Genomic DNA, 57,671 nt, shown 5'->3' with positions numbered 1-57,671 from the left:
GCCGCCATTGCCTGTACGAGAACGGCGAGGTGGTGTTCGAGGGCGACCGCATCGTCTACGTCGGCCACCGCTACCCGGGGCAGGTCGCGCAGCGTCGCGACTATGGCCGGGCGCTGATCGGCCCGGGTTTCGTGGACCTGGATGCGCTGTCCGACCTGGACACGACCATCCTGGGCTTCGACAACTCGCCCGCCTGGAAGAAGGGCCGCATCTGGCCCGAGTCCTACATGAAGCGGGGGCCGTACGAGATGTATACGGCGGCCGAACTCGCATTCCAGAAGCGCTACGCGTTTGCCCAGCTGATACGCAACGGCATCACGACGGCGCTGCCGATCGCGTCGCTGTTCTACCGAGTGTGGGGCGAGACCCGCGATGAATTCCTGTCTGCGGCCAATGCCGCCGGCGAGCTGGGCCTGCGCGTCTACCTGGGACCGGCCTATCGCAGCGGCCATACATATGTGGACGCCGGCGGCACGATCCGCTGTCATTACGACGAGGCGCGCGGCTTGGCGGGACTGGAGGCGGCCCTGGCCTTCTGCGACGAAATCGAAGGCCGTCACAACGGCCGCGTGCGCGCCATGCTGTCGCCCGACCGCATCGAAACCTGCACGCCTGCGCTGTTGCGCGCATCGGCTGCGGCGGCGCGCGAGCGGAATATCCCGATCCGGCTGCATTGCTGCCAGTCACGCCTGGAGTACGACCTGGTGCTGGAGCAGCATGGCATGAGCCCGCCGGAATGGCTGCAAAGCCTGGACTTCCTGTCCGAGCGCGCTTTGCTGCCGCATGGCACTTATGTGTCGGGTTCGCGCCATATCGAGCGGCCCGGGCGCGACCTGGAGATCATCCGCGACGCCGGCGCCAGCATCGTGCATTGCCCGCTGGTGTCGGGGCGACATGGCGCCACGCTGGAATCGTTCGCGCGCTACCGCAAGCTGGGCGTGAACATCGGCATGGGCACGGACACCTGGCCGCCCGACATGGTCCTGAACATGCAGGTGGGCATGATGCTGTGCCGGGTGGCCGACGGCTCGACCGAGGCGGTCCGCTCCGAGGACTACTACGACGCCGCCACCGTGGGCGGGGCTGACGCCCTGGGCCGTCCGGACCTGGGCCGGCTGGCCGTGGGCGCCAAGGCCGACATCGTGGTGTTCGATTTTTCGCACGACCGCAACGGCCAGCTGATCGATCCCATCCAGACGCTGATGGTGAGCGGCAGCGGGCGCGACGTATCGCAGGTCGTGATCGACGGCCGCTTCGTCATGGTGGACGGGCGGATCCCCGGATTCGATGCGCGCCTGGCGCAAGAGCAGGCGCAGACGCAGTTCGACGGGCTGGTGGCCCGCTACCCTGACCGCACCTGGGGGCATCCGCCGGCCGAGCAGATTTTTTCCTCCAGCTATCCGCGTCCCGCAAGGAGTCCGTCATGATGGCCCTCGTTCCCAACTCCACGCAGCCGCCGGCCGCGGCCAACACCGCGCCGACCCTGTCGGTGCGCGGCCTGTCGGTCGAGTTCCCGACGCGCCACGGCGTCCTGGTTGCCACACGCGACATCAGTTTCGACATCCAGCCGGGCGAGATCCTGGGCATGGTCGGCGAATCCGGCGCCGGCAAGTCGCTGACCGGCATGGCGGTGATCGGCCTGCTGGAGCCGCCCGGGCGGCTGGGTGGCGGCGAGATCCACCTGGCGGGCAGGCGCATCGACAACCTGCCGCCCAAGGCGCGCCAGCGTTTGCGCGGCAAGGAAATCGGCGCGATCTTCCAGGATCCGCTGACCAGCCTGCATCCTCTGTTCACGGTTGGCGACCAGTTGGTCGAGACGATCCGCCACCATGACAAGGTGAGCGCCCAGGCCGCGCGCCAGCGGGCGCTGGAGCTGCTGCTGGCCGTGGGCATCCCGGCGGCGGACAAGCGCATCGATCACTATCCGCATCAGTTCTCCGGCGGCATGCGCCAGCGCGTGGTGATTGCGCTGGCCCTGGCGGCGCGGCCGGCGCTCATCATCGCCGACGAGCCCACCACGGCGCTGGACGTGTCGGTGCAGGCGCAGATCACGGCGCTGTTGCGGCGCTTGTGTCGCGAGCAGGGCACTTCGGTGCTATTGGTGACGCACGACATGGGCGTGATCGCCGAGACCGCGGACCGCGTGGCGGTGATGTATGCGGGGCGCATCGTCGAGATCGGACCGGTGCTGGACGTGCTGCGCCGCCCGGGCCATCCGTACACGCAGGGCCTGATGAATGCGATTCCCGGCCTGCGCCAGCGCGCTGCCCGGCTGAACCAGATCGACGGCGCCATGCCGCGCCTGCACGCCATGCCCGACGGCTGTGCTTTCCACCCGCGTTGCTCGATGGCGGGGCCGCGTTGCGGCCAGCAGCGCCCGCCGCTGGCCGCATCTCCGGCCGGCGCCACCGTCAGCGCCTGCTGGCTGCATCAAGGAGGAGTCGCCCATGCCGCTTAACGATGATGTGTTGTTGCGGGCCGATGACCTGGCCTGTTGGTTCGACGTGTCGCCGCCCTGGCTGGAACGCACGTTGTCGCGTCAGCCCGAGCAGACCTTGAAGGCGGTGGACGGGGTGTCGCTATCCGTGCCGCGCGGTACAACTTTGAGCATTGTGGGCGAATCGGGCTGCGGCAAGTCCACGCTGGCGAAGCTGCTGGTTGGGCTGGTGGCGCCGACGCGCGGAACGCTGCGCTACGGGCGCAACCGCAAGGGCGGCGTGCTGCATCCGCAGATGATCTTCCAGGACCCCTACGCCAGCCTGAATCCGCGCTGGCGGGTGGGCAATATCGTGGCCGAACCGATCACGACGCTGGGCTTGCGAGCCACGCCGGCGGAAACGCGACGGAGGGTGGACGAGCTGCTGGAACTGGTTGGCCTGTCCGCCAGCGACGCCGGCCGCTTTCCGCACGAGTTTTCGGGCGGCCAGCGCCAGCGGATTTCGATCGCGCGGGCGCTGGCGACGGAGGCGGAATTCCTGGTGTGCGATGAACCGACCTCGGCGTTGGATGTGTCGGTGCAGGCGCAGATCCTGAACCTGATGGGGGATCTGCAGAAGGAGTTCGGGCTGACTTATGTGTTCATCAGCCACAACCTGTCGGTGGTGCGGCACGTGTCGGACAGCGTGGCGGTGATGTATCTGGGGCGCATCGTGGAGCAGGCGCCTGCGGATCAGCTGTTCGACTCGCCACAGCATCCGTATACGCGGATGCTGCTGGATACGATTCCGGACCTGGATGATCCGCGGCGGGATCGGGAGCCGATGGGGGGTGAGGTGCCTAATCCTATTTCGCCGCCGTCGGGGTGTACGTTTCATCCTCGGTGCGGGATGGCGCGGGAGCAGTGCAAGGTGGAGGCGCCTGTGGTTGTCGGGGTGGGCGGGCGGCAGTTACGGTGTCATGCGGTGGCTTGGGATGTGGTGCGGGCCGCTTGATCGTTGTTTGCTTGTTGCGTCCTGGTTCTTAAGGCGCCAGCCGCGCCGTGGGCCTGGGGCGAGCGGGGCAACGATTGCGGTCCGGAGCGTTCGCTCCGGACTGCCCCGTCGTCATCTTCGTCACCGCCTTCGGCGGTTCCTTCAGATTCCCTCGGGCTTATCGACGCCCCGCTCGCCCCAGGCCCACGGCGCGGCTGGCTCCGGCGTTTGAAACTTGACGTCAGTCGGGGGGGCGGTGTTCTTGGCGTTCTGGTCACGGGCGGTGAGAGATGGCGGGTCTTGCGGGGCCCGCCCCATGCCGGCCGCCCGGGCGGCCTCGTGGGGCTTACGCGGTGTCTTGCGATTTGCAATGACGCTGCGCACTGTTGGTGGTTGATTTCGGATGCCAATACACAGTGGGCCAACAATTGGCATTTCAACTCCGCCGCCAATGAGTACAGGTCGGCCAAATCGCCATGTCAACTCCGACGCCGGATGGGTGGCGCGCGCGAACGGATCTCGATGCGTGAACGGCTGCTCGCCGCGCGCCACCCATCACCGCCCACACCCCAGATGCAGGTGCCATTAGCAAACAGTTCCCCGTATTCGCGCAAGCGCAGACAGCCACGACGCCCATCAACACGTATGCTGCTTGCGGCCGCCCGCGCGGCCGCAAGCAGCGGGCAACGCAAGACTCGCCACCAACCACAGGTCTAGCAGCGCAACAGGCCAAGAATTCGGTAGCTCGCCGGCGCGGGCGCCTTGGCGGCGAGCAACCTCGATGCGCCCGAGGGAATCTGAAGGGAGGGCCGCAGGCCCGGACGAAGATGACGAAGGGGCAGTCCGGAGCGAAGGCTCCGGACCGCAATCGTGGGCGCTCGCCGCCAAGGCGCCCGCGCCGGCGAGCGGCCTACGAAGAAGCCCTGACGCCCGCCACTACAACAGAACCTGCAAACAGACCTACTTAGCGTAGACCAGATCCCGCAACCCCAGCGACAACCCCGGCCAATAAGTAATGACCATCAGGCAAACAATCACCACCCCCACAAACGGAATCAACGGCTTGATCAACCTCTCCAACGGCAACTTGGCCACTGCGCAAGCCGCGAAAAGATTCACGCCGAACGGCGGCGTAATCATCCCCAGCGCCAGGTTCACCACCATGATGATCCCGAAGTGCACCGGCTCCACGCCGAATTTCAGCGCCACCGGCAGCAGCAAGGGCGCCAGCACCACGATGGATGCCGAGGTTTCGATGAACATGCCGATCACGAACAGCGCCGCGTTCACGCCCATCAGGAAGGTGAACTTGGTGTCGAAGATCTGCGCCAGCCACACGCCCAGCGCGTCCGGGATGCCCGCGCGGTTGAGCAGGAAGCTGAAGATGCCGGCATTGGCGATCACGAACATGATCACCGCCGTCGACACCACCGACTTGTGCAGCGTGGCGGACAGCTGCTTGAAGCTCAGGCGGCGGTAGATGAACTTGCCCACCACCACGGCGTACATCACTGCCACGACCGAGGCTTCGGTTGGCGTGAAGATGCCGCCGTAGATGCCGCCCAGGATGATGACCGGCATCATCAGCGCCAGCCAGGCGTTCTTGAACGCAGGCCACAGCGGCAGGCGGCCTTCGCCGTCGCGCTTGCCCAGGTTGTTGCGCTTGGCGTAGAGCCAGACGTAGAGCATCAGCGCCACGCCGATCAGGATGCCGGGCATGACGCCGGCGATGAACAGTTCGCCGGTCGAGGTGTCGGTGGACACCGCGAACAGGATCATCGGGATGGACGGCGGGATGATCACGCCCAGTTCCGCCGCGCTGGCCTGCAATGACGCCGCGAAGGGCGCGGGGTAGCCGTGCCGGATCATGGCGGGAATCAGGATCGCGCCCACCGCGAAGGTGGTGGCCACGCTGGAGCCAGCCACGGCGGCGAAGATCATGCAGGTCAGCACGCAGGTGCAGGCCAGGCCGCCCTGGATGCCGCCCACCACGCTCTTGGCGAACTCCACCATGCGTTCGGAGATGCCGCCGGCTTCCATCAGGTTGCCGGCCAGGATGAAGAAGGGGATGGCGACCAGCGGGTACTTGTCCAGCGCGGCGAAGAGTTGCTGGGCCACCACCACCCAGGGCAGGCCGGCGGCGCCGACTCCCGCCAGGCTGGCCAGGCCGATCGACACGGCGACCGGCACGGACAGCCCGAAGAAAATCAGCATCGAGACAATCATTAATTGGGACATGGCGATATCTGCTGCTTATGTTCTGTGGGGGGCGGCTCAGCCTTGCGCGTCGTTGCGCACAGGCACGTCGTCTTCTTCGCCGGCGCACCAGCGGGCCAGCACGGCGATGGCGGCCAGGGTGGCGCCCACGGGGATGGCCAGATAGATCCAGGAAATCGAAATGTCCAGGCTCGGCACGGTCTGGAAGCGCACGCGGTAGGTCATGTTGCCGCCAATCCAGGCCAGAAAGCCGAGGAATCCGGCGCAGATCAGGCCGATCACGGCTTCGAGCACGCGGCGGCGCGTGCCGCCCAGCAGGTTGCGCAGCAGTTCCACGCTGATCATGGCGCCGTGGCGAAAGGCCAGGGCCACGCCCAGCAGCACGGTCCAGATCAGGAGGGCGCGGGTCAGCACCTCGCTCCAGTCGGCCGGGGAGTGCAGCACGAAGCGCGCGATGACTTGGTAGAAGGCGGCGGCCGCGGCGGCCACCAGCAGCAGTTGGGCAAGGACCGAGACCAGTTTGAACAGGCCGCGGTCGAAGGCGCAGAGCAAACGCATGATGAATCCCGTTGGCGTTGTACGCAAAGGATGGGAACAAAAGCGGCGGGACCGGGATCCCGCCGCCAAGGGGATGCGCCCCGGATCGGGGCGGCCCCTGCTTACTTGGTGTCGCGGATCGCGTCGATCAGCTTCTTGTCGAACTTCTTGTAGTACTCGGGGTAGGCGGGCTCGACGGCGGCGGCGAAGGCGGCGCGGTCCACTTCGGTCACCTGCATGCCTTCCTTCTTCAGTTGTTCGACGCCCGTCTTCTCGATGTTGTCCACGTAGGCGCGCATGGCCTGGGCGGATTCCTTGCCAGCCTTGTCGAAGTTGGCCTTGTCCGCGGCCGACAGGCCCTCGTACACGTTGGCCGACATCAGCACCAGGGCCGGGCCGTAGACGTGGCCGGTCAAGGACAGGTATTTCTGCATCTGCGACAGCTTGGCCGAGGTGATCACCGACAGCGGGTTCTCCTGGCCATCGATGGTGCCTTGCTGCAGGGCGGTGGCGACTTCAGGCCAGGCCATGGGGGTCGGCAGGATGCCGATCTGGCGGAAGGCCGTGATGTGGATCGGGTTTTCCGTGGTCCGGATCTTCAGGCCCTTGGCGTCGGCCGGCGTCTTGACCGGGCGGACGTTGTTGGTCAGGTGGCGGAAGCCCTGTTCGCCCCAGGCCAGGGCGATGATGCCGCGGCTGGGGAACTTTGCCAGCATATCTTGTCCGATCTTGCTGTCGAGCACGTTGCGGGCGTGCGGCAGGTCGCGCAGCAGGAAGGGGATGTCGAACACGCCGGTTTCGGGAACGAAGTTCAGCGTGGCGCCGGTGGACACGATGGCCAGGTCGATGGTGCCGATCTGCAGGCCTTCGATCACTTCGCGTTCGCCGCCCAGCGCGCTGTTGGCGAATTGCTGTACCTTGTACTTCCCGCCCGTGGAGGCTTCGATGGACTTGGCCAGCGCGTCGGCGCCGGCGCCATAGTGCGAGGACGTGGACAGCGCGTAGGCCATCTTCAGGGTGTTCTGCGCCACGGCGGGCAGGGCGGTTGCGGCCGTGCAGGCGGCCAGTATCGTGGCGGCAAGCCAGGATTTACGCATCGTCTTCTCCAGGTTTTGAGTATCTTTATGGGTGGCTTAGCCTCCCGCCCCGGGATGATATCGGGATTCGGCCCCGATCTAGGCCGTTGGTTAACATTGTGGAATGATGGATTTCCCTGATACGTCACGGGCCAGGCGCCCAGGTTTTTGGTCCACCTTGCGCCAGGGCGCCAGGATGATGATGCGCGACGCCCGCGCCGGGGAACTGCGGCTGCTGGTGCTGGCGCTGGTCGTGGCGGTTGCCGCGGTGACCAGCGTCGGCTTCCTGGCGGACCGGGTCGGCCGGGCGCTGGAGCGCGACGCCGGGCAGATGCTGGGCGCCGACTTGGTGCTGGACGCCGACGAGCCGGTGCCAGCGGCCTTCATGGACCAGGCCCGCGAACGCGGTTTGGCCGTCTCCAGCACCTGGCAGTTTCCCTCCATGGTCGGAGCCGGAGACGGCGCCCAACTGGCTGCGCTGAAGGCGGTGGAGCCGGGCTATCCGCTGCGCGGCGCCCTGCGCGTGGCGGGCGCACCGTTCGAACCCGATGCCCCGACTCGCGATATTCCGCCTGAAGGGGCGGTCTGGGTGGACGCCCAATTGCTGTCCCTGCTGAACCTGAAGGTGGGCGACACGCTGAACGTGGGTGACGCCCACCTGCGGGTGGACCGCGTCATTACCTATGAGCCGGACCGCGGCATGCAATTCGTCAACGTGGCGCCGCGGGTGCTGCTGCGCGCCAGCGATCTGCCCGCCACCGGCCTGATCGCGCCGGGCAGCCGCATCGGCTACGCCATGCTGGTTGCGGGCCAGCCCGACGCCGTGGCGGGCTACTCGACGTGGCTCAAGCAGAATCTGAAGCGCGGCCAGAAGGTTGCCACCCTGGAGTCCGGCCGGCCCGAAGTGCGCCGCACGCTGGACCGGGCGCAGCGCTTCCTGTCGCTGGTCGCGCTGCTGGCGGTGCTGATATCGGCCGTGGCCGTGGCCCTGGCCGCCGGCCGCTACATGACGCGCCACCGCGACGGCATCGCGGTCATGCGCTGCCTGGGGGCGGTGCAGTCGCAAGTGTCGCGCATGCTGACGCTGGAGTTCACCCTGGTCGGCCTGTTCTCGTCGGCCGCGGGCTGCCTGCTGGGTTATGCGGTGCATCAGGTGCTGGTCATGCTGCTGGGTTCGCTGATCGATACCAGCTTGCCTGCGCCCTCGGCCATCCCGGCCTTGCAGGGGCTGTTGACCGGCCTTTTGCTGTTGCTGGGTTTTGCCTTGCCGGCGCTGGCCCAACTGCGCCACGTGCCGCCGGCCCGGGTGCTGCGCCGCGACGCCGACGCGCTCAGCGCGCGCAGCGCCCTGGGCTATGTCCTGGGGGCCGCGGGCTTCGCGCTACTGATTTGGTGGTTTGCCGGCGACGCCAAGCTGGGCGGCGTGGTGGCGGGCGGCTTCTTGGGAGCCTTCGCCGTGTTCGCGCTGGTGGCCTGGCTCTGCATCCTGGGCCTGGCGCGCGTGCGCCGGTTGGCCGCCGGCCTGCCGGCGCTGCGTTTCGCGCTGGCTGGCGTAGTGCGCCGGCGCGCCGCTACCATCACCCAGGTGTGCGCTTTGGCGGTGGGCCTGATGGCGCTGTTGTTGCTGACCATGACGCGCACCGACCTGATCCAGGGCTGGCAGCGGACCTTGCCGCCGGACGCACCCAACCGTTTCCTCATCAATGTGCAGCCGGACCAGCGCCAGGCCGTGACCGACGCGCTCACCCGCGAAGGCCTGGGCCGCATCACGCTGGCGCCGATGGTGCGCGGGCGGCTGATCGCCATCAACGGCAAGCCCGTGGGGCCGGACGACTACGAGGAGCCCCGCGCCAAGCGGCTGGTGGACCGCGAGTTCAACCTGTCCTATGGCGACGAATTGCCGTCTTCCAACCGTATCGAGCAGGGCCGCTGGCTGGAGCCGGGCGCGTCCGAGGTGTCGCTGGAGTCAGGCCTGGCCAAGAGCCTGGGCCTGGCGCTGGGCGACAAGATGACCTTCGATGTGGCGGGGCAGCAGGTCGAGGCGGCAGTCACCAGCACCCGACGGGTCGATTGGGATACGATGCGCGTCAATTTTTTCGCCATCCTGACGCCCGCCGCGTTGGCCGACATGCCCCAGAGCTGGATCACGTCCTTCTACCTGCCGCCCGAAAAGGCCTCGGTCCTGCCCGCGCTGGTGCGCGAGTTCCCGAACCTGACGGTGTTCGACGTAGGCGCCATCCTGCAACAGCTGCAATCAGTACTGAACGAAGTGGGGAAAGCCGTTCAACTGTTGTTCCTGTTCACGCTGGCCGCCGGCGTGCTGGTGCTGTCCGCGGCGCTGACGGCCACGCGCGACGAGCGCATGCGCGAAGCCGCCGTGCTGCGCGCTCTGGGCGCCACCCGTAGCCAGCTGGCGCGCTCCCAGCGCATCGAGCTGTGGGCCGTGGGTGGCCTGGCTGGTCTGCTGGCAGCGGCCGGCGCCACCGCAATCGCTTGGGCTTTGTCAACGCAGGTCTTTGATTTCACTATTACTCTTAGCCTTTGGCCGTGGCTGGCGGGCATCGCCGCGGGCATGTTGGGCGCCTGGGCCGGCGGCGCCCTGGCCCTGCGCGGCGTGTTGCGCACGCCGCCCCTGGTCACCCTACGAGAAACCTGATGCCGACGCGCGTCCATACGATTACCGAACCCGTGGAAAACTCCAGCAGCATTTTTGACCTACTTGGCGGCGAGCCGGGCGTGCGCGCCCTGGTGGACCGCTTCTATGACCTAATGGACATGGAGCCCGACCTGAAGGAGCTGCGGGCGGCCCATGGTCCCAGCCTGGACCAGGCGCGCGACAAGCTGTTCTGGTTTCTTTGCGGTTACTTTGGCGGCCCGGACCACTATATAGAACGCTTCGGCCATCCCCGGCTGCGCGCCCGCCACCTGCCGTTCTCGATCGGTGAGGTCGAGCGCGACCAGTGGGTGACCTGCATTGGCCGGGCCATGGAAGACCAGGGGATCGAACCGGCCCTGGTCGAACGCCTGCTGCAGTCCTTCTACGGCGTAGCCGACTGGATGCGCAATCGTGAAGGCTGAAGGCGATTCCCGATCCGGCGAACGGCGCCAGGCCTGGTCCGGCCCCCTGGGCGGAGCCATGCTGAGCGATCCCTCGCGCCTGACAGAAGCCGGCCCGGACCTGTTCAACCCGGCGCACTATGGCGATCGGGCGCGGCCGGTGGATGCCGGCGGACGCCAGGCCGCCTGGTTCGTGCAGGGGGCGGGCTGGCAGGGCGTGCTGCGCCGCTACCGCCGCGGCGGGATGATCGCGCGCATCAGCCGCGACGCCTATCTCTGGAACGGCGAGGCCCGCACCCGCAGCTTTCGCGAATACCGCCTGCTGGCCGCCATGCGCGCCCAGGGCCTGGCGGTGCCTGCGCCGCTGGCCGCCGCCTATTGGCGGCAAGGCCCGATCTACCGCGCCGCCATCGTGGTCGAGCGCATTCCCGGCGTGCGGCCGCTGGCCCACATGCTGGCCGAGCCGGTCTGGCAGGCGGCGGCCGAGGCCATCGTGCGCATGCACCGGGCGGGCGTCTGGCATGCAGACCTCAATGCCTTCAACATCCTGGTGGGCAGCGACGGTCGCATCTGGCTGATCGATTTCGACCGCGGCACGCAAGGTTCCCTGTCCGACCGCCAGCGCGAGGCCAACCTGGAACGCCTGCGCCGTTCGCTGCGCAAGGTCGCCGGGGAAGAGGGCGAGCGCTTCTGGCTGCGCCTGCGCGACAGCTACTGGACGGCCTGGGGCGTGGGGATCCAGCACTGATCCCGGCGGGGGCGGCCAAATGCCGCCATCTGGCCCAAATCGCGCCAATCACCCGGCAAAGTTGGGCAGGTCCTCGCTAAAAAGCTTTATCATTTCGCCTTTTGGTACTCCTGTCACATACGGCATAACGCAAGGGGGCTGGTGATGAAACTACGGGCGGGTATGCGCTTGGCGCTTGGGGCGATGCTGGTCATGGCGGCCTCGTCGGCGGCGGTGGCGCAGAACAAGGTCGTCAACGTCTACAACTGGGCCGAATACACGGCTCCGGACACAATTCCCGGTTTTGAAAAGGAAACCGGCATCAAGGTCCGCTATGACGTCTACGACAGCAACGACACCCTGCAGGCCAAGTTGTTGGCCGGCAAGTCGGGTTATGACGTCGTTGTCCCGTCCACGCATTACGCCTCGCGCCAGATCGAAGCCGGCCTGTTCCAGAAGCTGGACAAGTCCAAGATCCCGAACTGGAAGTACCTGGATCCCGAAATCATGGCGCTGGTCGCCACCGTCGATCCTGGCAACGAATACGCCATTCCCTGGGGCTACGGCACCAATGGCCTGGGCTACAACGTCACCAAGGTCAAGCAGATCATGGGCGACGGCGTGGACCTGGCCAACTGGGACATGATCTTCAAGCCCGAGAACGCCGCCAAGCTGAAAGAGTGCGGCATCTCCATGCTGGACGAAGCCGCCCAGGTGTTCCCGGCCGTGCTGAAGTACCTGGGCAAGGATCCCAACAGCACCAACGCCGACGACTACAAGGCCGCGCTGGACGTGTTGATGAAGATCCGCCCGTACATCCGCCAGTTCAGCTCGTCGGGCTATATCGACGAGCTCGCCGTGGGAGACCTGTGCATGGTCTACGGCTTTTCCGGCGACGTGATGATCGCTCGCAAGCGCGCCCAGGACGCCAAGAAGTCCTATGAAGTGAACTACTTCATCCCCAAGGGCGGCGCGCCCGCGTGGTTCGACCTGATGGTCATCCCCAAGGATGCTCCGCATCCCGAAGAGGCGCTGGCCTTCATCAACTACATCGAAACGCCCAAGGTGCACGCGGCCATCACCAACACCATGTTCTATCCCAACGCCAACAAAGAGGCGCGGCAGTTCGTGGTCAAGGACGTGGCCGACAACCCCATGATCTACCCGCCGGCGGACGTCTCCAAGACCCTGTATGTGATCAAGGCGCTGCCCTTGAACATCCAACGCCTGCAAAACCGGATGTGGTCCGAGCTGAAGTCTGGAAGATAAGTCATCATGAGCGATAGCCGTTACTCGGCGCAGCATTCGGCCGATCCGGACGAGTTCGTCCGGATTTCCGATGTCGTAAAGATCTTCGGCGATGTGGTCGCCGTCCGTTCCGTCAATCTCTCGGTCAAGCGCAACGAGATCTTCGCCCTGCTCGGCAGTTCGGGCAGCGGCAAGTCCACCTTGCTGCGCATGCTGGCGGGCTTCGAGGAAGCCACCTCGGGCCAGATATTCCTGGACGGCGAAGACATCACGCACGTGCCGCCGTACCGCCGGCCCGTGAACATGATGTTCCAGTCCTACGCGCTGTTCCCGCACATGACGGTCGAGGCCAACGTGGCCTTCGGCCTGAAGCAGGAAGGCGTGGACCGGGCCGAGATCCATGACCGCGTGTTCGAAGCCCTGGACCTGGTCCAGATGGCCGGTTATTCGCGCCGCAAGCCCAACCAGCTGTCGGGCGGCCAGCAGCAGCGCGTGGCCCTGGCGCGCAGCCTGGTCAAGCGGCCCAAGCTGCTGCTGCTGGACGAGCCCATGTCCGCCTTGGACAAGCAGATCCGCCAGAAGACCCAGATCGAACTCGTGAAGATCCTGGAGCAGGTCGGCGTGACCTGCATCATGGTCACGCACGACCAGGAAGAAGCCATGACCATGGCCCACCGCCTGGCCGTCATGACCGAAGGCCAGATCGTCCAATGCGGCACGCCGCAGGACGTCTACGCCTTTCCGAATTCCCGCTTCGTTGCCAGCTTCATCGGGTCGACCAACATGTTCACCGGCACCATCGTGGTCGATGAACCGGACCACGTCGCCATCGAGTGCGGCGAGCTGACCCGTCCGCTCTTCGTCAACCACGGCGTGAGCGAGCCGCTGGGCATGGAAGTGCACGTCTCCATCCGCCCTGAACGCCTGGTGGTGTCGCGCGAGCAGCCCGAAGCCGAATACAACTGGGCCCATGGCATGGTCAGCCACATGGCCTGGATGGGCAGCTACGCGCTCTATCAGATCCGCCTGGATTCCGGCAAGACGGTCGAGGCCAGCGTGCCCAGCCAGTTGCTGGCCCAGATGGACGCGCCCGGCATCGATGAAGAGATCTTCGTCAGCTGGGACGCCGACAGCGCCACGGTGCTGGCGTCATGATCCGCTTTTCGCCCCGCGACTGGTTGCCGTCGGGCCGGGCGCTGGCGGTGGTGCCGCCGTTCGCCTGGCTGGTGCTGTTCCTGCTGGTGCCGTTCCTGCTGGTCCTGAAGATCAGTTTCGCCGAACTGAAGTTCGGCATTCCGCCCTATACGTCCCTGGCGGAATTCAAGGACGAGGCGGTGCAGTTCAGCCTGCACCTGCGCGGCTACATCCTGCTGTTCACGGACAGCCTGTACTTCGCCACGTATCTGAATTCGGTGAAGATCGCCGCCATCACCACGCTCTTCTGCGTGCTGATCGGCTATCCCATCGCCTATTACATCGCGCGTTCGTCGCCGGCGGTGCGCAACCTGCTGCTTTTGGGTGTGATCCTGCCGTTCTGGACTTCGCTGCTCCTGCGCGTATACGCCTGGGTCGGCATCCTGCGCAACGACGGGCTGCTCAACAACCTGCTGCAGGGCCTGGGCATCATTTCCAGTCCGCTGGAAATCTACCGCACCGACGTCGCCGTCTACATCGGCATGGTTTACGCCTACCTGCCATTCTTCATCCTGCCGCTGTACGCCACGCTGGTGAAGATGGACCTGCGCCTGCTGGAAGCCGCCTACGATCTGGGCGCCAAGCCCTGGCAGGCGTTCTGGCAGATCACGGTGCCGCTGTCGCGCCAGGGCGTGATTGCCGGCGCCATGCTGGTGTTCATCCCGGCGGTGGGCGAGTACGTGATCCCCGAAATGCTGGGCGGCGCCAACACGCTCATGATGGGCCGCGTGATGTGGAATGAGTTCTTCAACAACGCCGACTGGCCCATGGCTTCGGCCGTGACCTGCGTGATGGTGCTGTTGCTGCTGGTGCCGCTGGTGTACTTCCAATACAACCAGGTCAAGCAGCAGGAACAGGCGAACGGAGGCCGCAAATGAACGGGCCCAACAAGACTTTGCGCGCCGTCGTGCTGGGACTGGGGTACTTTTTCCTGTACGTGCCCATCATCAGCCTGATGGTGTTCTCGTTCAACGAGTCGCCCACCGTCACGTCCTGGACCGGTTTCTCGTTCCGCTGGTATCACTCGCTGTTCAACGACGACGCGCTGCTGCGCGCGGCCTGGCTGTCGTTCCGCATTGCCGCCATGACTGCTACCGCCGCCGTCATCATCGGCACCTGGGCCGGCTACGTGCTGGGGCGCATGGGGCGCTTCCGCGGCTTCGCCTTGTACGTGGGCATGCTGAGCGCGCCGCTGGTCATCCCCGAAGTGGTGCTGGGCATCTCGCTACTGCTGATGTTCGTGGAGCTGCGCGGCAGCCTGGGCTGGCCCGCCGAAAACGGCATCTTCACGATCTGGGTCGGCCACGTGACCCTGTGCATGGCCTTTGTCGCGGTGGTCATCCAGACCCGCATCCGCGACCTGGACCGTTCGCTGGAAGAAGCCGCGCTGGACCTGGGCGCCACGCCCATGACCGTGTTCTTCAAGATCACGCTGCCGCTGATCGCGCCGGCGCTGGCCTCGGCCTGGCTGCTGTCCTTCACCCTGTCGCTGGACGACGTGGTGCTGGCCTCGTTCCTGTCCGGCCCCAGCTCCAGCACGTTGCCCATGGAAGTTTTCTCGCGCGTGCGCCTGGGCCTGAAACCCGAGATCAACGCGCTGGCGACCCTCTTCATCCTGGCGGTCGGCACTTGCGTGATCCTGGCCAACCGCATGCAATGGCGCAAGGAGTCCGAACCCAAATGAAGCAAACCACCCTGTATGGCCTGACCAAGTGCAGCACCTGCGTCAAGGCGCGCGACTGGCTGACGGCGCATGGCGTCGCCCACGCGTTCGTGGACTACCGCGACAACCCGGTGCCGGCCGCCACGCTGAAAGCCTGGGCGGACCAGGTCGGCGGCTGGGAAAAACTGGTCAACCGCACGTCCATGACCTGGCGCAACCTGCCCGAAGAGCGCAAGACGGCGCACACCGATGCGCAGTGGACCCAGTTGATCGCCGAGTATCCGGCATTGGTGCGCCGCCCGGTCACGGTCACGCCCGATGGCGAGGTGAGCGTTGGCTTCAGCGAAAAGCGCTACGGCGAACGTTTCGCCTGAGGCGGCGGCCCAGGCCGGCCTGGCGCCGGGCGCGCCCGGCCGGGCCTTGCCTGACGCCTTCTTCGACCGCGACGCCGCCCAGCTGGCGCGCGAGCTGCCGGGCAAGGTCATCCGCCACCGCGTGGGCGACCTGTGGCTGTCGGCCCGCATCATCGAGACCGAAGCCTATTACCTGGAAGAGAAGGGCAGCCATGCGTCGCTGGGGTACACCCATAAGCGGCGCGCGCTGTTCATGGACGGCGGTACGGTCTACATGTATTACGCCCGCGGCGGGGATTCGCTGAATTTCAGCGCGGGAGGGCCGGGCAATGCCGTGCTGATCAAATCCGCCTATCCCTGGACGGACGCGCTGTCCGGACCGCAAGCGCTGGCCCGCATGCTGGAGTTGAACCCCGATGCACAGGGGCGGCCGCGACCGGTCTCCGGCCTGTGCGCCGGCCAGACCCTGCTGTGCCGGGCGCTGGGCCTGAAAGTGCCGGACTGGGACGCACGCGGTTTCGACCCGCAGGCGCTGTATGTGGAGGATGTGGGGGAGTCGCCCGAAGCCCTGATCTGCACCACGCGCCTGGGCATTCCGCTGGGCCGGGACGAACACCTGCACTACCGTTTTGTGGACCCTGCTTACGCGGCCTTTTGCACGCGCAATCCCTTGCGCCGCGGACAGCGCGCCGGCCACGACTACGTATGGGTGGACCGCCAGGGCGTGGTGTTGCCAGAGGCGCCGCAGGCGTAACCGACCGGCCCGCGCCCCGGCCGCGTCTGCGCAGGGCGCGTCAGAACCCGCCGGTGGCAATACGTTCGGCCAGGGCCGCGCGCATGCGCACGTACTTGCGGTGGATGCGCCGGCTGTTCAGGCGCTTGCTCCAGGCATAGATCGGGATCAGCGGCAGGCCGCCGAAGCCGTCGATCAGGTACAAGCCCTGCTTGCCGTCGGCATTCAGGCCACAGGCGATGTTGCTGGCGGAGACATCGTGCAGAACCACGTGGGCATCGGCCAGATCCTGGAAGAATTCGTCCAGCTGCGCGCTGAGGGCGTCGTCGAGCTTGCCCTGCCTGGCCAGGTCCGTCACGGTGGGGGCGATGTTGCCGTCGGCGTCGCGGATTTTCTCGACGACCAGGCCCAAGCCCAGCGTGGTTTGGGCCACGCCGAGTATGCGCGCCATGGGCACCTGCCATACGCCCGAGGGGCGGGTGGTGGTGGTGACGTATTCGTAGATTTCGGTCAGGTAGACGCGGTACGCGCTTTCGCGCTGGTATTGCTTATACCAGCGCTTGAACGGGCGGGCCTCCAGATAAATCGCGCGGGCGCGCATGTCCATGACCTTGACGAGCAAGGACGGCATGTTGGGGTGCTGGAAGATGTGCCGGTCATGGCCGGAGGCGACCGGCGTGGCGGCGTTCAGGTCCAGCGGCCCGAAGATGGACTGGAAAGACGCCGCGGGCGTACAGAGAGAAGGATCTGCGGGGTTCAAGGGGAGATCAAGCCTGTTTGGATGCTCCCGAGTTTAATCCTTGAGCTGGAGCATGAGTCCGCCAGATGCCGAATCTCGGCCGGATTTACCGGGGAAGGCGTGGCCGGAGTCCTACAATCCCGGCTTTGGAGACGCATCTTTTGAACGACATACATCTGCTTTGGATCGCCGCGGGCGGCGCCGTTCTGGCCTTTTTGGCGGCCTTGCTGGCATGGCTGCGCCCGCCCGCGCAGGATGCCCGGCTCGACGCGCTGCTGGAAAGCCTGGAACGCACCGAGCGCGCGCTGCGCGCCGACATCGCGGAAGGGCAGCGCGGCCTGCGCAGCGAATTCGCGGACTCCACCCGCGCCTTGAGGGTGGAGCTGTCGCAGTCGCATGGCGATTTGCGCGCCGGGTTGTCGCGTGACGCCCAGGCCGCGCGCGCGGAGTCGGCGGAATCGCTGGCGCGATTTGCGGCGGGTTTCTCCGAGCAGTTGCAGGGCCTCATCCAGATCAACGAGCGGCGCCTGATGGAAGTGCGCGCCACGGTCGACCAGCGGCTGCAATCGTTGCAAACCGACAACAGCGCCAAGCTCGACGAAATGCGCCGCACCGTGGACGAAAAGCTCCACGCCACGCTGGAGCAGCGCCTGGGCGAGTCCTTCAAGCTGGTGTCGGACCGCCTGGAGGCCGTGCACAAGGGCCTGGGCGAAATGCAGGCCCTGGCGGCGGGCGTGGGCGACCTGAAGCGGGTGCTGACCAACGTCAAGTCGCGCGGCACCTGGGGCGAGGTGCAACTGGCCAGGCTGATCGAGGACAACATGACGCCGGACCAATACGCCAGCAACATCAAGCCCGTGCCGGGCAGCGATGCCGTGGTGGAGTTCGCCATCCGCCTGCCGGGGCGCGGCGATGGCGGCGAACCCGTCTGGCTGCCGATCGACGCCAAGTTTCCCAAGGAAGAGTACGAGCGCCTTATGGACGCGCAGGAAGCCGCCGACACCGAAGGCGTGAAGAACGCCGGCGCCGCGCTGGGCCGCGCGGTGGAACTGCAGGCGCGCCTGATCGCCGGCAAGTACGTGGCGCCGCCGCACACCACCGACTTCGCCATCATGTTCCTGCCTACCGAGAGCCTGTACGCGGAGGTGCTGCGCCGCCCGGGGCTGCTCGATAAGCTGCATGACCTGCGCGTCAACGTGGCCGGCCCCAGCAACCTGGCGGCATTGTTGAACAGCCTGCAGATGGGGTTTCGCACGCTGGCGATCGAACAGCGTTCGTCCGAGGTCTGGCAGGTGCTGCGCGCGGTCAAGACGGAGTTCGGCAAGTTCGGCGAATCCCTGGCCAGCGTCAAGAAGACGCTGGACACCGCCAGCAACAAGATCGGCCAGACGGAAGTGCGCACCCGCGCCATGCTCAAGAACCTGAAAGCCGTCGAGGCGCTGCCCGAAGCCGACGCCCGGCTCCTGCTCGGCACTGCGGACGAGGGCGACGCCGGGGACGACGACGAAGACCAGGCCGCAGGCCAGAACTGATCCGGCCGCGGCGGCATCGCAGGGGCGTGAGCTTGTTGCCCGCAGCGACTGCCGATATCCTGGCGTCAGCGGCAATCCGCCGTCAGTCACCTGGAGCATTGCAAGCATGAGCACCGCTGAACGCCATGATTCCTCCACCCTGGACGCGACGGCGCTGGGCGCCGATATCGCACAAGGGGTCACCACTGCGCTTGCTGCGATGCAGCAGGCGGTGGACCGGGTGGCGGCCCGCAATCCCTCGATCAACGCCGCCTGCGGCCTGCAGGCGGAAATCGGCCTGCGCCTGGCGCAGTCATTGGACGAGGAGCTGGGCGGCCAGTCGCAGGAACAGCGGTTGGCGCAATTGCAGAGACGGCCGTTCCTGGGCGTACCCACCTTGCTCAAGGACCTGGGCACGGCGGCGCTGGGCCTGCCCAGCGCCATGGGTTCGGTGCTGTACGGCCAGGTGGAATGGAACGTCGACGCCGAGATCGTCAAGCGCTACCGCCGCGCGGGCCTGATTCCGTTCGGCCGCACGACCAGCGCCGAATTGGGCCTGAGCCCCACCACCGAATCGCCGGTCTACGGGCCGGCCACCCAGAACCCCTGGAAGGCGGGCCATAGCGCGGGCGGGTCCAGCGGCGGCGCAGGCGCTGCGCTGGCCAGCGGCATGGTGCGCATCGCCCATGGCAGTGACGGCGGCGGGTCGATCCGCATTCCTTCGTCCTGCTGCGGCGTACTGGGCCTGAAGCCTTCGCGCGGCTTGATGCCGCTGGGCCCGCTGAAGGGTGAAGGCTGGGGCGGCCTGGCCACCGAACACATGATGACCCTGTCGGTGCGCGACTGCGCCGCGTCGCTGGACATCAGCGCCGGCGCCGACGTGGGTGCGCCTTACGCCGCGCCGGCACTGCCGGCTGACTCCTACCGCGCCGTGGTGGCGCGCGTCGCTGCTGATCCGCAATCGGCCGCACGGCGTCGCATTGCCTTCGTCAACACGACCTACGAGGGCGAGGCCATCCATCCTGAAGTGGCGGCCGCCGTGGACGAGGCCGCGCAGCTTTTCGCGTCGCTGGGCCATGAACTCGTGCCTGCCGCGCCGCCGGTGGGATCCGAGGAGGTGCTGTCGCCGATGCTGCCGCTGATCGCGAGCGCGGCGGCCAACGCCATTGACGCCTTCGTGGCCGCGCGCGGCCGCCGCCTGGCCGCCGATGAATTGCAACCGACAACGCTGGGCGCGCGCGAATACGCCCGCGCCATCTCCGGCGCGCAGTACGTGGCCTGCGTCGACACCTGCCACGAGATCACGCGCCGGGTCGGCCGCTTCCTGGAACGCGACGGCGCGCAAGGCTACGACCTGTTCCTGAGCCCGGTGCTGGCGCAGCCGCCGGCGCCCATCGGCCGCTACGCCATGGACAACGCCGACTACCTGGCCTACCGTTTGGGCAAGAAGGGCGTCATCGGCTATTCGCCGTTTGCGCCCTTGGCCAATCTGACCGGCATGCCCGCCATCTCCATCCCCTTCGGCATGTCGTCCGACGGCCTGCCCATCGGCATCCAGCTGATGGGGCCGCTGGGCAGCGAGGCGCTGCTGCTGGAGCTGGCGGCGCAGGTCGAGGCGCTGCGGCCCTGGGCCCTGGTGGCGCCGATGGCCAGATAGGCCCGAAGGGGCTGACCGCGCCGCGGGCTGGCGGCACATCAGTGGACCGATCCAGGGAGCAGCCATGTCATCGTTCGCGACACATACCGTATCCAACCAGGTGCCGCCCCTGGAGGACTACTCCTTGTACGAAACCGACCCGGCCTTGCGCGAGGCGGTGCGGCGCGAAGGCGCGCAAGCCTGGGAGCCGGACCTGGCGGCGCATGGCGCCTGGCTAGGCCGCGCGCAGACGCTGGAAGCCGGCGCGCAGGCCAACCGCTGCACGCCGCGCCTGGTCAGCTACGACCGCGGCGGCCACCGCATCGACCGCGTCGAATTCCATCCGTCCTGGAATCTGCTGATGGGCGGCATCATGGCGCGCGGCCTGCACAGCCGCGCCTGGGTGCAGCCCGAGCCGGGCGCGCAGGTGGCGCGGGCCGCGGCCTATGTCATGCAGGGGCAGGTCGAGGCGGGCAGCCTGTGTCCCACCACCATGACGTTTGCCGCGGTGCCGCTGTTGCAGCGTGAACCTGCGGGCGTCGTGGATTTCGGCGGGCAATGGCTGAACGCCCTGTATTCGCGGGAGTTCGACGGCGCCGACGCGCCGCTGGCCGCGAAGCGCTCGGCCCTGATCGGCATGGGCCTGACGGAGAAGCAGGGCGGCTCCGACCTGCGCGCCGTCACCACGCGCGCCACGCCAGTAGGCGCGCCCGGCCGCGGCCGCGCCTATTTGCTGGTCGGCCACAAATGGTTTTTCTCGGTGCCGCAGGCCGACGCGCATCTGGTGCTGGCGCAGACCGACGAAGGACTCAGTTGCTTTTTCGTGCCGCGCTGGATACCGGACGGACCGCGCAATGCCGTGCGCGTGCGCCGGCTGAAGGACAAGCTGGGCAACCGCAGCAACGCCAGCGCCGAGGTCGAATTCGAGGAAGCCTGGGGCGTCATGGTGGGCGAACCGGGCCGCGGCCTGGCCGTGCTGCTGGAGATGGCCGCCACCACCCGGCTGGATTGCGTGCTGGGCAGCGCGGCGCTGCTGCGGCAGGCGCTGGTGCAGTCGGCGCATCATGCGCGCCACCGTCACGCCTTCGGCAAGCCCTTGATCGAGCAGCCGCTGATGCGCAACGTGCTGGCCGACCTGGCGCTTGAAAGCGAGGCGGCCATGATGCTGGGCCTGCGGCTGGCGCGCGCCGTGGACGAGCGCGCCGACGCTGCGGCGCGGGCCCTGGTCCGCGTGGGTACGCCGGCCGCCAAGCTCTGGGTCTGCAAGCGCGCGATCGCCGCGGTGGCCGAATGCATGGAGGTCTGGGGCGGCAACGGCTACGTGGACGACGGCCCTATGCCCCGGCTTTACCGCGAAACCCCGGTCAATTCCATCTGGGAAGGCTCCGGCAACGTCATGGCGCTGGACGTATTGCGCGCCTTGCAGCGCGAGGCCGGAGCGCTGCCCGCGCTGGAGCGCGAGTTCGCGCAGGCGGCGGGGCAGTACCAGGACTTCGACGACGCGCTGGCGCGCTGGCGGACCTTGCTGGCTGATGGCGTCCAGGCCGAGTTCCAGGCTCGCCGCATCGCCGCCGGCCTGGCGCGCTTGTGGCAGGCTGCCTTGCTGATCCAGCATGCGCCTGCGCCGGTGGCGCAGGCTTTCGTCGCCAGCCGCCTGAACGCGGGCGGCGGCGTGTTCGGCGAACTGGCGGCGGGCGCGGATGTGCAGGCCATCCTGGCGCGGGCGTGGCCTGCTGCCGCATGCTAAATTTCCTGGCTTGACCAACCTTCCCGCATTTTTCGCCATGCTTTCCCAGCAAGAACTCAAGCAGCAAGCCGCCGACGCGGCCCTGGAATTCGTTGAACAGGTCGCAGGACCCGACGCCATCATCGGCGTGGGCACGGGCTCCACGGCGGATCTCTTCATCGACGGCCTGGCCCGTTTCAAGGGTCGGATCGGCGGCACGGTGGCCAGTTCCGAGCGCAGCGCCGCCCGGCTTGCCGGACACGGGCTGAAGGTGCTGGACCTGAACGACATCACGACGATGCCGATCTACGTCGACGGCGCCGACGAGATCGACGCCAACCTGCACATGATCAAGGGCGGCGGCGGTGCGCTGACGCGCGAGAAGATCGTGGCTTCGGTGGCCGAGCGCTTCATCTGCATCGCCGACGAGTCCAAGCTGGTGCAGACCATGGGCAAGTTCCCGCTGCCCGTCGAAGTCATCCCAATGGCGCGCGCATCCGTGGCGCGCGCCCTGGCGGCGCTGGGCGGTCAGCCCAAGCTGCGCGAGGGATTCGTCACCGATAACGGCAACGTCATCCTGGACGTGTCCGGCCTGTCCATCACCGACGCGCCGGGCCTGGAAGCCCGGGTCAACAATCTGGCGGGCGTAGTGACCTGCGGCCTGTTCGCGATCGCGGGCGCCGACGTGGCCCTGCTGGCCACGCAAAACGGCATCCGCCGGCTGGACCGCCGCGCCTGAGTCCGCTTGCCGACGCCTCCCGGCGTTGCCCCGGCCGGCCCGCCTTGTGGCCGCCGGGGTCCGTGTTCATAATCCTGTCACACTTGGGTCATAACCTTGCGGGTTGTGCAGGCCCATCTCGTAATATCCTTTTTTCAGGGCAGTGCAATGAGACCAAACACGCAGGGAGCCCGGATGTCGGAGCATACAAACAAGCAGTTCGATGCGGACCTCGAAAGCGTCCGTTCGCAGTTCCTGCAAATGGGCGGCCTTGTGGAAGCCATGATCCAGGAGGCCATCGACGCGCTCGCCAGCGGCGACATTTCGCTGGTCGAGAAAGTCCGTGAGCGTGAAAAGGAAGTCAACCGCCACGAAGTCGAAATCGACGAGAGCATCAGCCGCATCCTGGCGCGCCACCAGCCCACCGCCATCGACCTGCGCATGCTGATGGCCGTGTCCAAGATGCTGACCGACATGGAGCGTTCCGGCGATGAAGCCGAGAAGGTCGCCACCGTCGCGCGCCGCATCCACGAAGCCGAACTGCGCCACATCCCGGTGATCGAACTGCGCCACATGGCTGCCAATGTGCGCACCATGCTGCATCAGGCGCTGGACGCGTTCGCCCGCCTCGATCCCATCCAGGCCGCCGCCGTCGTGCGCAGCGATAAGGAAGTGGACAAGGAATGGAAGGGCGCGCTGCGCCACCTGATCACGTACATGATCGAAGATCCGCGCACCATCTCGCGCGCCATCGACATGATCTTCATCGCGCGCGCGCTGGAACGCATCGGCGACCACGCCAAGAACATGTCCGAGCGCGTGATCTACATGGTCAAGGGCGCCGACGTGCGCCACACCGGCGTGAAGAACACCGAGCGCCTGGCGCGCGGTGAAGAAGAAGACACGGAAGAGTAAGCGTCAGTCCAGGGGCAGCGTCGCCCCTGCCTGCAGGCGCGGGTCCGGCAGGCCGGCTTTGCCGGCGTCGATGCGGCCCGCCAGCCTGCGGCCGAATGCCGGCAAGGCAAGCGCGGTGATCTCCAGGTCGTACCATCCCTGGCAACCGCCGTAGGCAAGATCCAGCGAGCCGTCCGCTTGCACGTGCGCCATGGCGCACCAGCCGTCGCCCATGCGCGACTCCACTTTTACCGCCTGCGGCGTTTCGCCGCGATTGACGAGACGCAGGCTCAGGCCGGTCGCCGCCGGCATCACTTGCGCCTCCAGCGTGCCGGCATCGCGCGCATCGCCGCGGAAGTGCCGGTGCAGGCCGTCGGGGCCCAGCAGCCACAAGTCATAGGCGCCATCGGCGTGCAGGCGCCAGCCGTCGTCCAGCCGCGCGCCTGCGCTCGCGGTATAGCGGCGCGGCGCGTGTTCCAGCGCGTGGCGGTCGTAGACATGCAGCACCGCGCCTGCGGCGCCGGGATTGCGCAGGGTCAGCCGGTAATGTCCGCCGTCGGCAGCCATGCGGCCTTGGACGTCCAGCGCGTACGGCAGGGCGCAAGCCTGGCGCAGGCCTTCGGCGTGCGCGCCGCGGGCGGCAGCGAAGTCGAAGGCCGAGGTCAGGTCGCCGGCGATCTCGCGCCGCCAGGCGCTGATATTGGGTTCCAGCACGCCAAATCGCGCTTCCAGGAAACGGATCACCGACGTGTGGTCGAACACCTGGGAATTGACCCAGCCGCCACGGCTCCAGGGCGAGACCACCAGCATCGGCACGCGCGGCCCCAGCCCGAACCCGCGCCCATGCAGTCCGGCAGGGTCGTCGGGCGTGGCGGCGCTGGGCCCATGGCGCGCGTCGTGGTATTCGCCGTCCAGCTCGACCGTGGAGAGGCCGCCCGATAGGCCGTCGGCCGCGCGGGCAGGCGGCGCAGGCGGCGGCATGTGGTCAAAGAAGCAGTCGTTCTCGTCGTAGGTGACGAAGAACACGCAGCGGCTCCAGACCTCGGGATTGCGGGTCAGGATGTCCAGCACGCGCTCCGTGTAGGCACCGCCCCTTGCCGGCGACGAGACCTCGGGGTGTTCGGAATCGGCCGTGGGCGCAATGATCCAGGACACCTGCGGCAGCGTGCCAGCGGCGACGTCGCGGGCCAACTGGTCCAGCGTGCACGTGGACAGGCCGCGGTCGCGCAGGGGCGCGTCGCCGGCCGCGCCCGCATGCTGCCGGCGGTACTGCTGGAAGCCGGCCAGCGGATTGTCGTGATAGTTGTCCGCCATGTCCTGGTAGATGCGCCAGTCCACGCCGGCGTCCTGCAGGCGTTCGGGATAGGTGGTCCAGGCATAGCCTTCGCTGGCGGGCCCCAGGCGGTCGAAGGTATTCACCAGGGCTGGGCCGCCCGCCAGGCCTTGCGGATCATTGGTGCCGGTCCAGAGGAACAGCCGGTTGGGATTGGTGCCGGCATGGATCGAACAATGATAGGCGTCGCACAGGGTGAAGGCGTTTGCCAGCGCGGTCTGGAACGGCACCTCCTCGCCACGGTAGGCGCCCATGCCCAGGCGGCTCTTGGCGGGCAGCCATTGGTCCATGCGGCCGTCGTTCCAGGCGCGCTGCGCGTCGTCCCAGGTGTGCGGCGTGATGTAGCCCACCTGTGCATCGCTGGCGTATTCGGCCTGCAGGGCATAGGGGCGGACCTGCGCCGCACCATCCGCCTGCGTCAGCACATTGCCCGTCAGCGTGGGGGCGGGATGCGGATCGGCGAAGCCGCGCACGCCGGGCAAGGTGCCGAAATAGTGGTCGAAAGAGCGGTTTTCCTGCATCAGGATCACCACGTGCTGCACGTCCTGCAGCGTGCCCGCGCGGCGGTCGGGCGCGATGCCGAGCGCGCGTTCGATGGGCGAGGAGGGGGACAGGCGCGATTCTTCTTTCATGACAGCGATGATACGGCCAGCAGTACTTGAATCTTAAGGCCGGCGCCAAGGCGGACGCTGGCGCCGGAAATGAACAGCCCCTCGCGGGCGAGGGGCTGCATCGGGTGGGCCGCCATCAGCTTGCGGCCGGAAAAGGCGCGGCCGGATCAGGCCGAGGGCGGAACGTAGCCCTGCGCTTCGACGGTGCCGTCTTCGAACAGGAAGCGCTCCATCTGTTCCTTCAGGTACTTGCGGGCGCGGGCGTCCGCAAGGTTCAGGCGGTTTTCATTGACCAGGCGCGTCTGGATGGCCTTCCATTCTTCCCAAGCTTCCTTGGAAATGCTCTGCCAGATCTTGGTGCCGAGTTCGCCGGGGTAGGGGGGGAAATCCAGCCCTTCGGCTTCACGCTTCAGTTTTACACAGTTGACGATACGGGCCATGGTTCGCTGCCGGAAGAAATGAGTAATCCTGCATTTTAACGGGCTTGGCGACCTGATGGCGCCAAGCCCCTGCGGACCCTGCGGGTAGCCCGGGTGTTACAGCTTCTTGATGAAGACCAGGCTGTTGCGCGAACGGTTGTAATTGTGCTGTTTTTCACGCGGCAGGTCGGCGATGCCGCCCTGCACGAAACCGCGCTTCATGAACCAGTGCGAGGTGCGCGTCGTCAGTACGAACAGGCGCTTGGCGCCGACGGCGCGCGCGCGCGATTCCATGTGGCGCAGCAGGATTTCGCCTTCGCCCGAACCCTGCCATTCCGGATGCACGATCAGGCAGGCCATTTCGGCCATCTGCTCTTCGGGGAAACTGTGCAGGGCCGCGCAGCCGTAGATGACGCCGTCGTGCTCCAGCACGGTGAAGTTTTCCACGTCGCGCTCGACCACGCTGCGCGGACGCGGCACCAGCGTGCCGTCGGCTTCCAGCGGTTCGATCAGGCTGAGGATGGCGCCGACGTCGTCGATCGTGGCGGCGCGCAGGTCGTCCAGCGTGTCTTCCACCACCATGGTGCCGACGCCGTCGTGGGTGAAGATTTCCAGCAGCACGCTGCCGTCCAGCGCGAACGGCAGCAGGTGGGCGCGGGCCACGCCGCGCTTGACCGCGAGCGAGGCGTACTGCAGGAAGGCGTGGGTCTCTTCGTCGAGTTCACCGCCCGCCAGCAGGGCGTCGGCGTCCACGCGGGCGAGTTCAGTGTCCAGCGTGCCGTCGTCGTTCAGCACGCCCTGCGAGCTGGACAGGAAGATGAGTTTTTCAGCGCGCAGCGCCACCGCGACGCTGGTGGCCAGGTCTTCCATGGCCAGGTTGAACGCGTCGCCGGTGGGCGAGAAGCCCAGCGGCGACAACAGCACCACGGACGAGCCCTTTTCGATGGCGAACTTGAGCGCGTCGATGTCGATCTTGCGCACCTGGCCGGTGTGCTTGTAGTCCACCCCGTCCAGCACGCCGGTCGGGCGGGCGGTGACGAAGTTGCCGGAGATGACACGGATATGGGCGTGCGACATGGGCGTGTTCGGCAGCCCCTGGCTGAAGGCGGCCTCGATGTCCAGGCGGATTTCGCCGGCGGCTTCCTTGGCGCATTCCAGCGCGGCGGCGTCGGTGGGCGACAGGCCGCGGTCGAATTGCTGGGTAAAGCCCTTCAGGCGCAGCTGCTCATTGACCTGCGGACGCGAGCCGTGCACCAGCACCAGGCGGATGCCCAGCGAGGACAGCAGCGACAAGTCCTGCACCAGCGCGTTCAGCGCGCCGGCCTGCACCAGTTCACCGCCGAAAGCCACCACGAACGTCTTGCCTCGGAACGCATGCACATAAGGCGCCACTTCTCGGAACCATCGGACGAATTGGGCGGGTGCGAATTCTGGGGCTTCAAGGGCGGAGACGGTGTCTGGTTCCAGGTCGGGCATGATGGGCGGAAGGATTCCTGAGAGTAAGCAAAAACGCGGCGCCGTGCCGCGCCATAGCGCCGTCGGACGACGGCGTGGCGAAATTATATGACCGTCGCGCCCCGGCGCAGGCGGAAAAGAGTGCCAATTTGGTGCCGGATTTGCCGGTTTGCGCCCGCGGCGCCAGCAGCGGGCTCGCGGAAATTTATAATGCCGGGCTAACCGGACTAATCGTACATGCCTGAATCCTCCAGCCCGCGTGCGCCCAAGGCCGCGGACGCGGCGGCTCCGGCGGCAGCGGCAGACGCGCAGAACGCGCGCCGCGCGCCGCGCCCCGAGCGGCCCATACCCGTGGTGAGCTACCCCGAAGACCTGCCCGTCAGCGCGCGGCGCCAGGAGATCGCGCGCGCCATCGCCAGCCACCAGGTGGTGATCGTCAGCGGCGAAACCGGGTCGGGCAAGACCACCCAGCTGCCCAAGATATGCCTGGAGCTGGGCCGCGGCCGCCAGAAGATGATCGGCCACACCCAGCCGCGCCGCCTGGCCGCGACGTCGGTGGCCAAGCGCATCGCCGAAGAGCTGAACACCCCCATGGGCGAGGTCGTGGGCTACCAGGTGCGTTTCAACGACCGCACCGGCCCCAACGCGTCCATCAAGCTGATGACGGACGGCATCCTGCTGGCCGAATCGCAGCGCGATCCGCTCTTGCGCCGCTACGACACCATCATCATCGACGAGGCGCACGAGCGCAGCCTGAACATCGATTTCCTGCTGGGCTACCTGAAGCAGCTGCTGCCCCGCCGCCCGGATCTGAAGATCATCATCACCTCGGCGACCATCGACGCCGAGCGCTTCGCCCGGCACTTCGGCGCTTCCGAGGACCGGCCCGCGCCCGTCATCGAGGTGTCCGGCCGCCTGTACCCCGTCGAGGTCCGCTACCTTCCCGTGCGCGAGGAGCTCCCGGAAGACGAGGCCGCCCCGGCCAAGCCCGGCCGGGACCGCGAACGGATGTCGGGCGACGAGGAGCGCGACCTGATCGACGCCATCGTGGACGCGGTGGACGAGTGCGCGCGCCACGGCCCGGGCGACGTGCTGGTGTTCCTGCCTGGCGAGCGCGAGATCCGCGAATCCGCCGAGGCGCTGCGCAAGCGCCATCCGGCCGGCACCGAAGTCTTGCCGCTGTACGCGCGCCTGTCGCAGGCCGAGCAGGAGCAGATCTTCCATCCGCGCACCAATGCGCGGCGCATCGTGCTGGCCACCAACGTGGCGGAAACCTCGCTGACCGTGCCGGGCATCCGCTTCGTGGTCGACAGCGGGCTGGCGCGCATCAAGCGCTATTCCTGGCGCAACAAGGTCGAGCAGCTGCGCATCGAGCCGATCAGCCGCGCTTCGGCCAACCAGCGCGCCGGCCGTTGCGGCCGGGTCGGGCCGGGCGTCTGCATCCGGCTCTACGACGAGCTGGACTTCAACAACCGGGCGCCGTTCACGGACCCGGAAGTCCTGCGCTCGTCGCTGGCCTCGGTCATCCTGCGGATGAAGTCCCTGAAGCTGGACGACATCGAGCAGTTCCCCTTCGTCGAGGCGCCGCCCGGGCGCGCGGTGGCCGACGGCTACCATCTGCTGCAGGAACTGGGCGCGATCGAACTGGCGTCGGCCTCGGACGACGACACGGACGCTTCCCGTACCGGCTCGTCCTTCGTGCTGACGCGCACGGGACATGAACTGGCCAAGCTGCCGGTGGACCCGCGCATCGGCCGCATGATCCTGGCCGCGCGCGAACATCAGTGCCTCGCCGAGATGCTGATCATCGCCTCGGCCCTGTCGGTGCAGGACGCGCGCGATCGCCCCATGCAGGAACGCGAGGCGGCTGAAGCCGCGCACGCCAAGTTCGCCGACGACAAGTCCGAGTTCATCTCCTTCCTGAAGCTGTGGCGCTGGTACGGCGAGCAGGTGCAGCACAAGGCCTCGCAGCGCAAGCTGGTGGCCCTGCTGCGCCAGAACTTCCTGTCGCCGATCCGGCTGCGCGAATGGCACGACGTGCACACGCAGCTGGCCGCGCTGGTGGGCGAGCAGGGCTGGCGCCTGAACCAGACCGAGGCCACCTACGAGCAGCTGCACATGGCGCTGCTGTCGGGCCTGTTGGGCAATATCGGCTTCAAGAGCGACGAAGGCGGTCATTACCAGGGCGCGCGCGAGATCCGCTTCCATATCCACCCCGGTTCGCGGCTGGTGAAGAAGGCGGGGCGCTGGATCGTGGCGGCCGAACTGGTCGAGACCACGCGGCTGTATGCGCGTTGCGTGGCGCGCATCGATCCGGTGTGGCTGGAAAAAGTCGGCGCGCACCTGATCCGCAAGAACTGGTCCGATCCGCGTTGGGAAAAGAAGGCCGGGCAGGTGGTGGCCAATGAACGGGCCACGCTTTACGGGCTGACCATCTACACCGGCCGGCGCATCCAGTACGGCCGGGTCAATCCGACCCAGGCGCGCGAGCTGTTCATCCGTCAGGCATTGGTGCCGGGCGAGATCGACACGCGGCTGGCGTTCGTGGCGCACAACCGCAAGCTGATCGCAGGCATCGAAAAGCTGGAACATCAGACCCGCCGCCCGGACATCCTGGTCGACGACGAGCTGATCCACGCCTTTTACGACAGGCAACTGCCGGCCGACATTTCGCAGACGGCGACGCTGGAAAAGTGGGTGTCGGGGCTGGACAAGGCTGCCGCCGCCAAGCTCCTGCTGACGCGCGACGAACTGATGCGCCACGAGGCCGCGGGCGTCACGACCGATGTCTTTCCCAAGAAGGTGGAATGGCAGGGCGTGTCGATGGCGCTGGATTACCACTTCGAACCCGGTTCGCCGCGTGACGGTGTGACCCTGTCGGTGCCGCTGTTCGCGCTCAACCAGATCGATCCGGCGCGCTGCGAATGGCTGGTGCCCGGGATGCTGAAGGAAAAGGTGCACCTGCTCCTGAAGTCGCTGCCGCAGAAGCTGCGCCGCCACTGCGTGCCGCTGCCGGACTATGCCGCAGGCTTCTACGACCGCTGGTTCGAGCGCCAGGCCGACCCGCAGCAGGGGTTGGTCGATGCCATCATCGCCGACATGTGGGACCAGGTGCAGATCCGCCCAGCCGCGGCGGACTTCAAGCTGGAGACCCTGCCGGCCCACCTGTTCATGAACTTCCGGGTGGTGGATGAGCACGGCCGCATGCTGGCGGCCGGACGCAACCTGGCGCAACTGCGCGCCGAGTTCGGCAAGCAGGCGCAGGCCACGTTCCAGCAGCTGGCGGCCAGCGACACCCAGGTGGCCCAGGCGCTGGCGCACGAGAACCTGACCTCCTGGTCCTTCGGCCCCTTGCCGGAGATCATGGAGATCAAGCGGCGCGGGCAGTCGGTGATCGGCTATCCGGCGCTGGTGGACCGCGGCGCGCATTGCGACCTGGACGTGTTCGACGATCCGGACGAAGCGCGCAAGCACCACCGCGCGGGCTTGCTCAGGCTGTTCCGGCTGGGCTTGCGCGAGCAGGTGAAGTTCCTGGAAAAGAACCTGGCGGACCTGACCAAGATCAGCATGCTCTACATGACGCTGGGGACGCAGGAAGAGCTGCGCGACCAGATCATCGATTGCGCGCTGGGGCAGGCTTGCCTGGCCGATCCCTGGCCGGTCAACGAGCAGCAGTTCGAGGCCCGGCGGGCCGAGGGCAAGGGCCGGCTGGGTCTTTTGGCGCAGGAAGTGGCGCGGCTGGCGGGGGCGGTGCTGACGGAATGGGCGGCAGTGCAGCGCAAGTTGCCGCAGGCCAAGCCGCATGCTGCGGCCTACGCGGACTTGCAGGCGCAGCTGGGGGCGTTGATGCCCAAATGGTTCATCCGCGATACGCCGTATGCGCAGCTTGCGCATTTTCCGCGGTATCTGAAGGCGGTTCTGGCTCGCATCGACAAGCTGCGGGCGGATCCGGCCAGGGATGCCAAGCTGGTGGCGGAGATGGCGCCTTTGCTGACGCAGTATCAGCGGGCGCGGTCGGCGCTGAAAGGGGCGCCGGATCCGCGGCTGGATGAGTTCCGGTGGCTGCTGGAGGAGCTGCGGGTGGCATTGTTTGCGCAGGAGTTGCGGACGCCGATGCCGGTTTCTGTGAAACGGTTGATGAAGAGCTGGGAGTCGCTTAAGCGTTGATTGCTTTTGTGGTTTTTTCGCGGGCGGTGGTTTTTTCGTAGGCCGCCCGTCGGCGCAGGCGGCGTGGCGGCTCGCGCCCACGATTGCGGTCCGGAGCGTTCGCTCCGGACTACCCCGTCGTCATCGTCGTCACCGCCTGCGGCGGTTCCTTCCGATTCCCTCGGGCGCGTCGAGGTTGCTCGCCGCCACGCCGCCCGCGCCGACGGGCTACAAGCGTCTTGGGGCGTCGCGATGTTGAAGCCGTGGCTGGGGAAGAGGTTTGCGGGGCCCGCCATTTTTGGCCGCCCGGGCGGCCAAAAATGGCATACGCGGTGTCTTGCGTTGTGGCGGTGGGCGCTTGCGCGATCTGGCTGACGGGGGGCGCCCGGATGTCCGGGCGCCTTGTCTTACAGGGCCAGGAAGCCCACGACCACCAGGGCGATCAGGCCGTACTTGGTGGCCTTGTAGACATTGCGGTTCCAGGCCTTGAAGGCCTTGCGCTTCTGGTCGATGACCCAGTGGGCGTGGGTCAGCTTGTTGATGGCGCCGGTCTGGTCGCCGCCGTCGTTGGGCGAGCTGGCGGCGGACATGACGACGCGGCCGAACCAGCGGTTGAAGGCTTCGGCCCAGCGCCACTTCAGCGGGCGCTCCACGTCGCAGAACAGGATGATGCGGTTCTGGTCGGTGTGGTTGTAGGCTTCGTGCACGTAGGTTTCGTCAAAAACCACGCTTTCGCCGTCGCGCCAGCTGTAGTGTTCGCCGTCGACGATGATGTGGCAGCCGTCGTCGTTCGGGGTGACCAGGCCCAGGTGGTAGCGCAGGGACCCGGCGAACGGGTCGCGGTGCGGGTTCAACTGGCCGCCCGGCGGCAGTTCGGCGAACATCGCGGCCTTGACCTTGGGCAGGGTCTTCAGGATGGCGACGGTCTTGGGGCAGAGTTCTTCGGCGGACGGGTGGCGCGCGTCGTACCACTTCAGGTAGAAACGCTTCCAGCCGTACTTGAAGAAGGAATTGAAGCCGATGTCGTTATGAGTGTCGGCGGCCTTGATGCGGCGCAGCTCGGCCATCTGTTGGGCTTCTTCGCGGATCGTTTCCCAGTTGTCGTCCAGCACCTTGAGTTCGGCGATTTCGCTGGTCGTCAGGTAGGGCGTGGTGGGAACCCGCGAGGTCAGCACCATGAAGGCGTTGACGGGGGCTAGCAGTACGGAATGGTCCAGCAATTGGCGGCCCAGCGGCAGCTTGACGCGGCCGCGGAAGTGCGCAAACAGGATGGCGCTCAGCCAGATCCCGGGAATTAGCCATTTCATAGGTGAATCTCGTGCGTAAATCTCATGTCAACAATGGAAGATGACGTGCAACGTGTATTGTTACACAGGCGCTTGCGTAGTCCTTTGCGCGAGCGCACAGGCCTCGGCTTGGACCGCATTGACTAGGTACAATTCCCTTTATGTCCGAAGAAGCCGTAACGACCCCGTCCCCATTTGTTCACCTGCGCGTACACTCCGAATTTTCGGTCGTGGACGGCATCGTGCGCATCCCCGACCTCATCAAGCGCGTGGCCAAGCTGGGCCAGCCCGCCGTCGCCTTGACGGATCTGTCGAACCTGTTCGGCCTGATCAAGTTCTACAAGGGCGCGCGCGGCGCCGGCATCAAACCGATTGCCGGCTGCGATGTCTGGCTGTCCAACGACGACGACCCCGCCAAGCCTTTCCGCTTGCTGCTGCTGGTGCGCAACCACCAGGGCTACCTCAATCTTTGCGAACTGCTGACTAAAGCCTTCCTGACGAACCAGGGCAAGGGCCGCGCCGAGATCCGCCGCGAATGGCTGCAGGGGCAGGAGGGCCTGATTGCCCTGTCGGGCGGGCGCGGCGGCGACGTGGGCCAGGCGCTGGACGCGGGCAATGCCGTGTCGGCGCTGGCGCTGGCGCGCCAGTGGGCGCACCTGTTCCCGGGCAGCTACTACATCGAGTTGCAGCGCGCCGGCATGGACGGCGACGAAGCCTACACCCAGGCCGCCATGCGCCTGGCGAGCGAGGCCGGCCTGCCGGTGGTGGCGACGCATCCGGTGCAATTCCTGGACGAATTCGAATTCCAGGCGCATGAGGCCCGCGTCTGCATCGCCGAAGGCGAAATCCTGGCCAACCCGCGCCGCGTGCGCCGGTTCAGCAAGGAGCAATACCTGCTTAGCTCCGAGGAAATGGCGCGGCGCTTCGCCGACGTGCCCTCGGCGCTGGCCAACACGGTGGAAATCGCCAAACGCTGCAACCTCAGCCTGGTGCTGGGCAAGCCGCGCCTGCCCAATTTCCCCACGCCGGACGGCGTGAGCCTGGACGACTACCTGGTCCAGCTGTCGGAAGAGGGCCTGGAAAAGCGCATGGCGTTCCTGTTCCCGGACGAGGCCGAACGCCAGTCCAAGCGCGAGCAGTACTACGAACGCCTGCGCTGGGAATGCAAGACCATCATCCAGATGGGCTTCCCCGGCTACTTCCTGATCGTGCAGGACTTCATCAACTGGGGTAAGAACAACGGCGTGCCGGTGGGTCCGGGCCGGGGTTCAGGCGCGGGCTCGCTGGTGGCCTATGCCCTGGGCATTACCGACCTGGATCCGATCCGCTACGACTTGCTGTTCGAGCGCTTCCTGAATCCCGAGCGGGTCTCCATGCCCGACTTCGATATCGACTTCTGCCAGGACAACCGCGAACGGGTCATCGACTACGTCAAGGAAAAGTACGGCCGAGCCGCCGTGAGCCAGATTGCGACCTTCGGCACGCTGGGCGCCAAGGCCGTGGTGCGCGACGCCGGCCGGGTGCTGGACATGCCGTACATGTTCTGCGACGGCCTGTCCAAGCTGATTCCGTTCAATCCGATGGATCCCTGGTCGCTCGAACGCACCCTGAAGGACGAGCCCGCCTTCAAGGACCGCTACGAGCAGGAAGAGGAAGTGCGCGCGCTGGTGGACCTGGCGCAGCCGCTGGAAGGCCTGACCCGCAACATCGGCATGCACGCCGGCGGCGTGCTCATCGCGCCGGGCAAGCTCACTGACTTCTGCCCGCTGTATTGCCAGCCCGGCCAGGAAAACAGCGCGGTTTCGCAGTTCGACAAGGACGACGTCGAGGCCGCCGGCCTGGTGAAGTTCGACTTCCTGGGCCTGCGCAACCTGACCATCCTGGATTGGGCCGTGCGCTACGTGCGCCAGTTCAACGAGGACAAGCGCGACTTCGACGTCATGGCCCTGGCGCTGGACGATCCGGCCGCCTACAAGATCCTGTGCGACGCCAACACGACCGCCGTGTTCCAGCTGGAATCGCGCGGCATGAAGGAACTGCTGAAGAAGCTGCGGCCCAACACCTTCGAAGACATCATCGCCATGCTGGCCCTGTATCGACCGGGGCCGCTGGAATCGGGCATGGTGGACGACTTCGTCAATCGCAAGCACGGCCGCGCCGCAGTGGATTATTTCCACGACGACCTGGAGAACACCCTCAAGAGCACCTACGGGGTCATCGTCTACCAGGAACAGGTGATGCTGATCTCGCAGATCATCGGCGGCTACTCGCTGGGCGGCGCCGACCTGCTGCGGCGCGCCATGGGCAAGAAAAAGCCCGAGGAAATGGCCAAGCACCGCGAATTGTTCGAGCAGGGCGCCAAGGAAAAGGGCCACGATCCGGACCTGGCGGTCAAGCTGTTCGACCTGATGGAGAAGTTCGCGGGCTACGGCTTCAACAAGTCGCACTCGGCTGCGTACGCGCTGATCTCGTACCAGACGGCCTGGCTCAAGGCATACCATCCGACCGAGTTCCTGGCCGCGACCATGTCCTCGGACATGGACGACACCGACAAGGTCCAGATCTTCTGCCGCGACGCCCAGGACAACGGCGTCGAAGTGCTGCCGCCTGACGTCAATTTCTCGGGCTACCGCTTCGAGCCGGTCGCCGACAAGCACACTGAAAAAGGCAGGCCGCCGCGCACCATGCGCTATGGCCTGGGCGCCGTCAAAGGCACGGGGCAGGGCGCGGTCGAGGAAATCCTGCGCGCGCGCAAGGAAGCCGGCCCGTTCCAGAACCTGTTCGACTTCTGCCGCCGCGTCAATAAGCACGCCGTCAACCGGCGCACCATCGAAGCCCTGATCAAGGCCGGCGCCTTCGATACCATCGAGCCCAACCGGGCCGCGATGCTGGCTTCGGTGCCCACCGCCATGGAAGCCGCCGAGCAGGCGGCCCGCAGCGCCAACCAGGCCTCGCTCTTCGGCGACGACAGCGGCGACGTAGTGGCGGGCGAACTGGCCAAGGTCGCACCCTGGGACCTGCACAAGAAGCTGACGGAAGAAAAGTCCGCGCTGGGCTATTACTACAGCGGCCACCTGTTCGACGCTTGGCGCGACGAAGTGCGTCGCATCGTGCCGATGCAGCTGGTGCGGGTCGAGCCGCAGCGCGACCTGCAATGGATGTGCGGCGTGCTGGCCAGCGTGCGCGTCATGATGACCCGCCGCGGCAAGATGGTTTTCGCGGTGCTGGACGACGGCACCGCGCAGGTGGAAATCTCGGTCTTCAACGAGCTCTACGAAAAGCACCGCAACCGCCTGCGCGAGGACCAGCTCGTCATCGTCCAGGGCAAGGTCAGCAATGACGACTACTCCGGCGGCATGCGCATCGTCGCGGAACAGCTCTACGACCTGCAGCTGGCGCGCGAAGCCCGGGCCAAGTCCCTGCGCGTCAAGCTCAATGGCAGCGCCGACGCGGCGCGCCTGAGGCAGATGCTGAATCCGTTCCGGGCCGAACCCGAAAACGGCATTCCCGGCGTGCCGGTCGATATCGTCTATACCAAGAATAATTTCCTGTGCACGGTCCGCCTGGGCGAGGAGTGGCGCGTCCGCATGGCCGACACGCTGCTCGCCAACCTGAATGAATGGACCAAGCCGGATGGCGTGGAGGTCACCTATTGATGCCGATGCGTATCGTTCACTCGGAAGCCGCAACCAGCTTTGGCGGCCAGGAAGGCCGGATTTTCAAGGAGATGACCGCCATGCGCGCGCGCGGCCATCACGTGGAAGCCATCTGCCAACCCAAGGCGCTCTTGGCTGAACGCCTGTCGGATGCCGGTTTTCCCGTGCACACCCTGGAAATGGATGGCGCGGTGAATTACCTGAAGGGCATCGCCACCATCCGTGGCATCCTGCGCGAAGGACGCTTCGACGTGCTCAATACCCACAGCCGGCGCGACATGGTCATCGCGGCCGCCGCCGGCCGTCTGGCGGGGACGCCGCTCATCGTGCGGACCCGGCACCTGTCCAACAAGGTGGGGTCGCTATGGTCCTACACCTGTCTGCCGCACAGGGTCACGACGGTCAGTGATCATGTGCGCCAACACCTCATCGACCGCGGCGTGCCTGCTGGCAAGGTAGCCACCGTCTATTCCCCCATCGTGCTGCCGCCGCCCGTGGAACGCTCCACGTTGCGCGAAGAACTCGGCCTGGCCGATGACGACATCGTGGTCGGCTGCGTGGCCGTCATGCGCGCCACCAAGGGCCACAAGGACCTGATCGACGCGATCGCGCCGCTGATGGCCAGCCGGCCCAAGCTGCACCTGGTGTTCGTCGGCGGCGGTTCGCCGGTGTTCGAGCAGACCCAGGCCTATGTGGCCGAACTGGGCCTGCAGGACCGCATCCATCTGATGGGCATGCGGCGCGACGTGCCCAACCTGCTGGCCGGCTTCGATCTCTTCGCGCTGGCCACGCAGCAGGAAGCGTCCGGCACCGTCTACGTCGAGGCGCAGGCCAGCGGCCTGCCCGTCATCGGCACGGACGTGGGCGGCGTGTCGGAAATGTTCCGCGACGGCGAAACCGGCATCCTGGTGCCGCCCAAGAACCCCGAGGCGCTCACCGCCGCCCTGGTGCGCCTGATTGACGACGCCGGTTTGCGGCGGAGCATGGGCGAGGCCGGCCGCAAGATGGTCTGGGACGAGGGCGTGTTCTCGCCCGCCCGCCTGGCGGAAACCACCGAAGCCGTCTATGCCAAATGGCTGGCGGAGCGCGCGGGATGAATGCACCCAACGTTCCGGTGCTGATGTATCACCACGTCACGCCGGCCGGCGGCATGATCGCCGCCACGCCCGATGTGTTCGAGGCGCAGATCTCGCGCCTGGCCCGCGCCGGCTACCAGTCCTTGTCGGCCGATCAGTTCGCGGCCTACCTCGCCGGCGCCGCCGCGCCCGAACGCTCGGTGCTGATCACCTTCGACGACGGCTACCTGAACAACTGGGTGCATGCGCACCCGGTGCTGGCGCGCCACGGCATGCGCGCGGTGCTGTTCACGATCACCGGCTGGATCGGCGACGGGCCGGTGCGCCCGCATGCGGGCCAGGGCGTCCCCTTGCCCGCCACGCCCGACCACGACGCTTGCAAGCAACTGGTGGCGGCAGGCCGGACCGACGAAGCTATGTTGCGCTGGAGCGAGATCGAGGCCATGCAGGCGGCAGGCACGTTCGAATTCCATTCCCACACGCATACCCATACCCGCTGGGACAAGGTCTGCGGCACGGATGTCGACGCCAAGCGCGCCCGCATCGCCCAGGAATTGCAGGATTCCCGCGAGACGCTGACAAGCCGCCTCGGCTCGGTCAGCGACCACCTCTGCTGGCCGCAAGGCTATTTCGACGCGGACTACGTGGCCGCGGCGCGGGCCGCCGGGTTCCGGCACTTGTACACTACCGACCCTTTCGGCCAGAACACCCCCGGCGCGGACCCCGAACACATCTATCGTTTCGCGGTGCGCAACCAGGGCGGCTCCTGGCTGAACCGGCGCATCTGGCTGTCGCGCGATCCCTTCTGGGGGCCGCGCTTTCATGCCTGGAAAGCCTGGAAAAAGCGTCTCAGGAATCGCGGATGAAGCTATCTGTCATCATCATCACCAAGAACGAGGCGGCCAACATCGCCGCCTGCCTCAAGTCCGTGGCGTTCGCCGATGAATTCATCGTGGTGGACTCGGGCAGCACCGACGGCACCGTCGAAGTCGCGCGCGCCCTGGGCGCGAGGGTGGAAGTCACCCCGGACTGGCCCGGCTTCGGGCCGCAGAAGAACCGCGCGCTGGATCTGGCCACGGGCGACTGGGTGCTGTCCATTGACGCCGACGAGCGCGTCACGCCGGAACTGGCCCAGGAAATCCAGGAAGCGCTGCGCGCGCCGCGCGCCGACGCCTACGAGATCGCGCGCCTGTCGAATTTCTGCGGCCGCGACATCCGCCACAGCGGCTGGTGGCCCGATTACGTGCTGCGCCTGTTCAAGCGCGGCACGGCGCGGTTCAACGACGTGGCCGTGCATGAACGCGTGGTGCCGGCCAACGGCAAGCCGCTGCAGATGCGCGGGTATTTCCACCACTATCCCTACGACAACCTGGATGCGCTGATCACCAAGGTCAACCGCTATTCGTCCGATGCCGCCGCCATGATGTACGCCAAGGGCCGGCGCACCTCGGTCTTCGGCGCGCTGGGCCATGGCTTCTGGACCTTTGTGCGGATCTACCTGATCCGGCGCGGCTTCCTGGACGGCAAGCACGGCCTGGTGCTGGCCGTCGTCGCCTCGGCCGGCAGCTTCTTCCGCTATTCGAAGCTGATGTTCCTGGCCGAGAAGAAGAAGTGAAGATCCTCTACACCAACTTCCACGGCGGTAACGGCGGCGGACACGTCACCTACATCATCAATCTGGCCAAGGCCCTGTCCAAGGACCACCAGATCACGATCGCGGCGCCGGCCACCAGCCGCCTGTACCGCTACGCCAAGGCGATTCCGGGCGTGACGGTGGAGGACATGCAATACACCACGCGGCCTTCGTCCTGGTTCAAGGACCGCGCGCAGTTGCGCCGGCTGATCAAGGCCGGCGGTTTCGACATCATCCACGCCAACGGCTCGGCCGACCACAAGCAGGTCATGCTGGCCACGCTGGGCATGCGCCGCCGCCCGCGCATCGTCTTCACCAAGCACAACGACCATCCGCTGGCGAGCCTCGGCCACAAGTTGCGGGTGGCGCTGGCCACCGACCATGCCATCGCGGTCAGCGACTACGTCCATGGCCTGATGCAGCAATCGCCGTATGGCCAGCGTCCCATCACCACCATCCGCCACGGCATCGACACCAATTTCTTCGCGCCGCCGCCGCCGGAAAGCCTGGACAAGCTGCGCGCCATCTTCTTCGGGCCCGACTGGCAGGGCAAGCTGCTGCTGGGCAGCGCGGGAGGCACCGACTACGACAAGGGCTGGCTGGACCTGGTGGCAGCGGTCGCCGCCTTGCCGCCCGAGGACCGCTCGCGCGTGCTGCTGATGGTGGCGGGCGATCCGCCCAACGAAGCCAAGCTTGCCCGGGTGCGCGAGTTGGGCATGATCGACCAGGTCCGTTTCCCCGGCTTGCTGGATGACGTGCGGGCGGCGCTGGCGTCCTGCCATGCGGGTTTCGTGCTGTCCTACCGCGAAGCCCTGTCGTTCGCCTGCCGCGAGATCATGGGTTTGGGATTGCCCGCCCTGGTCAGCGACGCGGGCGGACTGCCCGAGAACGTCACCGATGGCGTCGACGGCTGGATCGTGCCCGCGCGCGACGTGCCCGCCATCACGGCCAAGGTGCGTTTCATGCTGGACCATCCCGATGCCGTGCGCGCCATGGGCGCCCAGGCACGGGAAACCAGCCTGCGGGACTTCAATCTGGAACGTTTCGCCGCCGCCACACTGGACGTATACCGACGCGCGCTGGGATAAGGCCGGGCTTTATAATCTGTCCCTATGTCTATCCCCATACTCATGTACCACCAGATCGGCGAGCCCAATCCCAAGGGCACGCCGTTTCGCGGGCTGACGGTGCACCCCGACAGCTTTGCCCGGCAGATGCGCTGGATGCGCAGGCTGGGCTATCGCGGCCTGTCCATGCGCGACGTCATGCCCTATGTCCGTGGCGAACGCCAGGGCAAGGTATTCGGCATTACGTTCGACGACGGCTATCGCAACGTGCACCACAACGCCATGCCGGTGCTGAACGAACTGGGTTTTACCGCCACCAACTATTTCGTGGCGCACCAGTTCGATGGCGGCAATGTGTGGGATCTGGAAAAGGGTATTCCGTTTTCGGCGTTGATGACCGTGAACGAAATGCGGGAATGGGCGCAGGCCGGCCACGAAGTCGGCTCGCACACGCTGGACCATGTGCACCTGCCCCAGATGTCGCCCGACGAGGCCCGCCGCCAGATCGTCCAGTCCAAGGACGAGCTGGAGCAGGCGCTGGGGGCGCCGGTCACTGCCTTCTGCTATCCGTATGGCGACCACGGTCCCGAACACCGGGTTATGGCGCGCGAGGCTGGCTACGACAACGCCACGCTGATTCAGCGCGGTCTGGCGTCGGCCTCTGACGACCCCTATGGGCTTCCCCGGGTCACTGTGTCGCGCTCCACCCACATGATTCGCTTCCTGCAGAAGTGCCTGACCCGGTATGAAGACTCCCGCCGGCGCGGTTGAACGGCGGCTGCGCATCGCGCTGCTGGTCGACCGCTTCGGCAATCGCTTTGGCGGCGCCGAAGCCTATGGCGTGGAACTGATGCGGGTGCTCGGACAGCGCCATGACGTATCCATCGTGGCGCGCGACTTCGACAGCGACCTGCCGTTTCCCTTCCTGCCCGTGCGTTTTCCTGGCTGGCTGCCCAGCTGGATGCGCGTGCTGTACTTCGCCTGGCGCGCCGACCGGCTGACCCGCGGCCGCTATGACATCGTGCATTCCCACATGAATGGCTGGGCCGGCGAAATCCAGGTCATGCACGTGACGCCGGTGCGCTACAACCGGCTGACCCGCGTCAAGCCGTTGCAGCGCCTGACCGCTTGGCTCTCCCCACGGCTGGCCACCTATCTGCTGCTGGAAAAGCTGCGCGTGCGCCAGGCGCCCGCAAGGCGCGTGGTGGCGGTGTCAGGACTGATCATGGACCAGCTGCACCGCAGCTACGGTCCGCAGCTGCCGGTGGACATCATCGCGCCCGGGGTCAAGCTGCCGACCGCGGCGCAAATGGAAGGCCGCGAGGCCACCCGAGCCAGCCTGGGCTGGGGCGCGGATACCATTGGCTGTCTGCTGGTCGCCCGCAATCCCTTGCGCAAGGGATTGCCGGCGCTATTGGACGCGCTGGCGCAACTGCCGCCGCAGTACCGGCTGCTGGTCGTGGGCGCGGACGAACCTACCCGCGAACGTGTGCGCGCGGCAGGCGCCATCGCCAGCCGCGTCACCCTGATCGATCCCACGCCCGACGTCGCCCGCTACTTCAGCGCCGCCGACATCTACGCGCATCCGACGCTGAACGACAGCTACGGCATGGCGCCGCTGGAAGCCATGTCGCACGGACTGCCGGTCGTGGTGAGTTCGCCCGCTTACTGCGGCTTCGCGCAGTACCTCTCGGCGGGCAAGGACGCGCTCATCCTGCAGGATCCGCGCGACGGCGCCCAACTGGCGCAGGCGCTGGAACGGCTGGGCTCCGAACCCGTGTTGCGGGCGGCACTGGCCGAACGCGGCCTTGAGATCGCGCGCGAGCAAAGCTGGGAAACGGTGGCGGCGCGCTATGAGGCGCTGTACCGCCAGGTGCTGCAAGAGCGCAGCTGAGAGCTGGGTCGAGCTGGCGCGTGGCCCGGTTCAATGGCCGGGCGCCGTCGCCTGTTCGAGTTCACCCAGCCAGTGGATCGCGTGGTCGCGGTCGGCGCCGCACATCTCGGCCTGAGGCTGCAGCCCGCCGCAGAAATCCGGGCGCGACGGCTGGCCGAAAATCGCGCAGCGCATGTCAGGCAGCAGCTGGATACAGGGTACGCCAGCGGGTTTGCCCTGCGGCATGCCGGGTATAGGCCGGGTGATTGACGGCGCGATGCAACAGGCGCCGCAGCCGGGCCGGCATTCCAGCGCGGCGGGCGCCTGCGGATTCAGACCCATCCGCGCAGCCAATAGATGAACAGGCCGGCGTATTCCTTGAGGATGGAACGGCTGGCGTCATAGGCTCGCTGATTGGGGATCCACAGGGGCACGGAGCCGTCGGCGGGCTCCACGATCTGCGGTGGCGCCGGGGCGGCTATCGCCTCCACGCCCTGCTTGGAAAAGGCCGCCATCGCGCGCGGCATATGCAACGCGGAAGTCACCAGCAGCACCTTGCCGATGCCGCGCGCCTTGAGTTGATCCTCGGTCAAGGCCGCGTTCTCATACGTGGTGCGGCTGGAGTTTTCCAGGATGAGCGCCGTGTCCGGCACGCCCTGCTGCCGGATGGCGTGCGCCATGCCGCGGGCTTCGCTGACGTCGCCTTCCAGCGCGCCGCCCGACAGCAGCACCTTGGGAGCGCGTCCGGCCAGATAAAGCTGCGCCGCCGTGTCGATCCGGACCACGGCGGTTTCCTTGTCATACGGCAGGAACCAGTTGGCGCGCCCGTTGGCGGTGTTGCCGCCCAGCACCACGATGGCGTCGGCGGTTGGGGATTCCGCTGGCGGCAGATGCGGATAACGGTGTTCCAACGCGCCGCCGGCCCAGATCGACGTCGCGGGTAGAGACCAGGCCAGCGACCACAAAAGACCGGCGACGATGAGCGAACCGCCGGTCTTGCGGAACCGGAACAGACCCAACACCAGTCCGATGGCTACCAGGGTCAGGCTCAAGTTGTAAGGAATGATCAGATTTGTGAGATAGCTGGACAAGGGCATCTTGAAAAAAATCCTGATTACTACGTCTCGTCCAGCAGGAGGCGGGCTTGCTGTTCCACCTCCTCGCCGGACGGCCATGCATGCTCCGTGCCTACGCAGACGGCGCGTGGCGACCACGGGCCGGTGCGTCCCGGACGCGTGACGCCGAACAGCGTCAGTTCGCTGGCGTTGGCGGCTGCGGCGACGTGCGAGACACCAGAATCGTTACAAATCACCAGCGCCGCCCGCGCCGTCAACGCTGCGAATGCGCCCAGGGACAGGGGAGGCAGCAGCAGCGCCGTAGGGGCATTGCGCCGCGCCTCCTCGGTTTCGGCCGGAGGAGGGCACATTACCACGGTATGACCGCGGGCCTGCAAGGCCCGGGTTAGTGTATCGAATCCCGGCCACACCTTGATCTTGCCCTTGTGCAGGCCCGTGGCCGTCGGCGCGATCAGCACGAAACGTTGGCCTGCCAGCCCGGCGGCTTCCAGCGCCAGATCGGCGGCGCTCTGGTGGGCGGACGTCAGCGGCAGGTCCAGGGTCGGACCGGGTTCGGCCGGGCCGCTGGGCAGGCCCCAGCGGGTCAGGGCTTCGCGGGTCAGGTGATGCCAGGACTGGACCGCGTGCAGCGTGTCGCTGGGTTTGGCAAAGGGCCAGCGCAACAGGAAGCTGCGGCCGTCGTCGCGATAGCCGGCCGAGGGCAGTCCGGCCAGCCGGAATACCAGCGCGCTGGACAGCGAGTCCGGCAGCAGCAATCCGCGGGCGCGGCGCCCCTGGGCGCCCAGGCTGCGGCGGTGGGCGCTGACCGCGGCCCGGTCCGGGCCGACCTTGCCGCGCATGGGGATGAAATCCTGCTTGGCCACGCCGTCCAGCAGGTCGCGGGCCCAGGGGCGGGCGCAGATCACCAGGGGCAGGCCGCTGGCGTGCAAGGCGCGCAGGCTGGGCAGGCTCATGCAAACATCGCCCACCCAATTGGGTAACCGGACGTACAAGCAGCTGATATCGGACATGGAAGGGCGCTGGGCGCGTTAAGGCTGAAGGGGACATGGCCCGGGCGGCGACTTGTCGCGCAGCCGGTACAATTCTGGCCACAATTGTATAAAAGCGAGTGATTCCTTTGAATTCTGCCGCACGCAACGCGCCCGCGAGTTCCCAACCTGTCAAAGCCGAACTCTGGAGTCGGATCTACAGCCGCGTGGGCTCCTACTGGAAGGGATTGTTGCTTGCCGTCCTGCTGATGGCCGGCGCGGCCGCCACGCAGCCCGTCCTGGCAGTCATCATGAAGCCCTTGCTGGACGGCGGCTTTTCGGGCGCCAAGCCATACTACGTCTGGGCGCTGCCGCTGGCGGTGGTCGGCCTGATCCTGCTGCGCGGCATCTGCAACTTCTTCAGCGATTACCTGCTGGCCTGGGTCGCCAACAACGTCCTGCTGGGCATGCGCAAGGATATGTTCGAGCGCCTTCTGGGCCTGCCCGACGCCGACTTCAAGCAGGGCGACACCGGCCGTCTGCTCAATCGCTTCACCATCGATGCCGGCAACGTCACCGGCTACGCGACCGACGTCATCACCGTGCTGGTGCGCGAAACCCTGGTCGTCGTCGCGCTGATCTGCGTGCTGCTGTACATGTCCTGGGTGCTGACGCTGATCATCCTGATCATGCTGCCGGTGTCGGTGCTGATCTCGCGCTTCTTCATCAAGCGCCTGCGCCGCATCAATCGCGAAACCGTCAACATGAACGCCGAACTGACCCGCGTGGTCGGCGAAGGCATCGACGGCCAGCGCGTCATCAAGCTGTTCGACGGCTATGAAGTCGAACGCGGCCGTTTCGATTTCGTCAGCCGCCGCCTGCGCCGCTTCGCCATGCGCACGGCCACGGCGGACGCCGCCCTGACGCCGCTGACCCAGGTCTGCATTTCCATCTCGGTGGGCGCGGTCATCGCCGTGGCGCTCAGCCAGGCCAACCACGGCGCCTTGACCGTGGGCAGCTTCGCGTCCTTCATGGCGGCGCTTGCCCAGATTTTCGACCCCATCAAGCGCCTGACCAACGTCGCCGCCCGCATGCAGAAGATGCTGGTGTCGGCCGAAAGCGTGTTCACGCTGATCGACCAAGTACCCGAAAACGATACCGGCACCAAGGAACTGGCCGAGCCCGTGCGCGGCAAGGTGGAATTCCGCAGCGTCTCGCATCGGTTCCCCGATGCCGACCGCGATACCGTCAATGGCATTTCCTTCACTGTGGAACCCGGCCAGACCGTGGCCCTGGTAGGACGCTCGGGCAGCGGCAAGACCACTCTGGTCAACATGCTGCCACGCTTCGTGCTGGCCGATAGCGGCTCCATCCTGGTGGACGACACGCCGATCGACGAACTGACGCTGCGCAGCCTGCGCTCGCACCTGTCGCTGGTGAGTCAGGACGTGGTGCTGTTCGACGACACCATCGCAGCCAACGTCGGCTACGGCGCGCTGGGCAAGTCGAGCGAACAGAAGGTGCGCGATGCGCTGGCGGCCGCCAATCTGCTGGAGTTCGTCGAAGGCTTGCCGCAAGGGCTCAATACGCCGGTGGGCGAAAACGCCGCCCGCCTGTCCGGCGGCCAGCGCCAGCGCCTGGCGATCGCCCGCGCGCTGATCAAGAACGCGCCCATCCTGATTTTGGACGAAGCCACTTCCGCACTCGACAACGAATCCGAGCGTCAGGTCCAGGCCTCGCTGGAGCGCCTGATGAAGGGCCGGACCACGCTGGTCATCGCCCACCGCCTGTCCACCGTGCAGAACGCCGACCGCATCATCGTGCTGGATGCCGGCAAGATCGTCGAGCAAGGCCCGCACGCCGAGCTGCTGGCCGCCAACGGCCTGTACGCCTCGCTCTACAAGATGCAGTTCCGCGACGATTGATCCGGTCAACCGCCTGTCCCGGGCGGTTGTTCGTTCCTGTCGCATTTCCGGATTGCCAAGCGCCCGGATTGCCGGAAAATGGAGCCGGGCCTGCCGGCAGGCCCGGCTCCCGCCCGCTGCGGGCGGAGCGGCGCCCCGAGGCGCTTTGGTCCGCCGTGCATCTGGAGCGTCCCATGTCCCTGCCTGCCGAAGGCAATCAGCTAGTCAATGTCGTCGTCCTGCTGGGGGCTGCGGTCGTCGCGGTTCCGCTGTTCAAGCGCCTGGGGTTGGGGTCCGTCCTGGGATACCTGGCCGCCGGCCTGGTGATCGGGCCCTTCGGCCTCGGCTTGTTCTCCGATCCCAAATCCATCCTGCACGTAGCCGAATTGGGCGTGGTGATGTTCCTGTTCATCATCGGCCTGGAAATGCAGCCCTCCCGGTTGTGGAAGCTGCGCGGCGAGATCTTCGGCCTGGGCGTCGCGCAGGTGCTGGCCTGCGGCGGGCTGCTGACGGCGGTGGGCCTGCTGGCGGGGCTGTCGGGCCCGGCGGCTTTCATGGCCGCGATGGGCTTCGTGCTGTCGTCCACGGCCATCGTCATGCAGATATTGGGCGAGCGCGGCGACACCGCCAGCGCGCAGGGCCAGCGCATCGTCTCGATCTTGCTGCTGGAAGACCTGGCCATCGTGCCGCTGCTGGCCCTGGCCACCCTGCTGGCGCCGGCCGACACTTCCAGCCGTGGCGATCCGTGGGTTCAGTTGGCCATCGCGGTGGCCTGCATCCTCGCATTGCTGGCCGCCGGCCGTTGGCTGCTCAATCCGCTGTTCCGGTTATTGGCCGCCGCGCATGCGCGCGAGGTCATGACGGCCGCCGCATTGCTGGTGGTGCTGGGCGCGGCGCTGCTGATGGAACTGGGCGGCCTGTCCATGGCGATGGGCGCTTTCCTCGCGGGCGTGCTGCTGTCCGAGTCCACCTTCCGCCATCAGTTGGAAGCCGAAGTCGAGCCGTTCCGCGGCATATTGCTGGGCCTGTTCTTCCTGGGCGTGGGCATGTCGCTGGACCTGTCGGCGGTGGCGCGCGAATGGCCGCTGATCCTGGCCGCGGTGGTGGTGTTCATGCTGGTGAAATCGGTGGGCGTGTACGTGGTGGCGCGAGTGCTGCGCGCGACCCACGCCGAGGCCATGACGCGCGCGGCCCTGTTGGCGCAGGGCGGTGAATTCGCCTTCGTCCTGTACGGGGCGGCGGCCGCCGCCGGCATCTTCGATGCCCACACGGGCGCCGTGCTGACTGCGGTCGTCATCATTTCCATGGCGCTCACGCCCTTGTGCGTGCTGGCGTTGCGCTGGCTCCTGCCCAAGCCGCAGCCCTCAATGGAAGACGTGGATGTGGCCAAGGATCTGGAGGGCTGTGCGCTCATCGTGGGCTTTGGCCGTTTCGGCCAGATCGTGACCCAGGCGATGCTGGCACGCGACCTGACGGTCTCCATCCTGGATACCGACACCGACGCGATCCGGGCAGCGGCCAAATGGGGCGTCAAGGTCTATTACGGCGACGGCACGCGCATCGACATGCTGCGCACCGCCGGCGCGGAAAATGCCTGCGCCATCCTGATCTGCATCGACGATCCGAAGGCGGTCAACCACATGGTCAAGCTGATCAAGGCCGAATTCCCGCTGGTGCGGGTGGTGGTGCGCGCCTATGACCGCATCCATTCGTTGGCGCTGGCCAAGGAAGGGGTCGACTATCAGGTGCGCGAAACCCTGGAGTCGGCGCTGGCCTTCGGCGAGGCCGCGCTGCGCGTGATCGGAGTGCCTCCTGATGAAGCCGCCGAGGTGGTGCAGGATGTGCGCCGGCGCGACACCGAGCGTTTTGACCTGGAGGTGGCGGGCGGCCTGTTCGCCGGCCGCTCGTTGCTTTACGGCAATATGACCAGCGCCCCGGACGGCCGCAACGACCAGCCCGACCGGGAAACCGAGAGGGCGGCCAGCCCGATCGCGTAACCGACTATTTCCACATCGTTGCATTACTTTTCGCATCATGTCATGCGCAGGCGCTGGCGGCTGAGGTAGATTTATCCGCACTGACTCTTCATCCACGACGAGCATTTGCCAGGGGGCTGCCATGCTGCAATCGGATCGGATTTCCACGACGCCGCACGCTGTTGGAGTAGAACTGGCCCGGCGGCAGGCCCGGACCCTGCGCTGCGGATTTTCGGCGGGCTCGATGCGCCAGTTGGTGTCGCATACGGGCGGAGCGGGCCCGGCATGGTCCATCGGCGCGCACCGCGAAGCCGACAGGGCCAGAGGCGCCAAGGCCTTTCCCTTCCGCATTGCGGCGGTCGCGGCGACTTGAGGAAGCCGTCGCGCAGAAGGCGCCATGCGGGCGTTGCTCGGGTTTTTTTAGGGGCGGATCTTGCGCGGCATGTCCGGCGGCGGCATCATCTGCGGCGTAAATCTCTGCCGGAGTGATCCGCGTCCCCCGGACGTCCCCGGCGTAGGAGCGCCGTATTGAAGTCTCGCGGGTTTGTGCAACGCGCCCTGTATGCGTTGGGGGTGCTCGTCGCAATCGGCATCTGCGCGGCCGCGGTCGCGCTGCTCTGGATCGACCGCCGCGCCACCTGGGAGGCCGCCCACGCTTCGGCGCGCAACATTACCGGCGTGCTTTCCGCGGACATCAGCCGCACCCTGCATGTCTACGACCTGTCGCTACAGGGCATGGCCGAACGCCTGCGCGAACCGGGCCTGGCTCAGCTGGCTCCTGAAACCCAGCGCCGTTTCCTGTTCGACCGGCCATCCACCGCCGAATACCTGGGCGCCGTCGTGGTGCTGGATAAGAACGGCGATATCCGTTACCACTCCGGGGACCTGGATACGCCGGATGTGAGTTTCGCCGACCGGGATTTCTTCCAGGTGCATCGCGATGCCGATGACGTCGGCATGTATGTCAGCAAGCCCTATCGCAGCCGCCTGCGCGGTGGCGACGAGAGCATCGCCGTCAGCCGGCGCCTTTCCAATCCGGACGGCAGCTTCGCCGGCGTGGTGGGCGGTTCGCTGCGCCTGGCGTATTTCCGCGACCGCTTTGCCGAGCTGTCGATCGGCGAGCGCGACGAGATCAGCGTCTTCCGCAACGACGGTCTGGTGCTGCTGCGCGCCCCATATTCCCGGAGCGACCTGGGCAGCGACATCGGCATGGCGCTGGATTTCCAACAGTTCCTGATCCGCCGCGAAGGCTCGTTCGTTGGGGAGCTGTCGCCGGACGGCGTGAACCGCTACTACACCTTCGCCAGCATCGAGGACACGCCGCTCATCATCGACGTGGCCATGGACGTGGATGAGCTGATGGAGCCTTGGGACCGCCGCGCGTTCTTCATCATCCCCGTGACCACGGCGCTGCTGCTGTCGGTCGTGGCGCTGATCGTGCTGTTCAGGCGCGAGATGACCCTGCGCAAGGCGGTCGAGACGCAGCTGGCTATACAGGCGCGCACGGATGGGCTCACTGGCCTGGCCAACCGGCGCGCGTTCGACGAAGCGCTGGAACGCGAATGGCAGAATGCGCGCCGAGAGCGCGTGCCGCTGTCGCTGCTGTTCCTGGATGCCGACCATTTCAAGCGCTACAACGACCGCTACGGCCATCAGCAGGGAGATCAACTGCTGGCGGCGCTGGCGCGAGTGCTCAAGAAAAAGGCCCGGCGACCCCGCGATCTGGCGGCGCGCTATGGCGGCGAGGAATTCGTCGTGTTGCTGCCCAATACCAGCCGCCAACGCGCCGCGGAGATCGCGGAAGGCATCAGGCGGGCGATTGCCGCCCTGAAGGTGCCGCATGCAGACGCCGCCGCCGGTATCGTCACCATCAGCGTCGGGGTCGCGACGGCGGTGCCGCAGGCCGACGACGCGGTCGCCAGCCTGGTAGAGGCGGCCGATGCGGCCGTCTACCAGGCCAAGGAGTCCGGCCGCAATCGCGTGGCAGTGGCCGGGACCTGAGCTGGCGCCGCATTAAAAAACCCCGCCGCGCTCATCGCGCGGCGGGGCTTTTTTTAAGCGCTGCGTGGCTTAGCGGCCGACCATGACGGCCTGCATGCGCGTTTGCGCCTGCTGCACGTTCTTGGCTTGCGCGTTCAGGTCCTGCAGCAGCTTGTTCAGCTCGGTCTGCACGGCGGGATCCTGGACCTTGACGATGGGACCGGAAATATCGATCTGCGCGGCGTGCGCGGCGACGTAATCGGCGATCTTCAGGCTGCTGTCGAAGGTCGCGTTCAGCTGCGGCAGCACGTCGCGAAAGGTGTCGGCCGGCAGGCTCACGGTCTTCTCGTAGGCCTTGTCGTACACCGCCTTCAGGTCTTCCGGCTGCTTGAGCTGAGCGCGCGCGGCGTCAGCCTTGGCCTGCTGTTCCTTCAGCGCCACGCCCATTTCATTGAGCGAGGCTTGCACGGCCTTGAGGTCGTCGCGACGCGTCACGATATCGTTCAGCGAACGCATGGAGCCCTTCTGCATGATGCCCGACAAGGGCTTCACCGAAGCATCCATGCCCGCATTGAAGTCGGTGATCACCGCATATTGCGCGGCGTAGTCGCCGAAGGACTTCTTCTCTTCATCCGTCAACTGCGGGACGCGCACGCCGGGCTTGTCGACGATGCGGGTCTGCAGGAACTGCGTGAACGCGGCACGCTGTTCGGGTTCCTTGTTGCCGCAAGCGGCCAGCATCAACGGCAGCGCTGCGGCCAATACCAGGAACGGACGGAAAAGGGACTTCATCGCATCGAACTCCTAAAAGCGAAAGAAAGAAATTTTCAGGGTATACCCTGAAGGCGCCCGCAGCTTATCGGGTCGTCCTCGTTGCCGCCATCGCTTTCAGAATTGTTTGCAATCGAATCTTTAAGACACAAAATTCACACATAATGAAGTGAAGTTGCGTCCGCCACCTGTTACGCGTGCGCGCGCGTTTCCGTGTTTCCGCTATTCCTGGACGGCGATTTCCCGCAATGCCGCAGTCAGCAGTTCCGCGGACCTCGACAGCGAGCGGCCCGCGCGCCGCAGGATCCCGATGTGCCGATATAAAGGCGGGCTGCTGATCGAAACGCAACGCAGGCGGTTGGTATCGCCTTCGCGGGCAGCCAATTCAGAAAGAATGGCGACGCCCAGTCCCTGTGCCGCCATCGCCAGCACGGTCGAGTTGTAGACGACCTCATAGGCCGCCGGCAGCGAGATCTTCAACTTGTCGGCCGCCGCCTCGATGTGCGTGCGGATGCTGCTCTCCCGCACCGGCAATATCAACGGATGCTCGGCCAGATCCTTGAGCGTCACGGTGTCCGGCGCAGCCCAGGGATAGTCATGCGCCATGTAGGCGCAAAAGCGGTCGGTCACCAGTTGCTCCCAGACCAGCTCCTGATCGCGCTTGATCGGACTGCCGATCCCAAAATCGACCTCGCCGCTGCGGGTCATGTCGTTGACGCGCGAGGCCACGGTGTCCCGCACGCAGACGGTGATCCGCGGGTAGTCGCGGTTCAGCCTGTGGATCGCTTGCGGCAACAGGCCGGCGGCCAGGGAGGGCAGCACGGCAACGGTCACCGTGCCGCGTTCACGATCGCTGGTGTCGCGGGCCTGGGTCACCAGGTCTTCGATTTCAGCCACCAGTTTCTCGATGCGCGGATAGAGCTCCTGGCCCCGTGGCGTCAGGCTGACGCTGCGGTGGTTGCGGTCGAACAGCCGCGTACGCAGATGGGACTCGAGCTGCTGGATCTGTATGGTCAGCGCCGACTGGGAAATATTCAGTTCGTGAGCCGTCCTGGTGAAGTTGCCTAAACGCGCGATCGTGAGGAAAGCGCGTAACTGCTTGAGATCACTCAACATTATCGAAACTCCGGTTCAAGGCGCGAGGGCTCGGCGATCGTTTTTTTTGAAAAGAATGTTCCGTTATTTGAATTTTACGAATCGCATGCCGCTGAGTATATTGCCTATCGAACGCCTGGCTCAAAAAGGCGGCGAATAAATAAATGAGACAAAGAGGGAGGGCTCCGCATGGCCGGGTATTGTGCCTCACACCAGAGGCTTCAAACGCTGCAGCGAATAATGGATTCGATAAATGCTGTGGCTGAAAAGTGCGCCGGACTGTTTCTTATAGGAATGGTCCTGGCTATTTCAATTTCTGTATTTGTACGGCTGCTTTACACCTATACCGGCATTCCGTTTTCCACGCCCTGGGCGGAAGAACTGGGCCGTTTCATGATGGTTGGCAGCGTCTTCATCGGCGGCGCCGTCGCTACCTACCGCCTGCGCCTGATCGGCGTCGATGCCTTCATCGGCATGGTACCGGAGTCGGTCGCGCGCTGGCTGCGCGTTGTTGCCCATATCCTGACCTTGATGCTGGCCGTGCTGCTGGCCTGGAAGTCGATCAGATTGATCGAACTCGGCATGAGGCAGACCTCGCCCGCGATGGAAATGCCCATGGCTTACATCTACGTATTCATGTTCATCGGTTGCGTGCTGATGAGCCTGAATACCTTCGCGCACGTCATCAAGGAACTGATGAGCGTCGAAGCATCGCAGCAAGGCGGCGAGACGGAAAGAGCCGCCGCCGCCATGCAAAATAGTGAAGGAGGGGCGCTGTGATCCCGGTCCTGTTTTTATCGTTTACGGCGATCCTGATAATCGGCGCGCCCATCGTCACCGCGCTGGGGATGTCCGCCGCGTTCGCCCTGCAGGCGGGCGACCGTTCGCTGCTGATCGTGGCGCAGATGGCGTTCCAGTCGCTCGATTCGTTCAGCCTGATGGCCGTGCCATTCTTCATCCTGGCCGGGCATCTGATGTCCTCGGGCGGCGTCGCTGCCAGGCTGGTGCAACTGGCCAATGCCTTCGTCGGCTGGATCCGCGGCGGGCTGGGCGCGGTCGCGGTGCTGACCTCGCTGCTGTTCGCGACGGTTTCCGGTTCCTCGTCCGCAACCACCGCCGCGATCGGCTCCGTACTGATCCCGGAAATGGAAAAGAAGGGCTACCCCAGGTCGTTCGCGGCTTCCATTGCCGCATCCTCCGGCGAACTGGGGGCGATCATCCCGCCATCGATTCCGATGATCGTGTATGCGTTGACGGCAAACGTATCGGTAGGCTCTCTGTTTCTCGCGGGCATCCTGCCGGGTCTGCTGATCACCGTGTCGCTGATCCTCACGGTCTGCCTGGTTGCCCGTTTCCAGGGCTTTGACGAAGTCACTGCGGTGAGCTTCACCGCATGGCTGAAGGGTGTGCTGGTCGCCCTGAAGGACGCGACGCTGGCGCTGATGATGCCGGTAATCATCCTGGGCGGGATCTACGGCGGCTTGTTTACCGCGACCGAGGCCTCCTGCATCGCCGTGCTGTACGGGCTTGCGCTCGGGCTGTTCGTCTACAAGGAAATTACGGTCAAGGATCTGCTCGGCATTTTCGCGCGCTCCGCGGTGATGTCCTCCATCATCCTGCTGATCGTGGCGTTCGCGGCCGTGTTCGCCTACCTGCTGACGATCAATCAGGTGCCGCAGCAGGTCGCCGCGATGCTCGGCTCGGTGACGACCAATCCGATCGTGTTCCTGTTGCTGGTGAACGTCATGCTGTTCCTGGTCGGCATGTTCATCGAGGCGCTGGCGGCGATCCTGATTATCGTGCCCATCCTGGCGCCCATCAGCGTGGCTTTCGGCATCGATCCCATCCACTTCGGCATGATCGTCATCACCAACCTGGCGGTCGGCATGGTGACGCCTCCGGTCGGTGTGAACCTGTTCGTGGTGTGCGAAGTCGCCCAATTGAAAATGCACCAGTTGGCGAAGTATCTGGTCATCTTCCTCGCCGTCCTGGTGCTCGACGTCCTGATTATTTCTTACGTGCCCGCCATTAGTACCTTTTTCTTATAAAAACTAGATCGGCCGCCCGAGGACAGCGTCCTTCGGCCGGCTGGAAAACCGAGGAGATGGAAGTGAAGCTATTCAAGAAGATGTTTGGCGCCGGCGTCCTGAGCGCCCTCATGTTTTCTGCGCCGTCGCACGCGTTGAACATGGACGTCGGGCATACGCTCACGACGGACAGCCCTTTTCACGTGGGAGCGCAGAAATTCGCCGAAGTGCTGAAGGCGAAATCGAACGGGAAGATCACGATTTCCGTGTTCCCGCATTCGCAGCTGGGCGGCGAACTGACCATGATCCAGGGTGCGGTAGCGGGTGCTACCGACCTGGTCATCACGGGCCAGCCGACACTGAATGGCATCGTCAAGGAATTCCTGGTCTTTGATTCGCCGTTCCTGTTCGACAGCGTCGATCAGGCCAATCAGATCCTCAACGGGCCGGCCGGCGACAAATTCATGGAAGTCCTGCCCAAATACGGCCTGGTTGGCTTGGGCTGGTTTTCGGCGATCGAACGCAACGTCTTCGGCAACCGGCCCGTCAATTCGGCCGAAGACCTGAAAGGCATGAAGATCCGCGTCATCCAGTCGCCGGGTTACGTGGAAAGCTACAAGGCCCTGGGGGCGCAAGCCACTCCCATGGCGTACTCGGAGCTGTATCTGGCCCTGCAACAGAAAGTGCTCGATGGCGGCGAGACGACGCCGGACCAGTTCGTCTCGGATAAATTCATCGAAGTCTCCAAGTACTTCAACATGACGCACGTGAACATCCATCCGGCGCTGCTGCTCATGTCCAAGGACCGCTGGGACCGCTTCTCGCCCGCGGAACAGAAAATGATCAAGGAGTCGGCGGACGAGGCCATGGCCTACGCGCGCGACTATTACAAGAAGGTCTACGACGAGGGTATGAAAACGATGCAGGCAAGGGGTGTGTCCATTGTCTATCCCAGCAATCTCGATTCGCTGGTGCAGGCCACGCGGCCGGTCGTGAAAAAGCTCGTCGGCGAAGCCCCCAACGGGCAGGCGCTCTACGACGCCGTGATCGCCGCCAAGCAGAAGCAGTAACCGGCGCAAACGGCATCGGCCCCGGCGCTTTCATACTCAAGAGAAACTGGACAGATTGATGACACCCTTCAACCAACCCGAAAACCTGCGCGTGCTGATTACCGGAGCGGCCGGCAACATCGGCCTTTGCCTGCGTACTCACTTGCGCGGCCGCTATGCCCTGCTGCGCCTGGCGGACATTGCGCCGCAGGAACCGGCGCAAGCCGGCGAGGAAATCTGCACGATGGACGTCCGGGACATCGAGTCCCTGGAACGCTGCATGGAGGGTATTGATTGCGTCATCCATCTGGCCGGCATACCCGGCGCCGATGTCTGGGAAAAAATCCTGCCGATGAATATCGAGGGCTGCTACAACGTATTCGAGGCGGCCCGGCGCCAGAACGTGCGCCGGGTGGTGTTCGCCAGCTCGAATCACGCTATCGGCTATCACCGCCGGGAAAAATTCCTCGATGACACCGTGCAGCCTCGGCCCGACTCGCTGTATGGCGTCTCGAAGGTGTTCGGCGAGGGCCTGGGCCGGATGTATGCCGACAAGTACGGCATGTCTGTCGCCTGCCTGCGGATCGGGACGTTCCGTACGCCCGACCGCCCGAGCGAGGCCCGCCAGCTGTTGACCTGGATCAGCCACCGCGACATGGCGCAACTGGCAGCGCGCTGCGTCGAGCATGCGTCCTACCATTTCACGGTGGTCTACGGGGTGTCGAACAACCTGCGCAACCGCTGGGACAATTCCAACGCGAAATTCCTGGGCTACGCGCCGCAGGACGATTCCGAAGTGTTCGCCCCGGAAATCCTGGCTCAGAACATCCCCGAGGACCCCATCGCGGCCCAGTTCCACGGGGGCTTTTATTGCCCCCTGGAATTCGTCGGGACCACGGACAGGATTTCCTGAAATCAGACCAGGATGATGTCGTACTGCTCTTGAGAGTACGCGCCTTCCACTTCCAGCGAAATGCGCTTGCCCACGAAGTCGCCCAGCATCGCCAGATGCTGGCTTTCTTCTTCCAGGAACAGGTCAACCACCTCTTGCGAGGCGAGGATGCGGAATTCCTTGGGATTGAATTGCCGCGCCTCGCGCAGGATCTCGCGCAGGATTTCATAGCAGACGGTACGCGGCGTACGCACATTGCCGCGCGCCTCGCACATGGGGCAGGGCTCGCATAGCTGATGCGCCAGCGAGTCGCGGGTGCGCTTGCGCGTCATTTCCACCAGCCCCAGTTGTGTAAAGCCGTTGACCGTCATGCGGGTGCGGTCGCGCGCCAGCGCCTTCTTCAGTTCGGCCAACACCGTTTCGCGGTGCTCCTGTTCCTCCATGTCGATGAAGTCCAGGATGACGATGCCGCCCAGGTTGCGCAGCCGCAGCTGGCGCGCAATGGCCTGGGCCGCTTCCAGGTTGGTCTTGAAGATGGTGTCGTCGAAATTGCGGCCGCCCACGAAGCCGCCGGTATTGACGTCGACCGTGGTCAGCGCCTCGGTCTGGTCGATGATGAGATAGCCGCCCGACTTCAAGTCCACTCGTCGAGAGAGCGCCCGGGCAATCTCATCGTCCACATTGGCGGTGTCGAACAGGGGGCGCTCCCCGCTGTAGTGCTGGATGCGGCCCACGACCGAGGGCGTATAGATGCGCGCCCATTCCAGCATCGCGGCACTGGTCGTGCGGGAATCCACAAGAATGGTTCCGGTGTTCGGGCCCACCATGTCGCGCAGCACGCGCTGCGCCAGGGTCAGATCCTGGTGCAGCAGGGCGGGGGCGGGCTGGGTGCGCGCCGCCGCCTGGACGCTGGTCCACAATTTACGCAGATACTCCAGATCGGCCGTCAGCTCCTCGTCATTGGCGCCTTCGGCCTGCGTGCGGACGATGAAGCCGCCTTTTTCCTCTGCCGGCATCAAGGCTTGCAGGCGTTCGCGTAGCTGGATGCGTTCGGATTCGTCGTCGATCTTCTGCGAAATGCCGATATGCGGATCGTGCGGCAGGTAAACCAGCATCCGGCCCGCCATGCTGATCTGGGTGGAAAGTCGTGCGCCCTTGGTGCCCAGGGGATCCTTGACCACCTGAACCATGATGGTCTGTCCCTCGAACAGCAGCTTTTCGATCGGGGTGGGAGTCAGCCCCTGGCTTCTTTCGCCCCGGTTCTCGCGCAGGTCTGCGATGTGGATGAAAGCCGCGCGCTCCAGTCCGATATCGATGAAAGCGCTCTGCATGCCCGGCAGTACACGGACGACACGCCCCAGATAGATATTGCCGACATGGCCCCGCTGGATGCTGCGTTCTACGTGCAGCTCCTGTACCGACCCTTGTTCCACCAGCGCAACGCGGGTTTCGAAGGGGGTGACATTGATCAGGATATCTTCGCTCAGGGCGATGGCTGGGGGCATAGCGTGTTCGTCTCCAGTAAGGTGCGGCGTACAGGCGAATAGTAAACGTAGGGCAAGGCGGACAAGACAACTATCTATATGGGGCAACCGCGGGAATCACCACTATATATAGGGGAGGCCTCCGGGGCAGCCGCTGAACAAGCAGGGGGATCGGCCTTTTTGCGCCAAGCGAAAAAACTGTGCTATAGTCTCGCTCCTTCGCAGTTCGGACAGTTTTGAACCGCGAAGCCAAGCAAGCACAACAGGTCGGGCAAGAGGATTCGAGCCAGGTCTGCCGCAAAGCAGTCAGAAATGAATGCCCCGCGGTTATTGCAAGGATTGCAGCAAGTTAGGCAAAAGCCAGTTGCACAATCTGCAAAAATCGTGTTATAGTCTTGGGCTTGGCAGTTGCCGAAAACTTAGGGTTAACCCTGATATTTCGATAGCTGCTAAGA

Annotated in this window: 46 protein-coding genes (1 of these 46 running past the window's edge); 32 read left to right on the top strand and 14 right to left on the bottom strand. The window is 65.9% G+C overall.

The annotated features are described in order from the left end of the window. The 3 genes in view from HV766_RS18740 to HV766_RS18730 are tightly spaced (each overlapping or abutting the next) and all read left to right on the top strand, a layout consistent with a single transcriptional unit that may run on beyond the window. Positions 1–1,427, top strand: partial view of an amidohydrolase family protein gene (locus HV766_RS18740; protein WP_175181681.1) — the 3' portion only. 61 nt of this gene lie to the left of the window's left edge; 1,427 of the gene's 1,488 nt are visible here — the last part of the coding sequence; its start codon lies off the left edge, out of view; it ends in the stop codon at positions 1,425–1,427. Continuing rightward, positions 1,424–2,458: an ABC transporter ATP-binding protein gene (locus tag HV766_RS18735; RefSeq protein WP_119450505.1), complete on the top strand. Its 1,035-nt coding sequence runs from the start codon at positions 1,424–1,426 to the stop codon at positions 2,456–2,458. The genes HV766_RS18740 and HV766_RS18735 overlap by 4 nt, the downstream gene beginning before the upstream one ends. Continuing rightward, the gene (locus HV766_RS18730; RefSeq protein WP_175181680.1) at positions 2,448–3,431 is read left to right on the top strand and encodes an ABC transporter ATP-binding protein; all 984 of its coding nucleotides are present in this window, start codon (positions 2,448–2,450) and stop codon (positions 3,429–3,431) included. The genes HV766_RS18735 and HV766_RS18730 overlap by 11 nt, the downstream gene beginning before the upstream one ends. Before the next feature lie 939 nt (positions 3,432–4,370). Here HV766_RS18730 and HV766_RS18725 read toward each other — a convergent pair. The 3 genes from HV766_RS18725 to HV766_RS18715 form a co-directional block, all read right to left on the bottom strand. Then, positions 4,371–5,648, bottom strand: a complete 1,278-nt coding sequence (locus HV766_RS18725; protein ID WP_054451153.1) for a TRAP transporter large permease — start codon at positions 5,646–5,648, stop codon at positions 4,371–4,373. Between the two features lie 36 nt (positions 5,649–5,684). Next, the gene (locus HV766_RS18720) at positions 5,685–6,185 is read right to left on the bottom strand and encodes a TRAP transporter small permease (protein WP_054451154.1); all 501 of its coding nucleotides are present in this window, start codon (positions 6,183–6,185) and stop codon (positions 5,685–5,687) included. 101 nt (positions 6,186–6,286) lie between these two features. Next, a complete protein-coding gene (locus HV766_RS18715; RefSeq protein ID WP_054451155.1) occupies positions 6,287–7,261 on the bottom strand; it encodes a TRAP transporter substrate-binding protein in 975 nt (324 codons plus the stop codon). A gap of 103 nt (positions 7,262–7,364) precedes the next feature. Here HV766_RS18715 and HV766_RS18710 point away from each other — a divergent pair, with 103 nt between their 5' ends. The 9 genes from HV766_RS18710 (at position 7,365) to HV766_RS18670 (ending at position 16,236) form a co-directional block, all read left to right on the top strand. Beyond that, positions 7,365–9,896, top strand: a complete 2,532-nt coding sequence (locus HV766_RS18710) for an ABC transporter permease (protein WP_054451156.1) — start codon at positions 7,365–7,367, stop codon at positions 9,894–9,896. After that, positions 9,896–10,318, top strand: a complete 423-nt coding sequence (locus HV766_RS18705; RefSeq protein ID WP_054451157.1) for a group II truncated hemoglobin — start codon at positions 9,896–9,898, stop codon at positions 10,316–10,318. Before HV766_RS18710 ends, HV766_RS18705 begins: the two co-directional genes overlap by 1 nt. Further along, positions 10,308–11,045 (top strand): 3-deoxy-D-manno-octulosonic acid kinase, encoded by a 738-nt coding sequence (locus HV766_RS18700; RefSeq protein ID WP_254593338.1) that lies wholly within the window; start codon positions 10,308–10,310, stop codon positions 11,043–11,045. Before HV766_RS18705 ends, HV766_RS18700 begins: the two co-directional genes overlap by 11 nt. Before the next feature lie 144 nt (positions 11,046–11,189). Then, entirely contained in the window at positions 11,190–12,293 is a 1,104-nt protein-coding gene (locus HV766_RS18695) for a polyamine ABC transporter substrate-binding protein (RefSeq protein ID WP_119450499.1), read from the top strand. Positions 12,294–12,299: 6 nt separating this feature from the next. Further along, on the top strand, positions 12,300–13,427 hold the full coding sequence (locus HV766_RS18690; RefSeq protein WP_054451160.1) for an ABC transporter ATP-binding protein: 1,128 nt from the start codon (positions 12,300–12,302) through the stop codon (positions 13,425–13,427). Beyond that, complete coding sequence (locus HV766_RS18685) at positions 13,424–14,344, top strand: ABC transporter permease subunit (RefSeq protein WP_119450498.1); 921 nt, start codon at positions 13,424–13,426, stop codon at positions 14,342–14,344. The genes HV766_RS18690 and HV766_RS18685 overlap by 4 nt, the downstream gene beginning before the upstream one ends. Further along, positions 14,341–15,150, top strand: coding sequence for an ABC transporter permease subunit (locus HV766_RS18680; RefSeq protein WP_042792726.1), 810 nt, complete (start codon positions 14,341–14,343; stop codon positions 15,148–15,150). The genes HV766_RS18685 and HV766_RS18680 overlap by 4 nt, the downstream gene beginning before the upstream one ends. After that, on the top strand, positions 15,147–15,503 hold the full coding sequence (locus HV766_RS18675) for an arsenate reductase (RefSeq protein ID WP_054451162.1): 357 nt from the start codon (positions 15,147–15,149) through the stop codon (positions 15,501–15,503). The genes HV766_RS18680 and HV766_RS18675 overlap by 4 nt, the downstream gene beginning before the upstream one ends. 19 nt (positions 15,504–15,522) lie before the next feature. Beyond that, complete coding sequence (locus HV766_RS18670) at positions 15,523–16,236, top strand: DNA-3-methyladenine glycosylase (RefSeq protein ID WP_119450571.1); 714 nt, start codon at positions 15,523–15,525, stop codon at positions 16,234–16,236. A gap of 40 nt (positions 16,237–16,276) precedes the next feature. Here HV766_RS18670 and HV766_RS18665 read toward each other — a convergent pair whose 3' ends face one another. Continuing rightward, positions 16,277–16,975, bottom strand: a complete 699-nt coding sequence (locus HV766_RS18665) for a PhoP regulatory network YrbL family protein (protein ID WP_054451163.1) — start codon at positions 16,973–16,975, stop codon at positions 16,277–16,279. 140 nt (positions 16,976–17,115) lie between these two features. On the opposite strand from HV766_RS18665, the gene HV766_RS18660 reads away from it, so the two are divergent. From HV766_RS18660 to phoU, 5 genes are all read left to right on the top strand, one after another. After that, positions 17,116–18,486: a DNA recombination protein RmuC gene (locus HV766_RS18660; RefSeq protein WP_119450496.1), complete on the top strand. Its 1,371-nt coding sequence runs from the start codon at positions 17,116–17,118 to the stop codon at positions 18,484–18,486. Positions 18,487–18,592: 106 nt separating this feature from the next. Continuing rightward, positions 18,593–20,122, top strand: coding sequence for an amidase (locus HV766_RS18655; protein ID WP_175181679.1), 1,530 nt, complete (start codon positions 18,593–18,595; stop codon positions 20,120–20,122). Positions 20,123–20,186: 64 nt separating this feature from the next. Next, the gene (locus HV766_RS18650) at positions 20,187–21,848 is read left to right on the top strand and encodes an isovaleryl-CoA dehydrogenase (protein WP_175181678.1); all 1,662 of its coding nucleotides are present in this window, start codon (positions 20,187–20,189) and stop codon (positions 21,846–21,848) included. 37 nt (positions 21,849–21,885) lie between these two features. Next, positions 21,886–22,566, top strand: coding sequence for a ribose-5-phosphate isomerase RpiA (gene rpiA, locus HV766_RS18645; RefSeq protein WP_054451340.1), 681 nt, complete (start codon positions 21,886–21,888; stop codon positions 22,564–22,566). A 174-nt stretch (positions 22,567–22,740) separates the two neighbouring features. Then, the gene (gene phoU / locus HV766_RS18640; RefSeq protein WP_054451167.1) at positions 22,741–23,460 is read left to right on the top strand and encodes a phosphate signaling complex protein PhoU; all 720 of its coding nucleotides are present in this window, start codon (positions 22,741–22,743) and stop codon (positions 23,458–23,460) included. Positions 23,461–23,463: 3 nt separating this feature from the next. On the opposite strand, the gene HV766_RS18635 is transcribed toward phoU, so the two are convergent. The 3 genes from HV766_RS18635 to argA form a co-directional block, all read right to left on the bottom strand. Next, positions 23,464–25,404: a phosphocholine-specific phospholipase C gene (locus tag HV766_RS18635; protein ID WP_175181677.1), complete on the bottom strand. Its 1,941-nt coding sequence runs from the start codon at positions 25,402–25,404 to the stop codon at positions 23,464–23,466. A 146-nt stretch (positions 25,405–25,550) separates the two neighbouring features. Continuing rightward, positions 25,551–25,823: an oxidative damage protection protein gene (locus HV766_RS18630; protein ID WP_054451169.1), complete on the bottom strand. Its 273-nt coding sequence runs from the start codon at positions 25,821–25,823 to the stop codon at positions 25,551–25,553. A 96-nt stretch (positions 25,824–25,919) separates the two neighbouring features. After that, positions 25,920–27,278, bottom strand: a complete 1,359-nt coding sequence (gene argA, locus HV766_RS18625; protein WP_054451170.1) for an amino-acid N-acetyltransferase — start codon at positions 27,276–27,278, stop codon at positions 25,920–25,922. 216 nt (positions 27,279–27,494) lie between these two features. Here argA and hrpA point away from each other — a divergent pair, with 216 nt between their 5' ends. Next, positions 27,495–31,424 carry an ATP-dependent RNA helicase HrpA gene (hrpA, locus tag HV766_RS18620; protein ID WP_175181676.1) on the top strand — a complete coding sequence of 1,310 codons (3,930 nt, stop codon included), beginning with the start codon at positions 27,495–27,497 and terminating at the stop codon, positions 31,422–31,424. Between the two features lie 386 nt (positions 31,425–31,810). Here hrpA and lpxO read toward each other — a convergent pair whose 3' ends face one another. Beyond that, a complete protein-coding gene (lpxO, locus tag HV766_RS18615) occupies positions 31,811–32,710 on the bottom strand; it encodes a lipid A hydroxylase LpxO (protein WP_054451172.1) in 900 nt (299 codons plus the stop codon). Between the two features lie 140 nt (positions 32,711–32,850). Here lpxO and dnaE point away from each other — a divergent pair, with 140 nt between their 5' ends. Genes dnaE through HV766_RS18580 form a run of 7 tightly spaced genes read left to right on the top strand, consistent with a single transcriptional unit; the run spans position 32,851 to position 42,015 of the window. After that, a complete protein-coding gene (gene dnaE / locus HV766_RS18610) occupies positions 32,851–36,345 on the top strand; it encodes a DNA polymerase III subunit alpha (RefSeq protein ID WP_054451173.1) in 3,495 nt (1,164 codons plus the stop codon). Continuing rightward, complete coding sequence (locus HV766_RS18605; RefSeq protein ID WP_175181675.1) at positions 36,342–37,442, top strand: glycosyltransferase family 4 protein; 1,101 nt, start codon at positions 36,342–36,344, stop codon at positions 37,440–37,442. The genes dnaE and HV766_RS18605 overlap by 4 nt, the downstream gene beginning before the upstream one ends. After that, the gene (locus HV766_RS18600) at positions 37,439–38,287 is read left to right on the top strand and encodes a polysaccharide deacetylase family protein (protein WP_175181674.1); all 849 of its coding nucleotides are present in this window, start codon (positions 37,439–37,441) and stop codon (positions 38,285–38,287) included. The genes HV766_RS18605 and HV766_RS18600 overlap by 4 nt, the downstream gene beginning before the upstream one ends. Beyond that, positions 38,284–39,036, top strand: a complete 753-nt coding sequence (locus HV766_RS18595; protein ID WP_054451176.1) for a glycosyltransferase family 2 protein — start codon at positions 38,284–38,286, stop codon at positions 39,034–39,036. The genes HV766_RS18600 and HV766_RS18595 overlap by 4 nt, the downstream gene beginning before the upstream one ends. Next, a complete protein-coding gene (locus tag HV766_RS18590; RefSeq protein ID WP_175181673.1) occupies positions 39,033–40,142 on the top strand; it encodes a glycosyltransferase in 1,110 nt (369 codons plus the stop codon). The genes HV766_RS18595 and HV766_RS18590 overlap by 4 nt, the downstream gene beginning before the upstream one ends. 24 nt (positions 40,143–40,166) lie before the next feature. After that, on the top strand, positions 40,167–40,892 hold the full coding sequence (locus HV766_RS18585) for a polysaccharide deacetylase family protein (protein ID WP_175181672.1): 726 nt from the start codon (positions 40,167–40,169) through the stop codon (positions 40,890–40,892). Further along, a complete protein-coding gene (locus tag HV766_RS18580; RefSeq protein ID WP_054451179.1) occupies positions 40,867–42,015 on the top strand; it encodes a glycosyltransferase family 4 protein in 1,149 nt (382 codons plus the stop codon). The genes HV766_RS18585 and HV766_RS18580 overlap by 26 nt, the downstream gene beginning before the upstream one ends. A 30-nt stretch (positions 42,016–42,045) precedes the next feature. On the opposite strand, the gene HV766_RS18575 is transcribed toward HV766_RS18580, so the two are convergent. Genes HV766_RS18575 through HV766_RS18565 form a run of 3 tightly spaced genes read right to left on the bottom strand, consistent with a single transcriptional unit; the run spans position 42,046 to position 44,080 of the window. Then, positions 42,046–42,336 (bottom strand): YkgJ family cysteine cluster protein, encoded by a 291-nt coding sequence (locus HV766_RS18575; RefSeq protein ID WP_119449143.1) that lies wholly within the window; start codon positions 42,334–42,336, stop codon positions 42,046–42,048. Continuing rightward, positions 42,327–43,091: a YdcF family protein gene (locus HV766_RS18570; RefSeq protein WP_054451181.1), complete on the bottom strand. Its 765-nt coding sequence runs from the start codon at positions 43,089–43,091 to the stop codon at positions 42,327–42,329. The genes HV766_RS18575 and HV766_RS18570 overlap by 10 nt, the downstream gene beginning before the upstream one ends. 20 nt (positions 43,092–43,111) lie before the next feature. Then, entirely contained in the window at positions 43,112–44,080 is a 969-nt protein-coding gene (locus HV766_RS18565) for a glycosyltransferase family 9 protein (protein WP_175181671.1), read from the bottom strand. A 107-nt stretch (positions 44,081–44,187) separates the two neighbouring features. Here HV766_RS18565 and msbA point away from each other — a divergent pair, with 107 nt between their 5' ends. The 3 genes from msbA (at position 44,188) to HV766_RS18550 (ending at position 49,919) form a co-directional block, all read left to right on the top strand. Beyond that, a complete protein-coding gene (gene msbA, locus HV766_RS18560; RefSeq protein WP_054451341.1) occupies positions 44,188–45,963 on the top strand; it encodes a lipid A export permease/ATP-binding protein MsbA in 1,776 nt (591 codons plus the stop codon). 173 nt (positions 45,964–46,136) lie between these two features. Then, the gene (locus HV766_RS18555) at positions 46,137–47,939 is read left to right on the top strand and encodes a monovalent cation:proton antiporter-2 (CPA2) family protein (RefSeq protein WP_175181670.1); all 1,803 of its coding nucleotides are present in this window, start codon (positions 46,137–46,139) and stop codon (positions 47,937–47,939) included. A 507-nt stretch (positions 47,940–48,446) separates the two neighbouring features. Then, complete coding sequence (locus tag HV766_RS18550) at positions 48,447–49,919, top strand: GGDEF domain-containing protein (RefSeq protein WP_175181669.1); 1,473 nt, start codon at positions 48,447–48,449, stop codon at positions 49,917–49,919. A gap of 69 nt (positions 49,920–49,988) precedes the next feature. Here HV766_RS18550 and HV766_RS18545 read toward each other — a convergent pair whose 3' ends face one another. Together HV766_RS18545 and HV766_RS18540 are read right to left on the bottom strand one after the other, a co-directional pair. After that, positions 49,989–50,690 carry a DUF3053 domain-containing protein gene (locus tag HV766_RS18545; protein ID WP_119449148.1) on the bottom strand — a complete coding sequence of 234 codons (702 nt, stop codon included), beginning with the start codon at positions 50,688–50,690 and terminating at the stop codon, positions 49,989–49,991. 201 nt (positions 50,691–50,891) lie between these two features. Continuing rightward, on the bottom strand, positions 50,892–51,785 hold the full coding sequence (locus tag HV766_RS18540; protein ID WP_054451187.1) for a LysR family transcriptional regulator: 894 nt from the start codon (positions 51,783–51,785) through the stop codon (positions 50,892–50,894). 219 nt (positions 51,786–52,004) lie between these two features. Between HV766_RS18540 and HV766_RS18535 the strand changes: the two genes are divergently transcribed. The 4 genes from HV766_RS18535 to HV766_RS18520 are packed head-to-tail and all read left to right on the top strand — an operon-like array spanning position 52,005 to position 55,753. Beyond that, positions 52,005–52,544 carry a TRAP transporter small permease gene (locus HV766_RS18535; protein WP_254593337.1) on the top strand — a complete coding sequence of 180 codons (540 nt, stop codon included), beginning with the start codon at positions 52,005–52,007 and terminating at the stop codon, positions 52,542–52,544. Continuing rightward, positions 52,541–53,812: a TRAP transporter large permease gene (locus HV766_RS18530; RefSeq protein WP_082400714.1), complete on the top strand. Its 1,272-nt coding sequence runs from the start codon at positions 52,541–52,543 to the stop codon at positions 53,810–53,812. The genes HV766_RS18535 and HV766_RS18530 overlap by 4 nt, the downstream gene beginning before the upstream one ends. A 56-nt stretch (positions 53,813–53,868) precedes the next feature. Then, a complete protein-coding gene (locus HV766_RS18525) occupies positions 53,869–54,861 on the top strand; it encodes a TRAP transporter substrate-binding protein (RefSeq protein ID WP_054451189.1) in 993 nt (330 codons plus the stop codon). A gap of 58 nt (positions 54,862–54,919) precedes the next feature. Next, the gene (locus HV766_RS18520) at positions 54,920–55,753 is read left to right on the top strand and encodes an NAD-dependent epimerase/dehydratase family protein (protein ID WP_054451190.1); all 834 of its coding nucleotides are present in this window, start codon (positions 54,920–54,922) and stop codon (positions 55,751–55,753) included. Positions 55,754–55,755: 2 nt separating this feature from the next. Here HV766_RS18520 and rng read toward each other — a convergent pair whose 3' ends face one another. Continuing rightward, positions 55,756–57,219: a ribonuclease G gene (gene rng / locus HV766_RS18515; protein ID WP_054451343.1), complete on the bottom strand. Its 1,464-nt coding sequence runs from the start codon at positions 57,217–57,219 to the stop codon at positions 55,756–55,758. Positions 57,220–57,671: the final 452 nt, after the last annotated feature.

The sequence above is a fragment of the Achromobacter aegrifaciens genome (assembly GCF_902859735.1).
Taxonomy (GTDB): Bacteria; Pseudomonadota; Gammaproteobacteria; order Burkholderiales; family Burkholderiaceae_B; genus Achromobacter; species Achromobacter aegrifaciens.
Note: the sequence above shows the minus strand (reverse complement) of the source record. Positions and strands in the feature narration are given on the sequence as shown.

Coding starts and splice junctions, on each gene's coding strand:
- HV766_RS18735 (WP_119450505.1), top strand. CDS start 1,424: ATGATGGCCCTCGTTCCCAACTCCACGCAGCCGCCGGCCGCGGCCAAC.
- HV766_RS18730 (WP_175181680.1), top strand. CDS start 2,448: ATGCCGCTTAACGATGATGTGTTGTTGCGGGCCGATGACCTGGCCTGT.
- HV766_RS18725 (WP_054451153.1), bottom strand. CDS start 5,648: ATGTCCCAATTAATGATTGTCTCGATGCTGATTTTCTTCGGGCTGTCC.
- HV766_RS18720 (WP_054451154.1), bottom strand. CDS start 6,185: ATGCGTTTGCTCTGCGCCTTCGACCGCGGCCTGTTCAAACTGGTCTCG.
- HV766_RS18715 (WP_054451155.1), bottom strand. CDS start 7,261: ATGCGTAAATCCTGGCTTGCCGCCACGATACTGGCCGCCTGCACGGCC.
- HV766_RS18710 (WP_054451156.1), top strand. CDS start 7,365: ATGATGGATTTCCCTGATACGTCACGGGCCAGGCGCCCAGGTTTTTGG.
- HV766_RS18705 (WP_054451157.1), top strand. CDS start 9,896: ATGCCGACGCGCGTCCATACGATTACCGAACCCGTGGAAAACTCCAGC.
- HV766_RS18695 (WP_119450499.1), top strand. CDS start 11,190: ATGAAACTACGGGCGGGTATGCGCTTGGCGCTTGGGGCGATGCTGGTC.
- HV766_RS18690 (WP_054451160.1), top strand. CDS start 12,300: ATGAGCGATAGCCGTTACTCGGCGCAGCATTCGGCCGATCCGGACGAG.
- HV766_RS18685 (WP_119450498.1), top strand. CDS start 13,424: ATGATCCGCTTTTCGCCCCGCGACTGGTTGCCGTCGGGCCGGGCGCTG.
- HV766_RS18680 (WP_042792726.1), top strand. CDS start 14,341: ATGAACGGGCCCAACAAGACTTTGCGCGCCGTCGTGCTGGGACTGGGG.
- HV766_RS18675 (WP_054451162.1), top strand. CDS start 15,147: ATGAAGCAAACCACCCTGTATGGCCTGACCAAGTGCAGCACCTGCGTC.
- HV766_RS18655 (WP_175181679.1), top strand. CDS start 18,593: ATGAGCACCGCTGAACGCCATGATTCCTCCACCCTGGACGCGACGGCG.
- HV766_RS18650 (WP_175181678.1), top strand. CDS start 20,187: ATGTCATCGTTCGCGACACATACCGTATCCAACCAGGTGCCGCCCCTG.
- rpiA (WP_054451340.1), top strand. CDS start 21,886: ATGCTTTCCCAGCAAGAACTCAAGCAGCAAGCCGCCGACGCGGCCCTG.
- phoU (WP_054451167.1), top strand. CDS start 22,741: ATGTCGGAGCATACAAACAAGCAGTTCGATGCGGACCTCGAAAGCGTC.
- HV766_RS18635 (WP_175181677.1), bottom strand. CDS start 25,404: ATGAAAGAAGAATCGCGCCTGTCCCCCTCCTCGCCCATCGAACGCGCG.
- HV766_RS18630 (WP_054451169.1), bottom strand. CDS start 25,823: ATGGCCCGTATCGTCAACTGTGTAAAACTGAAGCGTGAAGCCGAAGGG.
- argA (WP_054451170.1), bottom strand. CDS start 27,278: ATGCCCGACCTGGAACCAGACACCGTCTCCGCCCTTGAAGCCCCAGAA.
- hrpA (WP_175181676.1), top strand. CDS start 27,495: ATGCCTGAATCCTCCAGCCCGCGTGCGCCCAAGGCCGCGGACGCGGCG.
- lpxO (WP_054451172.1), bottom strand. CDS start 32,710: ATGAAATGGCTAATTCCCGGGATCTGGCTGAGCGCCATCCTGTTTGCG.
- dnaE (WP_054451173.1), top strand. CDS start 32,851: ATGTCCGAAGAAGCCGTAACGACCCCGTCCCCATTTGTTCACCTGCGC.
- HV766_RS18600 (WP_175181674.1), top strand. CDS start 37,439: ATGAATGCACCCAACGTTCCGGTGCTGATGTATCACCACGTCACGCCG.
- HV766_RS18595 (WP_054451176.1), top strand. CDS start 38,284: ATGAAGCTATCTGTCATCATCATCACCAAGAACGAGGCGGCCAACATC.
- HV766_RS18585 (WP_175181672.1), top strand. CDS start 40,167: ATGTCTATCCCCATACTCATGTACCACCAGATCGGCGAGCCCAATCCC.
- HV766_RS18580 (WP_054451179.1), top strand. CDS start 40,867: ATGAAGACTCCCGCCGGCGCGGTTGAACGGCGGCTGCGCATCGCGCTG.
- HV766_RS18575 (WP_119449143.1), bottom strand. CDS start 42,336: ATGGGTCTGAATCCGCAGGCGCCCGCCGCGCTGGAATGCCGGCCCGGC.
- HV766_RS18570 (WP_054451181.1), bottom strand. CDS start 43,091: ATGCCCTTGTCCAGCTATCTCACAAATCTGATCATTCCTTACAACTTG.
- HV766_RS18565 (WP_175181671.1), bottom strand. CDS start 44,080: ATGTCCGATATCAGCTGCTTGTACGTCCGGTTACCCAATTGGGTGGGC.
- HV766_RS18555 (WP_175181670.1), top strand. CDS start 46,137: ATGTCCCTGCCTGCCGAAGGCAATCAGCTAGTCAATGTCGTCGTCCTG.
- HV766_RS18545 (WP_119449148.1), bottom strand. CDS start 50,690: ATGAAGTCCCTTTTCCGTCCGTTCCTGGTATTGGCCGCAGCGCTGCCG.
- HV766_RS18540 (WP_054451187.1), bottom strand. CDS start 51,785: ATGTTGAGTGATCTCAAGCAGTTACGCGCTTTCCTCACGATCGCGCGT.
- HV766_RS18535 (WP_254593337.1), top strand. CDS start 52,005: ATGGATTCGATAAATGCTGTGGCTGAAAAGTGCGCCGGACTGTTTCTT.
- HV766_RS18525 (WP_054451189.1), top strand. CDS start 53,869: ATGGAAGTGAAGCTATTCAAGAAGATGTTTGGCGCCGGCGTCCTGAGC.
- HV766_RS18520 (WP_054451190.1), top strand. CDS start 54,920: ATGACACCCTTCAACCAACCCGAAAACCTGCGCGTGCTGATTACCGGA.